Annotated in this window: 44 protein-coding genes (1 of these 44 cut by a window edge); 33 read left to right on the plus strand and 11 right to left on the minus strand. The window is 58.4% G+C overall.

Going from position 1 to position 57671, the window contains the following annotated elements; all coding sequences use genetic code 11:
- On the plus strand, nucleotides 1-535 hold the 3' portion of the coding sequence (locus ACFFT4_RS15910; protein WP_378049225.1) for an ATP-binding protein. It extends 2534 nt beyond the left edge of the window; only the last 535 of its 3069 coding nucleotides appear in the window; its start codon lies off the left edge, out of view; its stop codon occupies nucleotides 533-535.
- 275 nt (nucleotides 536-810) lie between these two features.
- Here ACFFT4_RS15910 and ACFFT4_RS15915 read toward each other — a convergent pair whose 3' ends face one another.
- Nucleotides 811-1215 (minus strand): CBS domain-containing protein, encoded by a 405-nt coding sequence (locus ACFFT4_RS15915; RefSeq protein WP_378049227.1) that lies wholly within the window; start codon nucleotides 1213-1215, stop codon nucleotides 811-813.
- Between the two features lie 224 nt (nucleotides 1216-1439).
- On the opposite strand from ACFFT4_RS15915, the gene ACFFT4_RS15920 reads away from it, so the two are divergent.
- The 4 genes from ACFFT4_RS15920 (at nucleotide 1440) to ACFFT4_RS15935 (ending at nucleotide 5010) form a co-directional block, all read left to right on the plus strand.
- A complete protein-coding gene (locus ACFFT4_RS15920) occupies nucleotides 1440-2522 on the plus strand; it encodes a FecCD family ABC transporter permease (RefSeq protein ID WP_378049228.1) in 1083 nt (360 codons plus the stop codon).
- A 2-nt stretch (nucleotides 2523-2524) separates the two neighbouring features.
- The gene (locus ACFFT4_RS15925) at nucleotides 2525-3565 is read left to right on the plus strand and encodes a FecCD family ABC transporter permease (protein ID WP_378049230.1); all 1041 of its coding nucleotides are present in this window, start codon (nucleotides 2525-2527) and stop codon (nucleotides 3563-3565) included.
- A 37-nt stretch (nucleotides 3566-3602) separates the two neighbouring features.
- The gene (locus ACFFT4_RS15930) at nucleotides 3603-3749 is read left to right on the plus strand and encodes a hypothetical protein (RefSeq protein WP_378049232.1); all 147 of its coding nucleotides are present in this window, start codon (nucleotides 3603-3605) and stop codon (nucleotides 3747-3749) included.
- 277 nt (nucleotides 3750-4026) lie between these two features.
- On the plus strand, nucleotides 4027-5010 hold the full coding sequence (locus tag ACFFT4_RS15935; protein WP_378049234.1) for a cell wall hydrolase: 984 nt from the start codon (nucleotides 4027-4029) through the stop codon (nucleotides 5008-5010).
- Between the two features lies 1 nt (nucleotide 5011).
- Here the strand turns inward: ACFFT4_RS15935 and ACFFT4_RS15940 are convergent, their stop codons facing one another.
- The 3 genes from ACFFT4_RS15940 to ACFFT4_RS15950 are packed head-to-tail and all read right to left on the minus strand — an operon-like array spanning nucleotide 5012 to nucleotide 9898.
- On the minus strand, nucleotides 5012-6601 hold the full coding sequence (locus ACFFT4_RS15940) for an extracellular solute-binding protein (RefSeq protein WP_378049236.1): 1590 nt from the start codon (nucleotides 6599-6601) through the stop codon (nucleotides 5012-5014).
- Nucleotides 6598-8046, minus strand: a complete 1449-nt coding sequence (locus ACFFT4_RS15945) for a response regulator transcription factor (protein ID WP_378049238.1) — start codon at nucleotides 8044-8046, stop codon at nucleotides 6598-6600. The genes ACFFT4_RS15940 and ACFFT4_RS15945 overlap by 4 nt, the downstream gene beginning before the upstream one ends.
- Complete coding sequence (locus tag ACFFT4_RS15950; protein ID WP_378049240.1) at nucleotides 8021-9898, minus strand: sensor histidine kinase; 1878 nt, start codon at nucleotides 9896-9898, stop codon at nucleotides 8021-8023. Before ACFFT4_RS15950 ends, ACFFT4_RS15945 begins: the two co-directional genes overlap by 26 nt.
- 240 nt (nucleotides 9899-10138) lie before the next feature.
- Here ACFFT4_RS15950 and ACFFT4_RS15955 point away from each other — a divergent pair, with 240 nt between their 5' ends.
- From ACFFT4_RS15955 to ACFFT4_RS15970, 4 genes are all read left to right on the plus strand, one after another.
- Nucleotides 10139-11560, plus strand: a complete 1422-nt coding sequence (locus tag ACFFT4_RS15955; RefSeq protein WP_378049242.1) for an ABC transporter substrate-binding protein — start codon at nucleotides 10139-10141, stop codon at nucleotides 11558-11560.
- A gap of 154 nt (nucleotides 11561-11714) precedes the next feature.
- The gene (locus tag ACFFT4_RS15960; RefSeq protein WP_378049244.1) at nucleotides 11715-12623 is read left to right on the plus strand and encodes a carbohydrate ABC transporter permease; all 909 of its coding nucleotides are present in this window, start codon (nucleotides 11715-11717) and stop codon (nucleotides 12621-12623) included.
- A gap of 16 nt (nucleotides 12624-12639) precedes the next feature.
- Nucleotides 12640-13470 carry a carbohydrate ABC transporter permease gene (locus ACFFT4_RS15965; RefSeq protein WP_378049246.1) on the plus strand — a complete coding sequence of 277 codons (831 nt, stop codon included), beginning with the start codon at nucleotides 12640-12642 and terminating at the stop codon, nucleotides 13468-13470.
- 30 nt (nucleotides 13471-13500) lie between these two features.
- Complete coding sequence (locus tag ACFFT4_RS15970) at nucleotides 13501-15534, plus strand: DUF5107 domain-containing protein (RefSeq protein WP_378049248.1); 2034 nt, start codon at nucleotides 13501-13503, stop codon at nucleotides 15532-15534.
- Between the two features lie 62 nt (nucleotides 15535-15596).
- Here ACFFT4_RS15970 and ACFFT4_RS15975 read toward each other — a convergent pair whose 3' ends face one another.
- Nucleotides 15597-17633 carry an RICIN domain-containing protein gene (locus ACFFT4_RS15975; RefSeq protein WP_378049250.1) on the minus strand — a complete coding sequence of 679 codons (2037 nt, stop codon included), beginning with the start codon at nucleotides 17631-17633 and terminating at the stop codon, nucleotides 15597-15599.
- Nucleotides 17634-17779: 146 nt separating this feature from the next.
- Between ACFFT4_RS15975 and ACFFT4_RS15980 the strand changes: the two genes are divergently transcribed.
- The gene (locus ACFFT4_RS15980; RefSeq protein ID WP_378049252.1) at nucleotides 17780-18844 is read left to right on the plus strand and encodes a GntR family transcriptional regulator; all 1065 of its coding nucleotides are present in this window, start codon (nucleotides 17780-17782) and stop codon (nucleotides 18842-18844) included.
- Nucleotides 18845-19116: 272 nt separating this feature from the next.
- Here the strand turns inward: ACFFT4_RS15980 and ACFFT4_RS15985 are convergent, their stop codons facing one another.
- On the minus strand, nucleotides 19117-21030 hold the full coding sequence (locus tag ACFFT4_RS15985) for a carbohydrate-binding protein (RefSeq protein WP_378049254.1): 1914 nt from the start codon (nucleotides 21028-21030) through the stop codon (nucleotides 19117-19119).
- Between the two features lie 254 nt (nucleotides 21031-21284).
- Between ACFFT4_RS15985 and ACFFT4_RS15990 the strand changes: the two genes are divergently transcribed.
- The 12 genes from ACFFT4_RS15990 (at nucleotide 21285) to ACFFT4_RS16045 (ending at nucleotide 38225) form a co-directional block, all read left to right on the plus strand.
- A complete protein-coding gene (locus ACFFT4_RS15990) occupies nucleotides 21285-22208 on the plus strand; it encodes an ABC transporter permease (protein ID WP_378049256.1) in 924 nt (307 codons plus the stop codon).
- A gap of 11 nt (nucleotides 22209-22219) precedes the next feature.
- Complete coding sequence (locus tag ACFFT4_RS15995; protein ID WP_378049258.1) at nucleotides 22220-23113, plus strand: carbohydrate ABC transporter permease; 894 nt, start codon at nucleotides 22220-22222, stop codon at nucleotides 23111-23113.
- 67 nt (nucleotides 23114-23180) lie between these two features.
- Nucleotides 23181-24758, plus strand: a complete 1578-nt coding sequence (locus ACFFT4_RS16000) for an extracellular solute-binding protein (RefSeq protein WP_378049260.1) — start codon at nucleotides 23181-23183, stop codon at nucleotides 24756-24758.
- A 35-nt stretch (nucleotides 24759-24793) separates the two neighbouring features.
- Nucleotides 24794-27190, plus strand: coding sequence for a helix-turn-helix domain-containing protein (locus ACFFT4_RS16005; protein WP_378049262.1), 2397 nt, complete (start codon nucleotides 24794-24796; stop codon nucleotides 27188-27190).
- Between the two features lie 360 nt (nucleotides 27191-27550).
- Nucleotides 27551-28636: a substrate-binding domain-containing protein gene (locus ACFFT4_RS16010; RefSeq protein WP_378049264.1), complete on the plus strand. Its 1086-nt coding sequence runs from the start codon at nucleotides 27551-27553 to the stop codon at nucleotides 28634-28636.
- Between the two features lie 101 nt (nucleotides 28637-28737).
- Nucleotides 28738-30120, plus strand: a complete 1383-nt coding sequence (locus tag ACFFT4_RS16015) for an ABC transporter substrate-binding protein (protein WP_378049266.1) — start codon at nucleotides 28738-28740, stop codon at nucleotides 30118-30120.
- A gap of 84 nt (nucleotides 30121-30204) precedes the next feature.
- The gene (locus ACFFT4_RS16020) at nucleotides 30205-31098 is read left to right on the plus strand and encodes a carbohydrate ABC transporter permease (RefSeq protein ID WP_378049268.1); all 894 of its coding nucleotides are present in this window, start codon (nucleotides 30205-30207) and stop codon (nucleotides 31096-31098) included.
- A 12-nt stretch (nucleotides 31099-31110) separates the two neighbouring features.
- The gene (locus tag ACFFT4_RS16025) at nucleotides 31111-31947 is read left to right on the plus strand and encodes a carbohydrate ABC transporter permease (protein WP_378049270.1); all 837 of its coding nucleotides are present in this window, start codon (nucleotides 31111-31113) and stop codon (nucleotides 31945-31947) included.
- 63 nt (nucleotides 31948-32010) lie between these two features.
- Nucleotides 32011-34446 (plus strand): family 43 glycosylhydrolase, encoded by a 2436-nt coding sequence (locus tag ACFFT4_RS16030; RefSeq protein WP_378049271.1) that lies wholly within the window; start codon nucleotides 32011-32013, stop codon nucleotides 34444-34446.
- A gap of 46 nt (nucleotides 34447-34492) precedes the next feature.
- Nucleotides 34493-36277, plus strand: coding sequence for a glycoside hydrolase family 2 protein (locus ACFFT4_RS16035; protein WP_378049273.1), 1785 nt, complete (start codon nucleotides 34493-34495; stop codon nucleotides 36275-36277).
- Between the two features lie 128 nt (nucleotides 36278-36405).
- Entirely contained in the window at nucleotides 36406-37008 is a 603-nt protein-coding gene (locus ACFFT4_RS16040; protein WP_378049275.1) for a Uma2 family endonuclease, read from the plus strand.
- Nucleotides 37009-37058: 50 nt separating this feature from the next.
- Entirely contained in the window at nucleotides 37059-38225 is a 1167-nt protein-coding gene (locus ACFFT4_RS16045) for a Uma2 family endonuclease (RefSeq protein ID WP_378049277.1), read from the plus strand.
- A gap of 103 nt (nucleotides 38226-38328) precedes the next feature.
- Here ACFFT4_RS16045 and ACFFT4_RS16050 read toward each other — a convergent pair whose 3' ends face one another.
- Nucleotides 38329-39432: a metallophosphoesterase gene (locus ACFFT4_RS16050; protein WP_378049279.1), complete on the minus strand. Its 1104-nt coding sequence runs from the start codon at nucleotides 39430-39432 to the stop codon at nucleotides 38329-38331.
- A gap of 140 nt (nucleotides 39433-39572) precedes the next feature.
- On the opposite strand from ACFFT4_RS16050, the gene ACFFT4_RS16055 reads away from it, so the two are divergent.
- The 7 genes from ACFFT4_RS16055 to ACFFT4_RS16085 all read left to right on the plus strand — a co-directional run bounded on the left by ACFFT4_RS16055 (nucleotide 39573) and on the right by ACFFT4_RS16085 (nucleotide 49487).
- Nucleotides 39573-40589, plus strand: a complete 1017-nt coding sequence (locus ACFFT4_RS16055) for an HD-GYP domain-containing protein (RefSeq protein ID WP_378049281.1) — start codon at nucleotides 39573-39575, stop codon at nucleotides 40587-40589.
- A 162-nt stretch (nucleotides 40590-40751) separates the two neighbouring features.
- Nucleotides 40752-41687 carry a carbohydrate ABC transporter permease gene (locus tag ACFFT4_RS16060; protein WP_378049284.1) on the plus strand — a complete coding sequence of 312 codons (936 nt, stop codon included), beginning with the start codon at nucleotides 40752-40754 and terminating at the stop codon, nucleotides 41685-41687.
- A 16-nt stretch (nucleotides 41688-41703) separates the two neighbouring features.
- Nucleotides 41704-42543, plus strand: a complete 840-nt coding sequence (locus tag ACFFT4_RS16065; RefSeq protein ID WP_378049286.1) for a carbohydrate ABC transporter permease — start codon at nucleotides 41704-41706, stop codon at nucleotides 42541-42543.
- A 162-nt stretch (nucleotides 42544-42705) separates the two neighbouring features.
- Nucleotides 42706-44130 (plus strand): ABC transporter substrate-binding protein, encoded by a 1425-nt coding sequence (locus ACFFT4_RS16070; protein WP_378049288.1) that lies wholly within the window; start codon nucleotides 42706-42708, stop codon nucleotides 44128-44130.
- Nucleotides 44131-44223: 93 nt separating this feature from the next.
- Entirely contained in the window at nucleotides 44224-46059 is a 1836-nt protein-coding gene (locus tag ACFFT4_RS16075; protein WP_378049290.1) for a sensor histidine kinase, read from the plus strand.
- Nucleotides 46052-47650, plus strand: a complete 1599-nt coding sequence (locus ACFFT4_RS16080) for a response regulator transcription factor (RefSeq protein WP_378049292.1) — start codon at nucleotides 46052-46054, stop codon at nucleotides 47648-47650. Before ACFFT4_RS16075 ends, ACFFT4_RS16080 begins: the two co-directional genes overlap by 8 nt.
- Before the next feature lie 25 nt (nucleotides 47651-47675).
- Entirely contained in the window at nucleotides 47676-49487 is a 1812-nt protein-coding gene (locus ACFFT4_RS16085) for a heparinase II/III family protein (protein WP_378049294.1), read from the plus strand.
- 281 nt (nucleotides 49488-49768) lie between these two features.
- Here ACFFT4_RS16085 and ACFFT4_RS16090 read toward each other — a convergent pair whose 3' ends face one another.
- The 3 genes from ACFFT4_RS16090 to ACFFT4_RS16100 form a co-directional block, all read right to left on the minus strand.
- Nucleotides 49769-50509 (minus strand): metal-dependent hydrolase, encoded by a 741-nt coding sequence (locus ACFFT4_RS16090; RefSeq protein ID WP_378049296.1) that lies wholly within the window; start codon nucleotides 50507-50509, stop codon nucleotides 49769-49771.
- Nucleotides 50510-50772: 263 nt separating this feature from the next.
- Nucleotides 50773-51129, minus strand: coding sequence for a hypothetical protein (locus ACFFT4_RS16095; RefSeq protein WP_378049298.1), 357 nt, complete (start codon nucleotides 51127-51129; stop codon nucleotides 50773-50775).
- Between the two features lie 148 nt (nucleotides 51130-51277).
- Complete coding sequence (locus ACFFT4_RS16100) at nucleotides 51278-51898, minus strand: rhomboid family intramembrane serine protease (RefSeq protein ID WP_378049299.1); 621 nt, start codon at nucleotides 51896-51898, stop codon at nucleotides 51278-51280.
- A gap of 161 nt (nucleotides 51899-52059) precedes the next feature.
- Between ACFFT4_RS16100 and ACFFT4_RS16105 the strand changes: the two genes are divergently transcribed.
- Together ACFFT4_RS16105 and ACFFT4_RS16110 are read left to right on the plus strand one after the other, a co-directional pair.
- Complete coding sequence (locus ACFFT4_RS16105; protein ID WP_378049301.1) at nucleotides 52060-52491, plus strand: MarR family winged helix-turn-helix transcriptional regulator; 432 nt, start codon at nucleotides 52060-52062, stop codon at nucleotides 52489-52491.
- A gap of 48 nt (nucleotides 52492-52539) precedes the next feature.
- On the plus strand, nucleotides 52540-54162 hold the full coding sequence (locus ACFFT4_RS16110) for an MDR family MFS transporter (RefSeq protein WP_378049303.1): 1623 nt from the start codon (nucleotides 52540-52542) through the stop codon (nucleotides 54160-54162).
- Nucleotides 54163-54270: 108 nt separating this feature from the next.
- Here the strand turns inward: ACFFT4_RS16110 and ACFFT4_RS16115 are convergent, their stop codons facing one another.
- Nucleotides 54271-55146 carry an AraC family transcriptional regulator gene (locus tag ACFFT4_RS16115; protein WP_378049305.1) on the minus strand — a complete coding sequence of 292 codons (876 nt, stop codon included), beginning with the start codon at nucleotides 55144-55146 and terminating at the stop codon, nucleotides 54271-54273.
- Nucleotides 55147-55248: 102 nt separating this feature from the next.
- Here ACFFT4_RS16115 and ACFFT4_RS16120 point away from each other — a divergent pair, with 102 nt between their 5' ends.
- Together ACFFT4_RS16120 and ACFFT4_RS16125 are read left to right on the plus strand one after the other, a co-directional pair.
- Entirely contained in the window at nucleotides 55249-56640 is a 1392-nt protein-coding gene (locus ACFFT4_RS16120) for a sulfatase family protein (protein WP_378049307.1), read from the plus strand.
- A gap of 93 nt (nucleotides 56641-56733) precedes the next feature.
- On the plus strand, nucleotides 56734-57654 hold the full coding sequence (locus tag ACFFT4_RS16125; RefSeq protein WP_378049309.1) for an ABC transporter permease: 921 nt from the start codon (nucleotides 56734-56736) through the stop codon (nucleotides 57652-57654).
- Nucleotides 57655-57671: the final 17 nt, after the last annotated feature.

A 57671-nucleotide genomic window follows, 5' to 3' on the forward strand; every position in this document is an offset into this window, starting at 1 on the left:
CTACACGAACTTGGAGAGCTCGCGGAAGCTGACGACCGATCTTGCCGATTATTTGCGGGGCAGCTTCCGGTTCAGCAATACGCATCGGCGCGTGCCGTTCCGTCAGGAGCTGGAGTTTGTCCGCACTTACGTCTCGATCGAACAGGCCAGATTCAAGGAACGGCTTCGCATGGAATACGAGATCGGGGACAAGCTGAGCGAGATCGGCGTTCCGCCGCTTCTGCTGCAGCCGCTGGTGGAGAACGCGATTCGGCACGGCATAGGCGGGCGCATCGAGGGCGGAGCCGTGAAGCTGACCGCCAAGGAGACGCAGGGCGCCTACGTGTTCTCCGTCGAGGACGACGGCTGCGGCATGACGGAGGAGGCGCTGGAAGAACTGAAGGGCAGGCTGAACGAGCAGGGCGGGGAGGCGCCGCTTGGCGTCGGACTGCGCAACATCCATAAGCGCCTGAAATACGAATACGGCTCGGAGCTGCGGCTGGAAAGCGCGCCGGACGCCGGAACGACAGTCACCGTCGTTATTCCCAAGCAATAGCGTCCGATATTGCCGAATTTTCGTTCCATGCAAGCAAAAGTGACGAAGCAGGGGGCGAAAAGGCGGTGAAAGATGCCCCTGAGCGGGTTGGCCTACACGCCCTAAGGACGCCGCAGGCGTTTTTGCTTGGAGATGACGGAGCTGTTCCGCGCAGCCGCCTCGGAGGCTGCCGGGCGTCTGAACTGCGAGTACGCTTGTGAAGAAGACGGGAGAGTTACGGAATATTTGCCGGCGGTGCGCCGGAAGGCCCGGAAGGGGAAAAGCGGCGGCCGGGCTTAATCCGTAATGTTTCTCGTATAGTACTCGATAATGTCCTTGCGCCTGATGATGCCCAGAAACACCCGGCGGTCGTCGACGACCGGAACGAAATTCTGATCGGCGGCCAGCGTCAGCATGTCCTCCATATGGGCGTTCACGGCTACGCACTCGTTATAAATCCGCTTTTTGATGTCGGCTACCGGAATCTCGTCCATGTTATCGAAATTCAACCCCGGCGTGCATTTCAGCTTCCAGAGCAGATCTCCCTCCGATAACGTGCCGATGTATTTCCCTTCCTTGTCAATAACGGGCACGGCGGAATATTGGGAGGCCTCCAGCAGCTCCAGCGCCTCCTTCATGGACTCGGCTGTCGTCAAATACGCGACTTTCTCTTTGGGCAGCAAGAACGATCGGATTTCCATCTCGTTATTCCTCCTTATCGAATCGAATTCGGGTTCCTGTTATTATTAAAACATATTTGAGCGCGCGGGTCTTCTCCGAACGCAAAGTTCACTCGATTATGCATTGACAGCAAAAAATGATAATGATAATCTTTATCATTGTATAGAGCTTGCTCATGATCAGGAGATTGATATGGGCGACTGCAAATTTACTAGACTGGGGAAGACCTAACGTGGCAGTAAAAATGCGAGAACCAAAGCCCGGGCAGCCGTCCGAGGCATCCGCCGCGATCGAAGCCGTCGATGCGGCCGAGGCGGTTAAGCGAATTCATTCCCGTCCGAATGTGGCTATACTGATCATTCTGGGCGGCATCGTGGCGTTGATTCTGGGCATTGGAGTTTCGGTGACCTTCGGTGCGAGAGATATTCGTTTCGAGGATGTGTGGTTGGCGGTATTCCAGTACAATCCGGAATTGACCGACCATCAGGTGATTCAGGAGCTGCGCATGCCGCGGGTATTGGGCTGCGTGCTCGTTGGAAGCAGCTTTGCGGTCGCGGGCGCGATCCTGCAAGGGATGATGCGCAACCCGCTGGCCGATTCGGGCTTGCTGGGACTGAACTCCGGAGCGGGCTTCGCTCTGGCGATTTGCTTTGCCTTTTTCCCGGGGATGTCCTATTCGTCTCTCGTTCTGGTCTGCTTTGTCGGCGCCGCCATGAGCGCCATGTTCGTGTTTGCGCTGGGCTCGATCGCGAAGGGCGGGCTGACCCCGGTTCGCCTCGTGCTCGCCGGCGCCGCGCTGTCTGCTTTGCTGACCGCGTTGAGCGAAGGGATCGCGCTGTTTTTCCGGATCGGTCAGGATCTGGCTTTCTGGTACGCCGGTGGCGTGGCCGGGACGCGGTGGATTCACTTGAAGGTAATGACCCCGTGGATCGTGATCGCTATCGCCGGAGCGATCGCCTTGTCGAGATCCATCACGCTGCTCAGTCTCGGCGATGACGTGGCCAAAGGGCTCGGTCTTCGCTCGGGCTTCACCAAGTTCATGGGAACGGTCATCGTTATCGTGCTCGCCGGTTCGGCCGTGTCCGCGGTGGGGGCGGTCTCGTTCGTCGGTCTGCTCGTGCCGCACTTCGCGCGCAAGCTGGTCGGCGTCGACTACCGCTGGATCATTCCGACTTCGGCCGTGCTTGGAGCTCTGCTCGTCGTGCTCGCGGATTTGGCCGCAAGAACGGTGCGCCCGGGCTTCGAAACACCGATCGGCGCGCTTATCGCGCTTATCGGGGTGCCCTTCTTCCTCTACCTTGCGAATAAGGAAAGGAGGGAGCTGTAGAGATGGGAGACTACGTCAGGTTAAAATCTCCGGAGGAGATCAGCAGGCGCAAGCGGAATATTTTCATTTTGATCGTCCTGTTCGCGGCCATCGTGTTGGCGTTCATGGCAAGCATGAACACCGGGTTTATTCGGCTCTCTCCCTCCGATCTGCTGAGAACGCTGCTCGGAGATGGAACGGCACAGCAAAATTTGATTTTGTACGAGTTCCGGCTGCCCCGAATCGTGATCTCCGTTCTGATCGGAGCGGGATTGGCGTTGTCCGGCTGCATTCTTCAGTCGATCTCGCGCAACGCGCTGGCGGACGCGGGCATTATCGGCATCAACTCGGGTGCCGGATTCATGATTCTCATGTACGTCGCCTTCTTCCCGACGATTACCGCGGCTTCCGCTTTCATGCTGCCGCTGTTGGCGTGGGTTGGCGGCGGAGTGGCGGCGCTGTTCGTGTTCACCATGTCGTATCGCAAGCATAGAGGCCTGTCTTCGAATCGGCTCATTCTGAACGGGATCGCGCTCAACTCGGGCATTTCCGCCGCGACGATCGTCATCACGTTGAGAATCAGCCCGGAGCAGTACCAATTTGTGGCTACCTGGATGGCGGGCAGCATATGGGGCAAGGACTGGAAGTTCGTAATGGCGCTGCTGCCTTTCATCTGCGTGCTGCTGCCCTATGTCTATCTGAAATCCCAGACCGTGAACGTGCTGTCCCTGGGCAATTCGCTGGCGACCAATCTCGGCGCCGCGGTAAGCCGGGAGCAGCTCATGCTGCTGGGAGCGGCGGTCGGTCTGGCGGGCTCGTGCGTGGCGGTCAGCGGAAGCATCGGCTTCGTCGGACTGATCGCGCCCCATCTGGCCAAGCGTCTGGTCGGGCAGAGGTATCAGATTCTGCTGCCGACGACCGTATTGACCGGCTCGCTGCTCGTACTCGTGGCGGATACGTTGGGCAGATGGGTGTTCCAGCCGTCGGAGATTCCGACCGGCATCGTCGTCGCCGTCATCGGCGCTCCGTATTTCCTCTACTTGCTCGTTCGTTCCAAAGGCTAAAAGCCATTCGCTATCCTAGAGAGGGGGATGTCGGTCCATGACAGCCGCGAGGAATCTCCCGGCCGTCAAGAACGGCAACGTCATTCCCGTCGACTACAAGACATACTTCTACTTCGACCCGGCTTCGATTCTGGGTCAGATCGATTCGTTGGCCGAGCTGCTGCTGGCTCGTACGAACGGATAAGCTTGCATGCAGAGAGGCCGGGCGCTTGCAGCCCTTGGCCTCTTTGTTCTGTGGCGCAGGCCGGCGAATCCGTGATGCAAGGGTGAACGGCAGCCCTGCCGGGGCAATCAGTCGCTCAAAGCAAAATCGGCCGAAAAACCGCCGGAAACGGCACTTTTTTTCGCGAAAACCCCCATTTGTGTGAAAAAGTTAATCCTGCGCGTCCCCGGTGTTGTGATATATTTTTACAGTAGCAAGAAAACGCTAACGATACATTTTGTACCTTCGGGAGGTTCACATGCTCCATAGAAGTAAGCAAATTCGCGCGATTTTGCTCCTGTCGTTCTCCGTTCTGCTCCTGCTCGGCGCCGCGCTGCCGACGGCCATGGCCGCGAACGAGGACGATATTACGGTCAAGATTAACGGAAAGACGGTTAAGCTGGCCGAACCGGCACAGCTCCTCGGAGGCAGGCTGTTCCTGCCGATCGCGAGCGTGACCGGTCTCCTGAACGCGCAAGCCGAATGGGATTCCGAGAATGAAGCGGTGACGATCCATACCGCCTATAAGGACGAAATCGTCCTCGCCAACGGAGTGCCCGTCGTCTACTTCAACGATTCGCGCTATGTCATGGAAGTTGCGCCGTTCTTCTCGGACGGCAGAATCTATATTCCGGTCCGCTACGTCGCCGAGCTGCTGCACGCGAAGATCAAGTGGGACCCGGAAGCGCTGCTCGCCGAGATCGATGCGGTCGAGCCGGCGGTCGTCGCCGAGGACTACGGCCTGAAGGAAATCGCCGAGGAATTCGGCGTCAACAAGACGGCGCTGCTAAAGCGAAACGGGCTGAAGAAGGCCGAGGACCTGGAGGTCGGAGCGAAGCTTCAGGTCGTCGTTCCTTCGATCTTCGAGAACGAAGCCAAGCCGTATACCGAAGAGGACTACCGGCTGCTGGCGAAGCTTGTGCAGGTGGAGGTCGGGTACGAGTCGTACGAGGCCCATCTGGCTGTTGCGAACGTCGTGCTGAATCGCGTGGCGGATTCGCGGTTCCCAAGCACGATTCGCGACGTCATCTACTCGGGCAAACAGTTCCCGCCCGCGCACAACGGCCTGCTCGACAAGAGCAAGCCGAACGCGACCGTCCTGCGCGCCACTAAAGACGCGCTGAACGGGAAGAACAACGTGAAGGACGCCGTCTATTTTTATAACCCGAGAGTGACCAAGGGGTCGTTCTGGTCCGGTCTGTCGACCATCGCCACGATCGGCAGCCATCGCTACGCCAAATAGACTATTCGAGGCCGAGCTCGCCGGCCCGCGCATTCACTTCCTCGATCATCCGATCGAGGCCTTTTTCTTTATAGCCGTCGATAATCGTCTGCCAGGCAGCTTCGACAGGCAAGTCGCTGATCATGACGCGGATCATATCGTCGCTGTCGAAGATCGTGAAGCCGTCTTTGGTCGGAGTGGAGAGCTGCGTCAGCTTCGGCTCGTACTCCTGCTTGCGGGTCGTCCGCATCGAATAGTCGACCAGTTCCCGCTGCGCTTCCTTGGCTCCCTGGGAGATGCCGGCATAATCCGGATTCAGCGCGTACATGCCATCCCAGTCGAGCAGATTGGCGAACGTGGAGAACGCCTTGTATTTGGTCACGACGCTGGCGCCCGTGCCGAGCGGGGTGATGCGGCCGTCCTCCTTGACGTAGTCCGCGTTCTCCAGGCCGAAGCGGCGCATCTCCTTGAATTCGTCCGTATTCAAGTAATCGAACAGCTCCAGAATGCGGGCCATCTTCCGGTCGTCCACCTTCGCGGAAATGTAGCTTTCCGACCAGAACGTCTTAAACAAGGCGTGGTACCGATTTCCGTCGATGGACGGGAGCGGCTTGAGCAGCTTGATTTTATCGTAGAAGGCCGAATCTTCGGGATGATGCTTGAGCCAGCCTTCCCTGTAGAGGCTCACGTCGAGTTTTTGCGCGCCTCCCGCCAGGATAAGCGCCGCCACCTTGCCTTCGGCGAATTTGTCTCTGGCCATCTCGCCGCGGGTGACCGGCAGGTCGGGATCGATCAAGCCGGAGGCGTAGAAGTCCCGCAGCAGCCGCAGGGATGCGATGGAATGCTTGGAGAATACGGCAGGGATATAACGGCCGTCCTCCTTGATCCACTTGAAGTCGCTGCCGCTGCCGTCGCTGGTGGCGGCGGGCGAGCCGTACAGCCAGAACAGCCCTCCGAGCAGCAGATTGCCGTTCGCGGTCAAACCCCGAATATGCTTGTTCTCCGGATCGCGGTCGACGATGGCCTTAAGCATGGCCCGGAACTCATTCCACGTCGCGGGCTCCTTGGCGATGCCGGCCTCCTGGGCCAGGTCCCACCGGTAAACGACAAGACGGTCCAGCACGTTGTAGTCGGTGCTGTCGTACGTCTGGCGCGGAATAAAATACAGCCTGCCGTCGTCCTTCAAGCCGTCGGTTCCGGGCAAGCTCAAATAAGCCTGCAGATGGGGGTAAGCGGACAAATCGTCCGGAATCGGCTTAATAACGCCGCGGTCTCGCCAGCTTCGGTAATATTGGGTGTTCACCGCATCGACGGAGAAAATATCGGGCAGCTGGCCGTTGGAAGCCCACATCTGGATTTGCTGCATGTAGTTTTCGATTTTGATCGGAATCGGCTTGATCGTGAGGTTAAGCTTCTGCTCGAGCAGCCTGAGCGCCGGATCGTCCTGCAGCATATTCTCGGCGAGATCCCAGAAGGCGACGGAAATTTCCATCGGCTCGGACTGCGCGGAGGGAGGCCGGCCGTCCGAAGACGAGCCGGAGCATCCGGCGAGAGAGGCGGCCAGAAGCAGGAGGGCGAGCGGCCAAGCGGCGGCGCGGCGCGAACGGTTCATGCTTTCTCCTCCCGTGGAGACCCGGCTTGCAGGCGGTACTGCCGGGGCGTTATTTTCTCGTATTTCTTGAAAATCCGGATGAAATAGAAGTAATCCCGAAACCCGACGTTCTCCGCGATCTCCCCGACCGAGAGGCCGGTTGTCTCCAGCAGCAAGCGAGCCTGCCGCAAGCGCGCTTGAGTCAAATATTCGGTAAACGTCACGTTCAGCTCCCGCTTGAACAGTTGGCTCAAGTAGTTGGGATTCATGTAGAAACTTCTCGCGATGCTCTGGATGGAGAGGTCGCTGCGATAGTTTTCGTTAATGTGCTTAACGATTTCCTTCAGGTTGGCATGCGCCGTCTTCCGCTCCGCCCGGGCGAACGGGCCGCGGTCCGGACCGCGCAGCTCCTCCCGCAGGCTGTCGATCATCGCATCGAAGCTGCGGTACAAGTGGTAAAGCTGATCCCTGCTGAAAATGTAATCCTCCTCGGGCGCGGCCGACAGATCGGAGGAGGCGTGAAAGTAGACGAGGTTGTAGACGATAAGCGCGTGTACGATGGTGAGGCCGCGTTTGTTCCCGGGCAGCGCCATCTCGCCGAGAAGCTCCCGCATCGCGGCGGTATCCTTCTTCGCGGCGCTCCGTTCGAGCTGCCGCACCAAGCGGTCGGCTGCCGTCTCGCCGGCCGGCTCTTCGCGGACATGCACGGCGTCCCGTCCGTGCACGAAGAAATTCCAGGCGTTCACGGTCGCCGCGTCCAGCGCCTTAACGGCGCTGCACAGCTTCCGTCCCGTGCGCGCGGCGCCAATGCCGAGAATATCCGCAGGAATCGGTTCGCGAATCAGGCCGCGCAGCAGCTCCGCTCCGGCGCACTGCACGAAATAGCCCGTCCGCGAGCCGCCCAGGTGAATCGCGGCGGCGCTAACGCCCTCCCGAAAGCTCAGCCGGCCTTTGCCGAGCGAGACGAGCACGTAAAGCAGATCCTCGTCGAGGCCGTTTGCCCGCAAAATCCGGTCAAACGCGGCTTCGCCGTCCTCCCCGGCCGGTTCCTCGATCAGCTCCAGCAGCTCGTTCTCGCGCTTTAACTGAACGTCCTCGATCGCCTTGGCCGCCGTCTTGAGCAGGGCGTCGATCTCGTGGTCGTCGAACGGCTTCAGGCAGTAGCCCAGCACGCCGTAGCTCAGCGACTTCTGCACGTAAGCGAACTCGGCGTAGCCGCTGATGACGACGATCTGGATGTCGGCGTCCGTCTCCTTGATCTGCTTGATCAGCTCCAGTCCGGACAAGCCCGGCATGCGAATGTCCGTGAACACGATATGGGGCTTCAGCTCCCGGACAAGCTGGAGCGCCTTGGCTCCGTTATTCGCCTTGCCCGCGACGCGGAAGCCCGCCTTGCCCCAATCGATTCCGGCCTCGAGGCTTCTGAGCACCAGATTTTCGTCATCGACGAGAAGCGCTTTGTACATCGATATCTCCTCCCGTTTGCGCAGCATGCAAAGGAATGTGCAGGACGATCCGGGTCCCCCGCCCGGCCTCGCTGTCGAAGACCAGGCCGCCGTCCTCGCCGTAAGCCAATCTGAGCCGGTTGTGGACGTTCAGGACGCCGAGCCCTTCGATCGGGGCGGCCGGCTCCCGACCGCCGCGCTCCAGCCCTTCCGGCGGAGCGTCCGGCTCCTGCCCGCCCCGGCCAAGCGGCGGCGTCCGCTCCGCCAACTGCCGCCGGATGCCCGCCAGCTTCTCCGCCTCCACGCCAACGCCGTCGTCGACGACGGCGAGGACGAGGACATCGTCCATTACGCGCGCGGAGATCAGCAGCCTGCCGGGCGTCGTCTTCGGCTCCAGGCCGTGGAAGATGGCGTTCTCGACGAGCGGCTGCAGAATCATTTTCATGACCGGCGCCTTCAAAGCTTCCTCGTCAAGCTCGTAGCTCACCTCGAAACGGTCCTCGAACCGGATCGACTGCAGGAAAACGTACGATTGAACGGCGGCCAGCTCCCGGTCGAGCGTCACCCAGCCCGGCCCCTTGATGCTGTAGTGGAACAGCTTGCCGAGCGCCTTCGTCATCTCGACGACGCGGTCCGCTCCGAGCTCCAGCGCCACGCCCTTGATCGATTCCAGCGTGTTGTACAGGAAGTGGGGGTTGATCTGGCTCCGCAAATAAGCGGACGCGGCTTTCTCCTTCTCGATCTCGGCCTCCAGCAGATGGGTCGTCGTCTCGACGAGCTTGCGGGCGAGGCTGTTCAGCTCGTTCAGCATCCCGTTCAGTTTCTCGGCTACGACCTTCATCTCCAGATTGCCCTCCAGCGTCAGGTCGTTTTTCGTCTCGCGGATTGCGCCCCCGGATTTCATGCTGTTAATGAACTTGACCAGCACCTGAATCGGGTGGACGATATTGTTGATAATCATCGCGAAGGGCAGCGCCATCAGAATGAGCGCGAACAGGACGATAAAGACGCTCTGTGTGCGCACCTTGTTCAGCTCGGCCAGCAGCGCCTCCTCCGGAATGAAGCTGAGCAGGGACGAGCGGATCGCGGGGAGCGGATGGAGCTGCACCGATCCCTTGATGCCTCCGATGGAATCCTTGACCGCGGGCTGCTCACCGGACATCCGGGCAAGCGCGTCGACGTTGCGGGCGATATCGGAGGCGTGCGTCCCGGGGAACGTCCGGCCGTTGCGGTCGATGAGGTAAAAGCCGGCCCCGAGCTCGGACTGCGGCGTATCGCTGGCGAAAAACATCGTCTCCACATTGGCGATAACCGCGATATAGCCGATCCGCTTGTCCGCCGATCCGTCCGTGCCGTCGGAATAGACGTTTTGGGCGAATACCATGACGTTCTGCAGCGTGCCGCTGTAGCTGAATTTCTGCAGACCGCTGACATAGACGCCGTCGCTGTCCACAATTTCCGACTCGAGCCCCCGCACGTATTCGATCCCTCCGTTAAGGCTGTATTTCGTGCCGCGCGCGCCGATCAGCACGATGTCCTCGATGCCTTGGCGCCCCGCCTTTAAGGAAATGATTTTGCGGTCCAGCTCCTTGCTCATCTCGTACAGCAGGCCGGGATTGACCTGCGTCAAATATTGCTGCAGGAACGGGTCGAAGCCGAGATTCAGCATGATCTGTCCGACCTCGTCAACCTTCTGGGACATGCCGAGCTTGAACTTGCGGACGAGCTCCTCGGTATACTGGCTGTTGTTGCGGATGACGATTCGCGACGTCTGCTCGTACAGCGAGTAGATGATCAGGAGCATGACGGCCAGCACGCATGCAACCGCTATCATAATTTGCGTTTTGATTTTCAGCTTTTTCAATACGCCCACGAGGTCACCGCTTTCCGCTCCAGGTATCCCGATTATATCACGATCCCTTTCCTGTCGAGACGAAGCGCGAATCACTTCTAACTGGAGTCCATGTTTATCTAACGAGAAGACATACTTTGCCGGGAGCAATAGCTAATCGCCGTCCATTTTAATCTAAGCCGGGGCCATACTTCGGCCGGCCGTTTCGCCCTATAATCGCATTGTAAGCGCGGTCAAACCAATTCATAGGGGGAATCGAACGTGAACAAAATCGGAAAAACCGGCATCTTCTCATTGCTATCGCTATGCCTGGCAATCGTGCTGCTGGCGGGCTGCGGCAAGTCGGCGGCGCCTTCGGCGTCGTCCGGCGAATCGCCCGGCGCGTCTCCGTCCGCCTCGCCGCCGGCCTCGGCCGAGGAATCCGCTCCCGCCGAGGAGAGCGCCTCCGCTTCGGAGCTGGCGGGCAAAGTCGTGTTCTGGTCGATGTGGAGCAATACCGAGCCGCAGGCCAAGGTCATCGAAGAGACGGTTGCGCAGTTCAAGGCGGACCATCCCGCCGTCGAGGTCGAGCTGAAGTTCAACGGCCGGGACATCAACAAGCTGATCAAGCCGGCGCTGGAGAGCGGACAGCAGATCGATATTTTCGAGCAGGACCCGGGCGCGGCGCTGGCCAATCTGAAGGATCACGTGCTGAAGCTCGACGAGCTGCTGCAGCAGCCCGCGGTCGGCGGCGACGGCAAGTCGGTCAAGGATTCGCTGATCCCGTCCCTGATCGAGTGGGTCAAGACGCTGTCGACGGAAGCCGGGCTGGAAGAGGGCTATTACGCCATTCCGCAGCAGCCTTACGCCGTGTTGTTTTTCTACAACAAGGCGCTGTTCGAGAAAGCCGGCATTACGGCGGTTCCGACGAGCTGGGAGGAGTTTCTGGCGGCGTGCGAGGCGCTTAAGCAGGCGGGCATCGAACCGATCACGTTCGACGACGCGTATCGCGACCTGTTCATCGGCGGCTACTTCGGCAGCGCGATGGGCAGCGACTGGACCGACAGCCTGGTGAAGGACAAAACCGGCGAGATGTGGAAGGACCCGATCGTTAAGCAATTCGCTTCCGATATGCAGCTGCTGCTGGAGAAGGGCTATTTCTCCAAAAAAATCGCGGGCAACAAGTATCCCGCCGGACAGCAGGATCTGGCTCTCGGCAAAGCCGGCATGTACTTGAACGGAACGTGGCTGCCGAACGAGGTCGCCGCCACGGCCGGACCGGACTTCCGCTGGGGCTCGTTCCAGTTCCCGACCGTGCCGGGCGGCAACGGCCAGGGCGGACTGGAGGGGCTGAGCTTCGGCGCGCAGGGCTTGCTGATGAACAAGAACGGCAGCAACATTCCGGCCGCGTTCGAACTCGTCAAATATTTGGTCGGCAAGAAGGCGCAGCAGGCGATGTCCGATCAGGCGCTGGCCATTCCGGCTACGCTCGATACCGGGTGGCCGGCTCCGCTGGCGGAAGCCGCGACCGCGTTCGGCAACGCCAAGACGAATATGCCGTGGGGCAACGGCATCGATAACGGCGGCGACTTCTCGACGGGCACGGTGCTCCCCGTGTTCATGGAGCTGGCGACGGGCAAGCTGAGTCCGGACGCCTACGTCGACAAGATGAGCGCGGCGGCCAAGAAGTTCTACGGCGGCTGATTCGATTCGGCGAGGAGGCCGGACGCGGCGGGCGGATTAGCCGCTCCGCCCGGTCTCCCGCAATAGCGATATGTCGGCGCGAGGGGGCCGAGCGCGCAAGGGGCATACGCGAGCCTCGGCTTCCGCTGCATGAGTTACGAACGGGAGGTGTCTCATGAAACTGAAGAAACCGGTCGTCGCTTTGTTTTTGGGGCCGGCCGTCGCGATCTATCTTGCCATATTCCTGTATCCGACGCTGCGGACGTTCGCGATGAGCTTCTACGATATTCCTTCGCTGTCCAGCAAGGTCGCGGAGTGGACGTTTATCGGCTGGGACAACTACGCGACGCTGTCCCGCAGTCCTTATTTTCTCGATTCGGTGAAAAATGTGTTGGGCATATGGGCGATCGGGGGCGCGCTTGTTTTCGCGTTCGCTTTCCTGTTCGCGGTAATTCTGACGTCGGACGTGCGCGGGAAGGCGTTCTGGAGATCGCTCGTTTTCCTGCCGAACACGGTGTCGGCCGTCGTCCTGTCCGTCGTCTGGCTGCAGTACGTCTTCAATTCCAGTTACGGCCTGCTGGCAACGCTGTTCGGGAAGCTGGGGCTGACGGGCTTGGCGGACATCCAGTGGACCGACAACGAGCATATCTATTATTCGATGATCATCGCGTTCAGCTTCGGCTCGATCGGCTATTTCATGCTCATTCTGAACGCGGGCATCGGCAGAATTCCGGCCGATTATTACGAGGCGGCGACGCTGGACGGCGCGAGCGTCTGGACGAAGTTTATGCGGATTACGATGCCGCTGCTGCGCGACGTGTTCCGGACGACGCTTGTGCTGTGGACGATTACGGCGTTTAACTTCTTCGTCTGGTCGGCGACGTTCGGGCTGGACGATCCGCACACGGTGACCCCGGGCTATTACATGTACCAGAAGGTGTTCGGCAAAGGCGGCAGCGTTTATTTGGAGGATTCGTTTAACGTCGGAGCGGGCGCGGGCGTCGGCATCCTCATTACGGTCGCGACGATTGCCGCTGCCGTCCTGATCGGCCGATTGTTCCCCAAAGACCGGCTGGAATATTAAGCGGGAGGCGATTCCATTGCGCAAAAACGGGCTGCGGCTGCTGCCGGCCTACGTGCCGCTGGCGGCATGGCTGGCGTTCTCCGTCGTCTTGTTCGGCTGGGTGATTCTGGCTTCGTTCAGCACGACGAGAGACATTTTCACCAACTCGCTGCTTGGCGGCGGCATTCAATTGTCCAATTATACCGATCTGTTCGCGCAGCAGCAGATGGGCCGCTATTTCTTGAACAGTATCATCTACACCGTCGCTTCGTGCGCGGGCATCGTGCTGATCGCCGCTCCCGCCGCCTATATTTTGGGACGGGTCAGGTTCAGAGGCTCCGGTCTTATCCATCTTATGTTCGTGTCCGCAATGTCGATTCCGGGCATTCTGATCTCGATTCCGTTGTTTTCCCTGTTCGTCGGAATGAAGCTGACCGGCTCCATCGCGACGCTCGTTCTCATCTACATCTGCACGAACATTCCGTTTGGCGTATTTTTTCTGACCGGCTTTTTCTCGTCGATTCCGAAGGAGTTCGAGGAGTCGGCGGCGATAGACGGCTGCGGCCCGATCAAGGCGTTCGTGCGGGTCATTCTGCCCGTCGCGCAGCCGGGCCTGATCACGCTGACGATCTTCAACTTCCTCGGCGTCTGGAACGAATATTTCTACGCGCTGATTTTCGCCAACGACGAAGGCACGCGGACGCTTGCGCTCGCGCTTCAATCGATCGTCTACGGCTATTCCAACACGGGGAATTACGGCGGCATTTTCGCGGCTTGCATGGTCGTGTTCCTGCCGAGCTTTGTCGTCTATCTGTTCGTATCCAAACGTATCATCGCGGGCATTACGATCGGCTCGGTCAAGGGCTGATTCGACTGCCGCCAAAGGAGAGGCGCTGGGATGAAGGTTTATACGTCTGTTATCGAGCTTGAGGGAGCGAGGCTGGAGGGAGAGAATCCGCTGCCGATGTTCGCGAGCCGTTATCCGCATCGCGAAGTGACGGAGGACGGCAGCTTTACACCCGAGCTGCGGGAAGGGTTCGGCGACGATACCGGGGAGCGCTATTTGCCGTATCGGATGCAGGACCGTTATACGCGGAAGCGCGCTCCGCTGGTGTTGAAAACAATCGTGCTGGAAAATGAGCGGCTTCAGGCCGTCTTTCTGCCGGACTACGGCGGTCGGCTGTACGCGCTGAAGGACCGTCGGACGGGCCGGGATATTCTGTACCGCAATCCGGTGTTCCAGCCGGCCAACCTGGCGATTCTGAACGCCTGGTTCTCGGGGGGCGCCGAATGGAATATCGGCCAGGTCGGCCATACGTTCGGAACGTGCTCTCCCGTCCATGCGGCTAGAATGCGGGATAGCGACGGCCATGAGTTTGTGCGGATGTACGAATACGAGCGCTGCCGCAGCGTGTTCTGGCAGATCGACTGCCATCTGCCCCCGGGCGCGAAGGAGCTGCAAATCTACGTTCGCATCGTCAATGACAACAAGCGGCCCGTGCCGATGTACTGGTGGACGAACATCGCGGTGGAGGAGACGGAGCGCTGCCGGGTGTTTGCGGCGACGGGCAAGGCGATCTATATTTCTCCGGAGCTGAGCGGCCACGGCGTCGGCGAGCTGCCGAGCCTGCCCTCGCTGCCGGGCGGGGACGCTTCCTATCCGCTGGAATTTCCGTTTTCCAGCGAATATTTCTTCCTGACGCCGGAGGAATGCCGTTCTCCGTGGGAAGCGGTCGCCTACGAGGACGGCCGCCTGTTCTACGAGCGTTCCACGGCGCGGCTGCGCTACCGCAAAATGTTCTGCTGGGGCCGGCACGCGGGAGGCCGGCGCTGGCGCGATTTTCTGGCCAAGCCGGGAGAGGGAGGCTACGTCGAAGTGCAGGGCGGTCTCGCACCGACGCAATTGCACGGGCTGCGGATGCCCGGCGGCTCGGCGTGGGATTTCACGCAGTTGATCGGCATGGATCGGATAGATCCGGAGGCGGCTCAAGCGGCGGACTGGAACGAAGCGCGGGCGGCCGTGGAGAGAACGGTGGACGCGCTGCTGGGCGAGGAGCGGGTGCTTGCGATTCATGAGCGGCTGCGGGAGCTTGCGAAAATGGAGGCGGGGGAACCGCTGCATGCCGCATCGGGCTGGGGTGCGCTGGAGCGGCTGCTCCGGGCCGGGCGGAAGGGCCGCTCCGTACCGAAGGGGCTCGCCTTCCCGGACAGTACGCTGGGCGAGCCGCAGCATGCATGGCTGGCGCTGCTGCGGGAGGGGAGGCTGCCGGAGACGGCCGCCGGGGACGTGCCGGCGTCGTGGATGGTGCAGGACGAATGGCGCGAGTTGCTGGAGGCGAGCCTGAGCGGCGGGGATAGCCGCGGCCGGAGCTGGAACGCCTATTTGCATTACGGCGTGATGCTGCTGGAGAGCGGCAAGGAGGAGGAGGCGGGCGAGGCGTGGGAGACATCGCTTCGTCTTCGGCCTTCGGCATGGGCGTATCGGAATCTGGCTCGTCTGGCCCTGCGCCAAGGCGACGAAGAGCGGGCGGCGTCCTGCTACGAGCGAGCCTATCTCGTGGCGAACGGCTTTCCGGACCGCGCGTTCGCCGAGGAGTATTTGCAATTGCTCGTGCGGCGCGGGGAATTCGAACGGGCGTGGCGGCTGTACGAGTCGCTGCCGGCCGAGCTGGCCGAAGGCGATCGGGTTCGCATCGTCGTCGGGGCGGCGGCGCTCGAGCTGGGCAAGGACGAGTATATGCGCCGGCTGTTCGAGACAGAGTTTGCCGTCATCCGCGAAGGCGAGACGCTGATCATCGACCTGTGGTACAAATACCAGGCGATGAAGCTGGCGCAGGAGCGGGGAACGGCGCTGTCGGAGGAGCTTCTGGCCGAGGCCCGGGCGCAATTCCCGCCCCCGGGACCGATCGATTTCCGCATGATCGGAGAATAACAAGCGGGCCGCGAACGGACGGAGGGAGACCTCCGCCGAACGCGGCCCGCTTTCGTTGCGGACTAGTTCAACTGAATCAGCTTCCATTTTTGCGCGGCGTTGTTCAGGTCGGTCCAGATCTGCACGTTGGTGCCGTTGGCCGTGCCGCTGCCGGCGACGTCGAGCGCTTTGCCGCTGTGCTTGTTGATCAGCTTGTAGCTCCCGCCGCCCGTATCGATCGGCAGCCAGAGCTGATTATCGCCTCCGTGGGAGGTCCAGATAATGACGTTGGAGCCGTCCGCGGTGCCCCAGGCGTCCACCTCGAGCGCTTTGCCGCTGTTCACGTTGATCAGCCGGTAGTAGCCGCCGCCGGAATCCAGCAGCGTCCACTGCTGGTTCGCCCCTCCGTGATCGTCCCAGATCGTCACATTGGCCCCGTCCGCTGTGCCCCACGCGTCGACCTCCAGCGCTTTTTCGCTGTTCGGATTCATCAGCCGGTACGTTTTGCCCGACGTAATGCCCATTTGATTGCGGTAGAATTCCACCTGATCGACGTCCGCCCACTGGGAGGAGGCGCTGTTGGACGCGTAGAAGCCGATCGTCGCCTTTCCGCCGCTCACTTGAATGTTTCCGATCGTCACCTGCGTCCAGGCCGTCGTGACCGGACAGGCCGCTTGCCTTATCGAGCCGCCGTAATCCTTCACTTCCATGACGCAGCTGTTTTGCCCGCCGCTGCTGCGCATTCGGGCGCTCATCGTGTACAGGCCGTCGTCCAGCCCGGTGACCGTTTGGCCGATATAGGCGCTGGCCGGTCCGCTTGTGCCCGCCAGTCCGATAAAGTAGGAGCCGTGAGCGGCGGGCAGGCCGACGCCGTCGTTCGCCCCGTGCAGAAGAATGCGCTGGGGGAAGTCGTCGCCGTAGGTCGTCCAGCCGGCAATATTGGCCGTCTCGAAGCTCGGGTTATTGACCAGATTCGTCTGCGCCGGCGTCATCGTATAGCCGAACTTCAAGTACACGCCGCTGGCCGGATAATCCGCGCTCGTGACGGCCGCGACCCGCGTGGAATCGATCGTCATCAGCGCATTCCAGTTGGCGGAGGTTGTGTTCGAGACGGGAAAAACGTTCGTTTTATGCTCCCAGGTCGCCCCGTTGTTCGCGCTGATCAGCGTATGCATCGACGTATAGGGATCTCCGGTGTTCGCGCTGCTTTCGTCCGTCTGGAACGCCGCGATCAGCCGGCCGTCGGCCAGCTTGGCGACGAACGGGGCTCCCGCCTTTTTGCCCGTGCCGTTCGGAACGTACAGCGTCTGGCGCGCGCCGGACCAGTTCAGGCCGTCGTTGGAGATTTTGAACTTGATCACGAATGGATGCCCGGGAACGTCGGATGCTTCGAATACCGTCATATAACGGCCGTCGTTCATGCGGGTAATGACCGGCATGCCGTCGCGCGACCCGGCGGCGACGCCGTCGCTGACCGTAAGGCGCGATCCCCAGCCGCTGCCGTTCCACGTTTTCATATACAGATTCTGCAGCCCCGTCGAGCCGGCGGCCGCCGGGCTGTCGTCCGCGTACAGCACGGCGATCGTGCCGTTGATGTTTTCCAGATGGGGCTCCCATACGCCTTTGAACGAGCCTGCGGTCGCCGAGACGATCAGCCCGCCCGGCAGGTCGCTCCACGTGCGTCCGCCGTCGGCGCTTCTCCGGACGTTAAGCGAGGTGTCGTAGGTGGAACCGCTCTGAATGACAAGACGGTAGGCGAGCCAGATTTCGCCTCCGGGAAGCACGAGCATCTGCCCGTTGCCGACGTTGCCGCTTGCGCTGCTGACGGCGGTGACCGGCGCGCTCCACGTCTGTCCGCCGTCGTTCGTGCGCGAGACCGCGATGCGGGTGTTGCCGCCGCCCGCGTTCGTGTCGAAGGAGAGGAGCCACTCGTTGGGACTGAGCTTGACCATCCGGGGATACCACACGCCTCCGGAAGAAGGGGAGAATACGGTGACGGTCTGGTTCGCCCAAGCCAAGCCTACGCTCGAAGCATAAGCCTGGGGCGGGGGCAGCAGCAGCGCGAAGCAAGCCAGCGCGATCAGCGCGGCCAAGGGCAGGCGTACGGCTTTTTTCCACATTCATCATCTACCTCCTGCGATACATAATATTGGAAAGCGCTTTCCTGAGTGGATTGTATCGCAAATGGTATAAAATAAGATATACTAAATAGCGGATAATTTTACGGATAAAAATTCCAATTCCCGCAATCGGAACGAGGAGCACAATGAGCCAACCTTTGTATAAACGCATTCAGGACGACATTCGGCAGCAAATTCGGTTGGGAGAGCTAAGACCGGGAGACATCGTCCCTTCGGAAAAAGAGCTGACGCTGCGGTACGGCGTCAGTCAAATTACGTCGAAAAACGCTTTGAACGGGCTGGTGGAAGAGGGACTGCTGGTGCGGCACCGGGGCAAGGGCACGTTCGTCCGGCTGCCGGAGGAGAGAAGCGACGCGGCCGCCGTCCATCCGGCCGGTCCGGGCGCGACGATCGCGCTTGTGCTGCCAACGATGAAGACGAAGGTCGATCAGAGGCTGCTCGACTCGTTGGAGAAACACGCCTCGGCCGCGCAGTACGAGCTGCTGATCCGCATCACGAGGGAGTCCCAGGAGCAGGAGTCCAGGGCGATTCAGCGGTTCCGCGAGCGGGGCGTGCAGGGCTTTATCGTGTTCCCGGTCGAGCAGGAAAACTATAACGACGCCATCCTTAGACTGTCCTTGGACCGCGTGCCGCTGGTGCTTGTCGACCGGTTTTTGAAGGAGATTCGCACGTACAGCGTAAGCTCGGACAATGTCGGCGGCGCCCGGGAAGCGATCGCCGCGCTGTTGGACGAGGGCCGAAGCCGCATCGTCTATCTGTCGACGGAAATCGCGAACACGGTGACGGAGGAGCGGGCGAAGGGCTGCGAGGCGGCCTATATGGAGCGCGGGCTGCCGATCGACAAAACGCTCTGGTGCCTGCTGTCCTTGCAGACGATTGCGGAGGGACGGGCGCTGGAGGAGATCGCGCGGTTTCTGGGCGAGCGGAAGGAGGCGACGGCGGTGTTCGCCGCCAACGCCGAGCTTGCCCGGTACGCCGAGAAGGCGATCCGGTCGGTGTGGGGCGATGAGGACACCCGGCCGAAGCTGGCGGCGTTCGACGATCCCGATCTTAAGGGCGTGCCTTTTGTCGGCCAGCTAGAGGACGAGATCGGCCGCATCGCCGTCGAGCTGCTGAAGGAGCAGCTAAGCGGAAGCTTCGAGCCAAGGCATGTCGTCGTCCCCGTGCAGTACCACCCTTCGCCGGAGTAGAGGAGCCCGCTGCAGATCACAGAGTCGTCCCGTAAAGAAAGGCGTACAAGATAATCGATGAGAAAAGAAGAAGCATCTATCTCCTGGAGACTGCCTCATACGTTCCTGAAATGACCCATTTACGGGTTTAGAAGTTCAAAATTTCAGGATCGTATAGCATCGGAAGGAGATAGATGCGACTTACACTATTTCATCGATTATCGTTCGGTACGCCTTTATTTATTTAGCAGACGACTCTTTTTTCACATCCGCCCGATTGCGCAAGGCCGATCTCAGTAGCGCAGCCAGTTCACGTCCGCGACGCTTCCGCTTGCGGGCCTCTTGAATACGAGATACAAGTCCTGCACGCCGACGGCCCCGGTAACGGGGATACTGATCGTGCCGTAAGTATCCCAGCTCCCTGTCGAGGGAAGCAGCAGCGAGCCGAGCAGCGTGCCCGTCGGACCTCCGGAACGAAGCTCCAGCGTGGCGTTCGTATTCGTCGTCGCATAGCGGACCTCGATCGCGGATACTCCGTTCGGGCCGAAGTTCACGTTAGAGTAGCCGGCGTAATCGCCGTTGTCGGATTTGCCGAGCTTGCCGCCCCCGCCCGTATCCGAAGTGGCGCTTACGGTCAAGCCATGCTGAACGGAGAAATTCTCGGCTTCGATCGTCGTATGCGTCGTGTAGCTGAACCAGTTGATATCCGCCACGCTGCCGGAGGACGCCTTCTTGAACACCATGTATACATTTTTGATGCCGGCCGCTCCGGTAACGGGAATGCTGACGGTTTGATAGGTTGTCCAGCTTCCCGTCGACGGCAGGAGAAGCGAGCCCAGAAGCGGGCCGTCGGGCCCGTCCACGCGGAATTCCACCGTGCCGTCCGTGTTCGGAGTCGCGTATCTGAGCTGGAATTCGTTCGTTCCTTCGCCCAAATTGAGATTCGTATAGTAGACGTAATCGTTATGGTCCGTCGATCTGACCATGCTGCCCCCGCCCTCGTCCACCGTGGCCGCTATGCTGACTTTATAGGAGCCGGAGTAATCCTCCGCCTCGACCTTCGCGTATCCCGGCCCGGGAATGACGGGGATGGACGTGCGCAGCAGTGTGGGATACACCCAGGAAAAATGATGGACGCGGCCGGAGCTGCCGTTCAGAACCGCCCCTACGGGACGATATTGGGTGACATAGATTTCGTAATCCATGTCCTGATAAATCTCCGCCATCGCCTCGTACAGGTTTAACGGGTACTGATGCGAATTCAGCGAGCCCGGGTAGCCTTGGTTGCTTCCGTAAGGCCACTGGCTCACGTGTCCGTTGACGTAATAGAACAGCGTATCCAGCGCCAGCTTGATGCTCTTGCCGCTCGGCGAAACCCAGTTGAACAAATCTTCTCCCGTGGCGTTGCGGACGACCTCGGCCGCCGCCGTCATCGGCGACAGCGCGAAATAGTGATACCACAACGAGTTGGAGCCCCGCGTCGCTTCCTCCGGCAGAAAGCCGTTCGCGTCGATCGACGTATCGATATGGTCTTTCAGATTGGCAACCTCCGCCGCGAAGGCGGTCGCATTATCGGTGAAGTGGTAATAAGAGAGCTGCGCGTACAGGCTCCAGTCCCACCAGTTGTTGCGTCCGTTGATCCCGTCCCATTTCGGCAGCCATACGGATGCGATCCAGTTCGTAAATTGCGTCTGGTCCGTCGCGCTCCAGCCGGCGTAATCCTTGATCAGGTCGGCGGCATGGATCAAGCCCACGCCCAAATAGGCGGATACCAGCGCTCCGTCCGTCCCCGTGACCGAAGTATTCGTATACGCCCAGCCGTTGATCAGCTCCTTGGCTTTGTCGGCGTAGACGTGATTTCCGGTAAACCGGTAAGCCAGAGCGGTCGCATAGGCGGCCGAGGCGTCGATCTCCATCCTCAGCTTGGCCGCGTCGTGTCCCGCCGAGTCCGCGTAATACCCGGGAATGTTCCATATCGCAATCGCATGACTGGCGACGGACAAGCCGTCGTCTGCGTCCTCCAGCATCGCCTCGTAGGCTTCCTTCCATGGCGACAGCTCGGCATTTACCTTCGATTGAATCGTCGTCAATTCATTGGCCGTGACGGAGCTTCCCGGATGGGAATAAGCTCCGGCCGTCGCGGCCAGCAGCAAAGACAGAGCCAACGCGACCCCCAGACCGATTCCGTGTCGAATCCCTTTTCTCATAACGAATCACCTTTCCCGATTGAAATGGATAAAGCGCTTACAGCAAGCGGCGATCATGATCAACTCCATTATATCGATGGAGACCGTCTCGAAAAGCCGCTCGGCGCAAGTCGATGAAAAGATTCATGCGCTTCGCGATTGTTCAGCCGAAAATCGCGAAATCGTTCACTTTTTGCGAATTAATACGATAGCCGGCGACGCGCTTCCGACCGTAGAATCGAGTCGAGAACAGCGAATCAAAGGAGAATTGTCGCATGGTGAAAAGAAGTCCTTTCCTCAAAGAGCTCGTCACGAACCGGATCATGTTCCTTATGCTGCTTCCGGCAGTGCTTTATTTTCTAATCAACAACTATTTGCCGATGGTCGGAATCTATTACGCGTTCACGCGGTTCGACTTTTCCAGGAGCTTGTTCAACAGCGCTTTCGTCGGCTTCGAGAACTTCGAGTTTCTATGGAAGTCGGGCATTCTGCTGCGGCTTACGATGAATACGCTGGGCTACAACGCGGCGTTTATCCTGCTCGGCAACGTCGGGGCGATCTTCCTGGCGATTCTGGCAAGCGAGCTGAAGCTGCGATGGTTCAAGAAGCTGACGCAATCGATTCTGTTTCTGCCTTACTTCGTTTCCTTCGTTATTTTGAGCGCCATCGTCTACAACGTGTTCAACTACGAGAGCGGATTTCTGAACACGCTGCTGAAGAGCTGGTCCGTCGAGCCGGTCGATATCTATAACCTCCCCTGGGCGTGGATTCCGCTCATTATTTTGTTCTACTTATGGAAAAACGTCGGCTACAGCATGGTCATTTACCTGGCGACCATTACCGGCATCAGCGAGGAGTATTACGAAGCGGCGAAGATCGACGGAGCGAACATATTCCAGAGGATACGGTACATTACGCTTCCGATGCTGAAAACGACGTTTATCATTCTGCTGCTCTTCTCGCTAGGCAGCATCATGAAGGGGCAGTTCGATCTGTTTTACCAACTGGTGGGCAACAACGGCCTGCTCTATAACACGACCGACATTTTGGACACGTACGTGTACCGCTCGTTAAAGGTGACGTTCGATATCGGAATGGCTTCCGCGGCCGGACTCTATCAATCCTTGTTCGGGTTCATTCTGGTCATGACGGTCAATACGATCATTCGCAAAACAAACGAAGAGTACGCCCTGTTCTAGGAGGAACTAGCATGAAAATCAAAGAGGACAAGTACGCCGGACTGTTCCGGTTCATCTCCTATACGGTCATTTTGCTGACCTCGCTGGCTTGTTTGTTTCCGTTTCTTCTGATTCTGTCCGCCTCGTTGACCCGCAACGAGGCGTTGATCAAGGACGGGTATTATCCTTTCCCGCGAGAGTTTTCCTTCGAAGCCTACGAGCTCGTCTTTCGCGTCCCCGACCAGGTGCTGAGAGCTTACGGCGTGACCACGCTGACGACGGTCGTCGGCACCCTGTTGGGCCTGTTCTTCTTGACGATGGCCGGTTATGTGCTGCAGCGCAAGGATTTCAAATACCGCAATTTCTTCTCGTTTCTGATTTATTTCACGACCCTGTTCGGAGGCGGACTTGTCCCCTGGTACATTCTGCTGACCAAATATTTGCGCTTGACGGATACCTACGCCGTGCTGATTTTTCCGGGGCTGATGACGCCGTTCCTGATCATTCTCATGAAGAACTTCATCCGCTCCGCCGTGCCGGAGGAGGTGTCCGAATCCGCGAAGGTGGACGGCGCCAACGACTTTACGATCTATTATCGCATCGTGCTGCACCTTTCCCTGCCGGGCATCGCGACGGTCGGACTGTTCCTGGCGCTGGCTTACTGGAACGACTGGTTCCTGTCCTCGCTCTTCATCAACAAGCAGAGCATGTACCAGCTTCAGTACTACCTGTATAACGTGATCAATACGATCTCCTTCATTACGCAGATGGGCGCAGGCACCGGCGTATCGCTGGGAGCCAGCATCCCGACCGAGTCGACGAAGATGGCCATGGCGATTGTCGCCACAGGACCGATCCTGCTGCTGTATCCTTTCGTGCAGCGCTATTTTGTCAAGGGACTTACGATCGGGGCTGTCAAAGGTTAGAACCGCGCTCGGGCGTCTCGCCCCGACGGCGGCTAACATATATACTAAAACCAAAGGGAGGATTTACATGTTTTACGGAAAGAGGCTTATGATCGGAATGTTGGCATTAGGCACGCTGGCTCTTGCGGCTTGCGGCAATAACGGCGGAAACGGCGCTTCCGGTTCGACGGCATCCCCCTCGGCAGGCGGCACGACAGCCTCCTCGACAAGTCCGGAAACGGGCCTCGATATTTCCAAGCCGGTCACCCTGGAGTTCTATATGCTGGGAGACGCTCCGAAGGATCTCGACGTCATCCAGGGCGAAATCAACAAAATGGCCAAGGAAGAATTGAACGCCACCGTTAACTTCAACTTCACGACGTGGACCGACTGGGATCAGAAGTACAAGCTGCTGCTCTCTACAGGCCAGCAGATCGATCTGATTTTTACGGCGGACTGGACGCAGTATCAAGCCTATGCGAGCAGCGGCGCTTTCCTCGAGCTGGACGAGCTGCTGCCGAAGGCGGCTCCGAAGCTGCAGGCTTTCGTTCCGCAAGACATGTGGGAGGCCGTCAAGGTCAAAGGCAAGATTTATACCGTTCCTGCGACCTATAAGGAATATGTGAACAACGGCTTCGTCTATCGCGAGGATTTGCGCGCCAAGCACAACCTGCCCGTGCCGAAGGATCTGGCAAGCTTCGAGGCTTACATGGCAGGAATTGCGCAATACGAACCGGATCTGCAGCCGCTCGCGAACAACGTAGGGATTACGGACAACCTCGTCAACCCGCTGCGCGACTTGCGGGACGACTCGATCGGCAACCCGGTGCCTTACGGAATCGGGATCAAATACCATGCCCCGTCCGACGTGTATTCCTACTGGGGCTCCGACGAGCAGCTCGAGGATTTGAAGCTGATCAGAAGCTGGGCGGAGAAAGGCTACATTGTCAAAAACGTCCTTAACGTCAAAGACACGCCGCAGGATTCGATCATTACGGGCAAAGCCGCCGCCATGCTGGCCGACAATCCGACCCGCTACAACGAGACGTTAAGCAAAATGAAGTCGACGCATCCCGATTGGGAGCTCGGATATACCTCCCATGCGGAGGTGCGGGGATTCGCGACTCCGGTTCATCCGATCCATAACGGCTTCGCGATTCCGAAGAACAGCACGAACCCGGAGCGGGCGCTCGCTTTCTATGAGAAATTGGTGACGGATAAGCGCTACAACCTGTTGACCCAATACGGAATCGAAGGCACGCACTATACGGTGGAGGACGGGTATTACAAGATGATCGGCGACAGCACGTCCACCGGCTTCCCGCGCGAAGGCATGCAGGGGTGGGCATGGCGCAATCCGGAATACATGCTGTTCGAGCCGAGCTACGATGGCGTGAAGAAGATTTTCGACGAGCTGGACAAGATCGCCAAGCCGGACCTGTACACGGGCTTCGCCGAGGATTACTCGTCGTATCAGGCCGAGCGCGCCGCCCTCGAGCAGGTGGAGAAGCAATACTTCTATCCGCTGTACGCCGGCTTGATCGCCGATATCGAAGAAGGACTGAAGACGGCGATGGAGAAGGCCAACAAGGCCGGGCTGGAGAAAATTCAGCAAGCCTACACGGAGCAATGGCTGAACTATGTCGCCGAGCAAGGAATCCAGTAAGCCGCAAAGCGCGCTGGGATAGTCGGGCAGGCCGCTTGCGCAGACGCGCGGCCGATCGGGAGCCGTTCCGGGAAACCGGAAGGCTCTCTTCCGGCTTGTGCCGGCGCCGGAAAGCCGAACGCCGTTCCCGATCCGGGCAGCTTCCGAAAGGAGAGAGTTATCTGCGTCTATTCTCGATCATCCGCAGTCACAACCTATATTTGAAGCTTCTGCTCGGCATCGTGCTGGTCGCGGTCATTACGCTGGCGGTTTCTTCGGCTATTCTGTTTTTTTATTTTAACCGCATCGCCTTGAACCAGGTTTATCGCTCCGACTTGGACAGCCTTCGATTAACGAGCCGGGAGGCGATGTCCATGACCTCGACCGCCCAGTCGCTGACTTTCCAGATGTACCGCAATACGACGATCACCCAGCTGCTGTATTACACGGACCCGAGCGTCTACGATACGGTGGCCGCGATGCAAGAGCTGAACAACTATATTTCTTCGATGCCGTATTTGGATTCCATTTACGTCTATAACCCCAAGTCCGCGAACGTCTACGTGGCGGCCGGAGCCGGCCAGAACGGCCTGTTCTCCAAGGAGGAACTGGTCGACGGGGATATTTTGCAGCTGCTGGACAAATACACCGAATATAAGCCGCTTATTCCGATTCCGCGTTACGTCTGGACGGACGGGAACAGGACGAAGCGGAAGGCCATATATACTTATTTGTTTTATGACGCGATCGGTTCCCCGGACAACAAGGTGAATTCCGCGATCATCGTCAACATCGACGCGATGTGGATCAACCAGAACATCGACGGAACCGGCGAAATGAAAGTCGGACAGTCCTTCATCATCGATAACAACGGGGTTCTGCAATTTCAGGAGGACTTCCTGTCCGGGCTTCGGGAGGAGGAGGCCGCCAAGCTGGCGGAGAGAATTTTGCGGCAGCCGGAGGCCGATTATTTCGTCGGTGCATACGGAGGCCGCGAGTTGCTCGTGTCCTTCACCGAGCCGGACGATCTGAATTGGCGTTACGTTCGCATCAGTCCTTACGCGGAGGTTACGCGGAAGGTCGAGGAGATGCGCCGTACGACTCTACTGATTACGCTGGCGATTCTGGTGTTCGGCCTGCTGTTCTCCTGGCTCCTGTCCCGCAAGCTGTACGTTCCGATCGACCGGATGGCCAACCGCGTCCGGATGCTCGAGGTCGAGAAGCGCAACAGCCTGTTTACGATCCGGCAGAACTTCCTGCGCAATCTGGTATTGGGCCGGGAATCGGTCAAGCCGAAGCCGCTTCGCGAACGATTGGCGGCGCTGGGAATCAGCTTCGACATTCACGACGGCTACCGGCTCGCGCTGATTGCGATCGACGATTATCCCGCATTTAACGAGACGAGAGGGACGGACGAGCATGTCTACAAATATGCGATGATGAACATCGCCTCCGAGCTGGCGATGCAGGCCTTCGAAGCGGAGACGATCGATCTCGGGGACGAGACGATCGTGCTGCTGCTGGAAATGTCGCCGGCATCCGCCGAGCAATTGGACGAGGCGTATTTGCAGTCGATGTTCAAGCAGATTCAGAAGGCGGTCGCCGAGCATCTCGGCATCGGCGTGTCCGTCGCGTATACCGCCGTAGACCGGCAGTTCATTCATCTGCCCTCCCTGTTCCGGCAGGCCGCCCAAGCAATGAAGTACCGTTTCCACGCGGGATACGGCTCCGTGCTGTACGCTCCGGCCGCGATCGTTCCCGCGGCGCGGGAATACGAATACCCGGTCGACCGCGAGCGCAGGCTGTCCGAAGCCGTGCTGGCGGGCAAGACGGACGATGCGAGGCAGATTTACAGGGAAATGATGAACGATACGCGCAGCTATCCGGTTCAGGCGGCCTACGCGCTGCTGGGGCGGCTGAAGCCCGCGCTTGGTCAGGTGCTGCGCACGCTGGAGAAAAACCACGGCATATCGTTCGATTCCAATCCGGAAGCCGCCTGGCCCGCGGTCGAGCGCATCGAAACGCGCGAGCAGGTGGATCGCTGGATCGACGAAATGCTCCTCGAGGTCAGGGAGCAGATGGAGGGAAGGCGCAAGAACCGCCAGGAGGAGCTGATCAAGCTCATCGACGACCTGATCCTCGAGCAGTATGCCGATCCAGACTTGTCCTTGCAGCTGGTGGCGGAGAGAATGAATATTTCCCCCAGTTACGTCGGGCGGATTTACAAGCAGCACACGATGAGAACGATCGTGGACGCCATCCAGAAGGTGCGGCTGGAGAAGGCGATGGACCTGCTGGGACAGACGCATCTGTCCATTGCCGAGATCGCGGAGCGGACGGGCTTTACGAATGCCTCCTATTTCCACCGCACCTTCAAGAAGCACTATGGAATGACGCCGAACGATTACCGAAAAGGAAACGCGTCGGCCAGGGAGCCGGAGTCCCGGGCTTGACGCCTCTGTTCGTTTAACCGTATCCATGCAGCCGGCGGGGGCTGTCTCGTAAGTAAACAAAGGCGTACCGAACGATAATCGATGGAATGATGCAAGTCGCATCTATCTCCTTCCGATGCTATACGATCCTGAAATAGGAATGATAAACCCGTTAATCGGTGATTTCAGGAACGCATGAGGCAGTCTCCAGGAGATAGATGCTTCTTCTTTACCCTCGATCATCTAGTACGCCTTTACTTACGAGACAGCCTCCTCTTCTTTTTTTTTCATGCCGAGACATTCTTTTTTTATTTACAAAACAAAAATTAAATATAATAATATATATTAACTATAATATTTAATCTAAGGTTGTGGCAGCTTGTGAAATCATTGCCGCTTTATAAGCAGATTCAGCAGGATATCCGGAGGCTGATCGCGATCGGCCGGCTTCGCGAAGGCGACCGGGTGCCTTCCGAGAAGGAACTGGCCGAGAAGTACAGAGTCAGCCAGATTACGAGCAAGAACGCGCTGCTCGGCCTGATGGAGGAAGGGCTGCTCATCCGCGTCCAGGGCAAGGGAACGTTCGTGATGAGCCGGTCGGAGACCGCGGCGGGGCTCGATTCGCAGCCGAAATTGGGAGCGCTGTCATTGCGCAGCGGACGGATCGGGCTCGTGCTGCCGACGATGAAGACGAAGGTCGACCAGAGGTTCCTCGACTGCATCGAGAAGTATGCGACGGCCGCCGGCTACGAGGTGCTGCTGCGGATTACCCGCGAGTCGCAGCGGGAGGAGGCGAACGTCATCGCTTCGTTCCTGAAGCAGGGCGTCGACGGCATGATTATTTTTCCGGTGGAGAACGAGACGTACAACGACTCGATTTTGCGGCTGTCGTTGGACCGGTTCCCGTTCGTGCTCATCGACCGCTTCCTGAAAGGAATCAAGTCCTGCAGCGTCCATTCGGACAACGTCGGGGGCGCGCGGGCCGCGGTCGAGAAGCTGCTGGACGAAGGGCATACCTCCATCGCGTTCATCTCCCCGGAGATTACGAACACGGTAACGGACGAGCGGGCGCACGGCTTCGAGCAGGTGTTTCTGGAACGGAAGGCGTCGATCGACAAAAACCTGTGGTGCCTGCTGCCGCTGGAGACGATCGCCTCGGGCCGGGCCGAGCAGGAGATCGCCGCTTTTCTGGCCGAACGTCCCGAGGTGACCGCCGCGATTACCGCGAACACGGAGCTGTGCCAATATGTCTGGAAAGCGGCGCAGGCGGTTCGAAGATCCGTTCCCGACAAGCTGGAGCTGGTGACGTTCGATCCTCCCGACCTGCCCGGAGTGTCCTACATTCGTCAGAACGAGGAGGAGATGTGCAGATTAACGGTAGAACTGCTCGTCGAACAGATCAACGGCCGGTACGATACGCGCAGATTGGTCGTCCCCGTCACGTTTATCGAGGCAGAAAATGTATAATTTTATACTAAATACATGATATAAAATTATATTAATATATAATAAAATGGATTTGTAAAGCGCTTTCAAAAAATCATAAATCGAAAGAAGAGGGGATTTGTGTGAAGCGTAAAAGCAAATGGGTAAGCTCCGTCTTATTGACCGCGATGCTGGTGCTGTCCGCATGCAGCGGAGGAAACGACAAGGAGAACAAGGCGTCTCCGTCCTCCAGTCCGCAAAGCTCGGCGAGCGAGCCGAGCTCTGCGGCGCCGGACAACAAAGAGCCGGTCACGATCGAATTTATGGGGCACGGCAACCCGAACGAGAAAAAGATTTTCGAGAAGCTGATCGCCTCTTTCGAGGAGAAATACCCGAATGTAACCGTCAAGTACACGTCGGTTCCTCCCGGAGAATATTCGCAGAAACTGACGACACTCGTCAGCTCGGGCAAGGCGCCGGACGTGTTTTACGTCGGAGGCTCCGAGTTTTACCGCTTCGCGGCCGCCGGAACGGTGCTGAACATCCAATCCTATCTGGATCAGACGGCGCTGTTTAATCCGGACAACGTCTGGAAGCAGGCGTTGGACCGCTATCGCTTCGACGGCAGCAAGGTTGGCTCCGGCGAACTGTACGGACTTCCGAAGGACGTCGGACCGTGGGCGTTCGTCTATAACAAGACGCTGTTCGATCAAGCGAATATCCCCGTTCCTCCGGCGCAAGCGGGACAATGGACGTGGAACGATATGCTGGAAGCCGCGAAAAAGCTGACCGTCGACGAGAACGGAGACGGCAAGCCGGAGCAATACGGAGTCGGCGCGTATAGCCTGGAGTCGGCGGTATGGGGCAATGGAGGCCAGTTCATCGATTACGACGCCGGAACGGTGCTCGTCGATCAGCCGGAATTTTACGAAGCGATGCAATTCGTTGCCGATCTGTCGTTAAAGGAAGGCGTCAGTCCGAACCAGGAAGCCGAGCAGGCGCTTAACGCCTACACGCGGTTTCTGGACGGCAAGCTGGGAATGTTCGCGATGGGGCCGTGGGATCAGCCGGCGTTCTGGGAGCTGCCGTTCGAGTGGGACATCGCGGCATGGCCGGCCAGCCCGAACACGGGCAAGACGGCGACCTGGCTCGGCTCGATGGGCTTCGCGATCTCGGCGAAATCCAAGCATCCGCAGGAGGCGTTCGATCTCGCCGCGTTCCTGTCGCTGGACGAGAACGGGCAGCGGGAAAACTACGAGCTCGGCCAGGCGGTGCCGAACCTGATCGATATGGCCAACGGGGAGTTTAAGGCGGTCGACAAGGCGCCGGCCAGCCGCCAGGTATTCCTCGATATTATTCAAGATTACGGCCGTCCGGACGTTCCGGCATTCTCCAAGGATACGCAGTGGATCGATACGTTCTGGCAGGACGCGAGCAAAGTATGGAACGGGCAAATGTCGGCCAAGGACTTCACGGCGCAGATTAAGCCGAAGATGCAGGAGCTGTACGACAAAGGCAACAAGTAAGCCGGGAGAGGAGCGGCGGCGATCGCCCGCCGCCCTCCTCTGCTCGTTTTCGGCACAACGACTCTAGGCGAAGGTGGAACCATTATGAACTCGAAGCTCTCCGGGTATCGAAGGAAGGAACTGGCCTGGCTGTATCTGTTCGTCGCTCCGCCGGTGCTCGGCTTTCTCATTTTCGGGCTTGCCCCGATTTTGTTTTCGATCTATATCAGCTTTCAGAAATGGGATATGCTGACCGATCCGCAATGGGTCGGCCTGGGCAATTACAGCGATCTGTTCAAGGACGAGAAGGTGTTCAAGTCGCTGTTCAACACCGTGTATTTGATGATCGGCATTCCGGTCGGCATGCTGCTGTCGCTGCTGCTGGCGATTCTGATGAACCGCAAATTCAAGGGCATTTCCTTCATGCGCACGATTTATTATTTGCCCGTCATCTCTCCGATTATCGCCATTTCGCTGCTCTGGCAGTGGATTTTGAATCAGGACTACGGTCTGCTGAACAACTTTCTGTGGGAATGGTTCGGCATTCAGGGCCCGAACTGGCTCGGCGATCCGAGCTGGGTCAAACCGTCGCTGATTCTCATCGGATTGTGGGGCGGTCTCGGCGGGAACATGGTGCTGTATCTGGCCGGCCTGCAGTCGGTATCGTCGACGTATTACGAGGCCGCGGAGATCGACGGAGCGGGAGCTTGGCACAAATTCGCGAAAATTACCGTTCCGTTGCTGACGCCGATTCATTTCTTCGTCATCGTGATGGGGATTATCGGGGCGTTCCAGACGTTCAGCCAGATCTACGTGCTGGCGACCGACGGGGGTCCGGAATACAGCGGCGCGACGATCGTCTTCTATATTTTCCAGCACGCCTTCAAGTATTTTAATATGGGCTACGCGAGCGCGGCGGCCTGGGTGCTCGGCGTTATCATTTTCGTCGTGACGCTCCTGCAGTTCAAATTATCTAAAAAATGGGTTTATCAGGAATAGGAGGGGAATCCCGTGAAACGTCAAAAAATCGCCGACGCCTGGGCGTTCCTGATCCTGCTCGCAGGAGCCGCGTTCATGCTCGCGCCGTTCGTCTGGACGCTGTCGACGTCGCTGAAAAACCAACGGATGATTTTCGATATGCCGCCCAAATGGATTCCCGATCCGATCTCGTTCGACAATTATCGGAACGTCTGGGAGCAATCGCCGCTGCTGCACGGATTTATGAACAGCCTTATCATCGTCGCCGTCGTGCTGTCGATCGGCATGTTCGTCTCCGCCATGTCGGCTTACGCGTTCGGGAAGTTCGATTTTCCGCTAAAAGGCGTACTGTTCCTCGGCTTGCTCGGGACGATGATGATTCCGTATTCGGTCGTCATGATTCCGCAGTACATCGGCTTCTCCGCGCTCGATTGGGTGGATACGCTGCTGCCGCTGATTGTGCCCGGGCTGTTCGGCAACATCGTCGTTATCTTCTTCCTGCGGCAGTATTTGCAGGGCGCGCTGCCGAACGACCTGCTGGAAGCGGCGAAGATCGACGGCTGCGGGTTTCCCCGCATCTTCTGGAGCATCGCGCTGCCGACGATGAAGCCCGCGCTGGCGGCTCAGGCGGCTCTCGGCTTTATGGGCATCTGGAACGATTTTCTCGGGCCGCTCATCTACCTGCATACGCCGGAGAAGCAGACGATTCAGGTGCTGATCGCTTCGATGCAGGCGCTCTATATCGGCCAGTCCAATTATCCGATGATTATGGCCGCCGCCGTGATCGCGATGATTCCGGTTATTCTGGTGTTCTTCTTCTGCCAGCGCTACTTTATCGAGTCGATGGCGATTAGCGGCATTAAAGGTTAGGTGGTTAAAATAAAACGGCAAACGACAGCCTTGCGCTCCCTTGGCTTGGCGGCGGCGCTGACGTTGGCATTGGCATTGGCGTTGGCGTTGGGAGGATGCGAGCAATCCAGCAAACCGGAGGCGATAGATTTGAGCGTCTACGATCATTTGTACGAAAATCCGTTTCCCGCGCTCGATCAGGAGTGGGAGGATTACGGCAACGGCGACCCCTATGTAATGCGCTACGACGGACGCTACTATTTGTACGTCAGCACGAAGGACCACCGCGTCGGCATTAAAGCCTGGGTGTCGGACAACCTGGTCGACTGGACATACGCGGGCCTCGTTACCGAGGACCCGATATCGACGGGAGCCTATGCGCCGGAAGTGGTTTATTGGAACGGTTACTTCTATTTATATACGTCTCCCGCGGGGAGAGGCCACTACGTATTCCGCAGCGAGTCGCCGACCGGGCCGTTCGAGAGAATAACCGACAACGTCGGCATGAGCATCGACGGCTCGGTGTTTATCGACGACGACGGAAGCTGGACGTTCACGCATGCGGGCACGGGCGGCATCGTCGGCGTGCCGATGGACGGTCCGGCCTCGTTCGACCCGGGCCGGACGATCGAGGGCGCTTACCTGGGACATTGGACGGAAGGCTCGATGATCATCAAGCGCGGCGGCGTCTACTATATGACGCTGACCGGCAATCACGTGTTCAGCAAAGGCTATCGCGTCCATTACGCGATCTCCAAGGATTCGCCGCTAGGCCCCTACACGATGCCGACCAATAACCCGATCGCGATCAGCACCGATCCGGAGTTCTTCGGTCTGGGGCACAGCTCGACGGTCATGGGCCCGGATCTGGATTCCTATTATCTCGTCTATCACAATCTGATCGGCCGCTCCGCGGAAGGTCCGCCGGTGCGGAAAATGAACATCGACCGGCTTGTTTTCAACGGAGACAGGATGGACCTGCTCGGTCCGACCCATTACGCGCAGCCGGTTCCTCGCCAGCCCGACTTCTCGGATCGGCTGGATGAGGCGATCGATTCGGGCCGCTGGGAGAAGGCGGCTGACGGCGGAAGAACGGTCAGCAGCGTGTCCACCGGCGGCGTCTATACGGCGGAATACAATTTCAGGCTGCGGCAGGAGGCGGGGGTCGATACTCGCTTGGACATCTTGTTCGCTTACAAGGATGATGCCGATTATGGAGGCGTCGAGTTTGACTTCGCCGGAGGGCGGATGACGCTGTTCGCACAGGCGAACGGGGAGCGCAAGACGCTGGCCGAGGCCGCCTTGTCCGAGGAGACCGACTGGACGAAGCTGCATGCGGTAAGGATCGAGCGCGACGAGGAGCGGGTTCGCGTCTATGTGGACGGAGGCCTCAAGCTGGAATCCGGCGGCGCCGAGACGGCCAAGCTGCGCGAAGGGCGCATCGGCTACGCGGCGCGCGAGGCCGGTGAGCCGCTGCTCTCCTATGTGGCGTTCGCCAACGCGGCGGACGGCAGCAGCGATTACGAGACGGCCAAGCCGCTTCCGGGAACGATCGAGGCAGTGCATTACTTGAGCGGAGAAGGCCGAGGCTTCCAGGTCGGCAAGCGCGCGGAGGCGCCGGCTTGGCGGAAGGCGGACGGAACCGACGTGCGGCAGGCGGACGATGGAAGCTATTCCGTGGTGCTCGGCGAAAAGGGAGATTGGCTGCGATATGCGGTACACGTATCCGAATCCGGGACGTACTCGCTCGACTTTACGGCAGGCCCCGGAGGGGATTCGGCCTCGCTGGAGCTGCTCGTCGACGGGAAGTCCGCCGGCGGCTTCGCGGCGGAGAAGCCGCCGGCGCTTCGGGATGAGGCATGGGCGAAGGTACGCGCAGGCAGCGTTAAGCTGGAGAAGGGCTTCCATACGCTGCAGATCAGGCTGAAGAGCGGGAAGCTGGAGTGGACAACGCTGGATCTCCGGCGGATCGACGCCGAGCCGTTCCGGCAGGAGAAGCTGCTGGAGCAGTCCGGAGCGGACGATGTGCACGGCTTCTGGAGCCGCGACGGCGAGGACTACGTCGGGAGCGCGGACGCGGACGCGAAAATGTACGGGGGCAGCCCGCGTTGGACCGACTATCGCATCGAGACGACGGTGCGGGTCGGGGACGAGCCTTTCGGGGAGGCGGGCGTGCTGCTGCGGGCGACGAACGAGTCCGATTTTCCCGACCAGGTGAAGGATGCGCTGACGGGCTACTTCGTCTCGGTGAACGGAAGCAAGCTGATGCTGTACCGGCTCAACTACGACTCGACGCTGCTGCAGGCCGTCAGGCTTAAGCTCCCGCGCGGCGAAGCGGTCAAGCTGCGCATCGAGGCCGAAGGAAGCGAGATTCGCGTCTATGTCGGAGACGGCGCGAAGCCCGAGCTGACTTACGACGATCCCGACGCCTTCCTGCAGGGCCGGGTGGGCATCCGTTCGGTCTACGCGGATAAGCTGACGCTGGGCGATCTGTCGGTGGCGTCCCTTCAAGCTGAATAAGGCAAAATCATCACGCGATCGCAACGATCGGCTAGGAGCAGAGCAAATGATGGAACCCTCCTGCGGCAACGACTATCCAAGGCCCCAGCTGGTAAGGAAAAGCTGGGTCAACCTGAACGGGACGTGGCAGTTCGAATACGACGACGAAGGCGCGGGGGAGCGGGAAGGCTGGCATACGGGCAAGGAGCTGTCCCGGACGATCCGGGTTCCGTTCTGCTATCAGAGCGAGCTGAGCGGCATCGGGGAGAAGGCGATTCACGACACGGTGTGGTATCGCCGGACCTTCGAGCTGAACGGCCGGAAGGAGAACCGCCGGCTGTTGCTGCATTTCGGCGCGGTCGATTACGCGGCGTCGGTATGGGTGAACGGCGCGCTGGTCGCGGCCCATGAAGGCGGGCATACGCCGTTCACGGCCGATATTACGGCGGCCGCCCGGTCCGGCGAGAACGAACTCGTCGTCCGAGCGCAGGATTACAGCCGCGACGTGACGCTTCCCCGCGGCAAACAGTTCTGGAAGGAGGAGCCCGAGCAGGTATTTTATACGCGTACGACGGGCATCTGGCAGACGGTGTGGCTGGAGGAGGTATCCCGCTCTTATGTGGAGCGGGTGTTCGTCACTCCGGACATCGACCGGAACGATGTGCGCATCCGCGTCCGCGCGGGGGGCTGGAAGTCCGGGCTGAGTCTGCGGGCGCGAATCTCGTTCCAGGGAGAATTCGTCTCCGAGGATCGGTTCGTCCTGGGCGAGGCCGAAGAGACGAGAACGATCAGTCTTCGCGACTTCAACGATCACGGCCTGGGACGCTGGTGGTCACCGGAGAAGCCGCACCTGTACGACATCGTCTTCGAGCTTCTGGACGGGGAGGAGGTCGTCGACGAGGCGAGCAGCTATTTCGGCATGCGGAAAATTTCGGTCGAGGGCGGCAAGGTGTGCCTGAACAATCGGCCTTATTATATGAAGCTGGTGCTCGATCAGGGGTATTTTCCGGGCGGCCTGCTTACGGCCCCTTCCGGAGAAGCGCTGCGCAGGGACGTCGAGCTGACGAAGGCGATGGGTTTTAACGGCGCGCGCAAGCACCAGAAGGTCGAAGATCCGCGCTACCTGTATTGGTGCGACAAGCTCGGGCTGCTCGTCTGGGGCGAGATGGCCAACGCTTACCAGTTTTCCGAGACATACGTGCAGAGAGTGACGCGGGAATGGCAGGAAGCGGTGCTGCGCGATTACAATCACCCGTGCATCGTCGTATGGGTGCCGATCAACGAGAGCTGGGGCGTGCCGAACGTACTTGTGGATAAAAGGCAGCAGCAGCACACGCTGGCGATGTATTATTTGACGAAGTCGCTGGATGAGACCCGGCTCGTGCTGTCCAACGACGGATGGGAGCATACGAAGTCCGATCTCGCGACGGTTCACGACTACGAGCATCGCCGGGAGGTGCTTGGCGAGCGGTACGCCACGGCCGAATCGGCGGTGAACAGCCTCGCGCAGAACCGCTGGATTTACGTGCCCGGCTATGCGTACGAAGGCGAGCCGGTGCATCTGTCCGAGTTCGGGGGAATCTCCTTCCGCAAGGGCGACTTCGCCGGCTGGGGCTATTCCGCCGCGGCCGACGAGACGGATTTCCTGCGGCGGCTGATCGACGTCATGGAGCCGGTCGCCGGGTCGCAGGCGATACAGGGCTACTGCTATACGCAGCTGACGGACATCGAGCAGGAGATCAACGGCCTGCTGACGTTCGAGCGGGAGCCGAAGCTGCCGCCGGACTTGATCAAGCGGCTGAACGAAGGGGATTTCGGCGTGTCGTTGCCCAACGAATCCGACAAGCGTTGACAGGATTCTGCCCGGAATGGCATAATTGGAAATATAAGATAACGGAACGAGGAAGCACCTCGCCAAAGCCGGACACGGGACGTGTTGCTTTGTCGGGGTGTTTTTATTTCGAGCGAGGGGAGAAGCCGATGGCGAGGAAAAAAACGAATAAGGATCGCATTATGGAACATCCGGTCACCTACGAGGCTTATGCGGAAATGCCAGATGACGGGCAGCGTTACGAGGTGCTTGAAGGAGAGCTGGAGCTGATGTCTCCGGCGCCGTCCACCGTTCATCAGGTTATCGGCTCGGCCCTGCATCTTCACGTGCAGGGCTGTGCTTCGGAATACTTTATTTTAATAGCTCCGCTGGACGTTATTCTGAGCCGAACGAACGTCGTTCAGCCGGACTTGATTATGGTCCATCGCAGCCGCGCCGACATTGTGACGATGCGCGGAGTGGAGGGGGCGCCCGATCTTGTCGTCGAGGTGCTCTCCCCGTGGTTGCACAAGAGAGACCGCGAGCGCAAGCTGAACATCTATGCGAAGCACGGCGTGCCCGAATATTGGATCATCGATCCGGCGGCGCAGACGCTGGAACGATTCGAACTGAACGGCGAGCTGCAATATGAGCTGCGCGAATTGTGCGAGAATGACGATCGCATATCGTCGGACAAGCTGCCCTGCGTTTCGTTCCCGGTCGGCGAGCTGTTCAAGGACGAGCTGGTTCGGAGGCTGCTGGCTTTAAATTGAAAGTCTGGTGGGGCGGCGAGCCGGGAATCTGTTAAAAAGGAGGCAAGAAAATGAAGGACAAGCGGGATGAAGGCTGCCCGGAGATGAACAATCGGAGAGAAGCGGGGCAGAAAGTCAAAGAGACTCCGGAAAATTACCTGATCGACGAGAGATACGAAATGATTGAAGGGGTGCGGTATGATTTTCTTTCGTCCCCGGTATATGCGCATCAACAGGTGCTGGGGGAGTTGTATACCGCTTTTCGCAACGACTGCCTGGCGGAAGGGAAAGTGCTGTTCGCGCCGCTTGACGTTCATTTTGACGAGGATAACATTTTTCAGCCGGACTTGATTTACATCTCCAATGCGAATCGCGGTATTATGCGGGACGGGTACATTTATGGCGCGCCCGATCTGGTTGTAGAGATTTTATCTGCAAGTACGGGACGCCGGGATAGGACGATCAAGAAGAGCGGCTATGAGAAGTTCGGCGTGCGCGAGTATTGGATAGTCGACCTTGTCTATCGACTTGTGGAACAGTTTGTGCTTGTGGATGGAAAGTACGCGGCGGTGGCGACGCTGACCGAAGAGCAGACGCTGACCTCGCCGACCGTGCCCTGCCTCAGCTTGAAATTGAGCGACATCTTATGGGAGGACGACGGGAACAAAGAAAGCGAAGCCAAGGACAAGCAGGGGAAAGTCAAGGAGACTCCGGAAAATTACCTGATCGACGAGAGATACGAAATGATTGAAGGGGTGCGGTATGATTTTCTTTCGTCGCCGATATATGCGCATCAACAGGTGCTGAGGGACTTGATTCTCGCTTTTCACCAGGATTGTGCGAAGGAGGGGGAGGTACTGTTCGCGCCTCTCGATGTCCATTTTGACGAAGACAATATTTTTCAGCCGGATTTGATCTACATCTCCAACGCAAATCGCGGCATTATCCGGGACGGGTACATTTATGGCGCGCCCGATCTGGTTGTAGAGATTTTATCTGCAAGTACGGGACGCCGGGACAAGACGATCAAGAAGAGCGGCTATGAGAAGTTCGGCGTGCGCGAGTATTGGATAGTCGACCTTGTCTATCGACTTGTGGAACAGTTTGTGCTTGTGGATGGAAAGTACGCGGCGGTGGCGACGCTGACCGAAGAGCAGACGCTGACCTCGCCGACCGTGCCCTGCCTCGGCTTAAAGCTGAGCGAAATCTTCCCGCCGGAGAACGAAATGACATCCTAGGGCGTGTATGCCTACACGCCCTAGAGCGATTTGAAACGAGAGACCGCATGAAAGCTGACCCGGCCGGGCTGCAGCTTCGTCACACCGGGCGTTGGATCAGCGGTTAGCCATCAGCGAAGGAAATATGGATCTGCACGATCTCCGAACGACTTCCTAACCGAATCGGAGGCCCCCAGAAGCCGTAGCCGGAAGTGACGATGGAATGGAAGGCGCCCTTCTCCACATGGCCCCAATCGTTCTCGTACAGCGCTCTCGTAATCAGGTGCGCCGGAGCGATCTGTCCGCGGTGCGTGTGCCCGGAGACCATCAAGTCGACTCCGTTCCCGGCGGCGATATCGAGCCCGTAAGGCTGGTGATCCATGAGCAGGATCGGGCGTTCGCGCGGAATGCCGGCCATCAGCGCCTCCAGCGCGGCCCGGTCGTTCTCCGTCTTGTCCTTGCGGCCGATCAGCGTCAAGCCTTCGATAGAGACGGCCTCGTCGTACAGAACGTCCATGCCGCCTTGTTCGAGAGCGGCAATGAGCTCCTCCATCCGGCCCTTGTACTTGTCGTGATTGCCGAGCGAGGCGTACACGCCGTAAGTCGCTTGCACCCCCGTAAGAATGTCGCCGATGCCCTTGTCCAGATAGGCGTCGAGATCATCGTCGATAATGTCGCCCGGATACAGCACGAGATCGGGCTTCAGCGCGTTGATCTCCTCCACCATGCGCTTGGCGTGAGATTTGCCGGAGAGCAGGCCGAAGTGCATGTCCGCCGCCATGACGACGTTCAGTTCCCGGAGCCCGCCCGCCTGCTTGTCGATGCGGATCTCGTAGCCGCGGACAACCGGACTGTACGCGTTAAAGGAGCCGTAGGAGAGTAGAGACACAAGCGCAAGAAGGGTGATGGCGCCTGCCCATTTCTGCGCGCGATGCCGGGGCAGACTCGTCAAGCGGAGCAGCCACAGGCCGAGGTGGACGATGGGCAGCAGCATAAGCAGCAGGGAAAACGCGGCGAGCCAGTAAGAGCCCAATAGGCTAAAGACGGGAACGCTGCCGACAAGACGGCCAAGGAAAAACGACGAGGCCAGGAAGACAAGCGCGGCGGCGTACAGCCATTTGAAGCGGGCGGAAACCGCCGGCTTCATCCATTTCCAGCCGCTCCAGCCGATATAGAAGACGAGAACGCCGTACAGAGCCAGGAATAACAGTCCGATCAAAATAAACATAAGCTGCTCCTTCATGTAGAATTCACGAGAATTTTATCACAATAACGCGAAAAATGAGAAATTAACCAACTTTTTTCTCCTATTTCCAGACGAATCTATGGTATGATACTTCCTAAGAATTGACAAATGGGAGCGTATACATGGAGCATCTAATCGGACGAAAAGTGCTAGTCGACGTAATCAACCATTATGGCGTGACGATTATCCCGGCCCAGACGGTGCTGAATTACGAATCCGTTAAGCTTCTGCAGAATCATAAGGTCGACGAATTTTCGCTCTCGCTCGAGCAGGTCGTCGAGCGGCGGGAAACCGGCGAGCAGAATCGCAAGCTGCTGAAGCAGGCTGTGGCGAGATCCAAGGAGCTGTTCGCATCCGTAACCGATTCCGCGAGCATTCCGCTTGCCGACATTCGCGAGGAAATTTTGCCGGCCGTTCGCAATCTGTCCGGCAACTCGGATTTGTTCGAGCTGTTCGAGATCGTCAAGGCCAAGGATGATTATACATACGAGCATAATATCGGAGTCGGCATTCTGGCGACGCTGATCGGCGGCTGGATGAACCTGGACGAGGAGGAGCTGGCCACGCTCTCGCTGGGCGCCACGCTGCACGACATCGGCAAGGTGAACGTTCCGGAAACGATTCTGAACAAACCGGGGCCGCTTACCGACGAGGAGTTCGAGATCGTCAAGAAGCATACCGTGCACGGGTACGAGCTGCTCAAGAACGCCGAAGGAATCAGCCCGCGGGTCGCGCTTATCGCGCTGCAGCATCATGAGCGCGAGGACGGCCGGGGGTATCCGCACGGATTGCAGAAGGGGCAGATCGACCCGCTCAGCGCGATCGTGGCGGTCGCCGATATTTTTCACGCGATGTCCTCGAAACGTCCGTACCGCGAAGCCACGCCGTTCCACGAAATCGTCGGCCAGATGCGGCAAGGCAAGTTCGGCGAGCTGAATCCGGAGATCGTGTCCCTGTTCCTGGACAACCTGATGAAGAAGCTGCTCGGAAGGCAGGTCGTGCTGACGGACGGCCGAGCGGCGGAAGTCGTCTATTTGAATCCTCACAATATGGAAGCCCCTCTTGTGAAAGCCGGCGAACAGTTTATCGACCTGTCCAAAGAGCGGACCGTGCAAATTCGCGAAGTCGCCCTGGTCTAGGGCGTGTATGCATGCACGCCCTGGCAGAAAGTCAAATAAATCGCGTACGAGATCAAAATACCGTCAAAGGAGGACGGTATTTTTTTTATATAATGACAGGGAACGAAAACGTACAGCCGCCGGTTAAGCTGTATCCAGATTTCCAAAGTCGAGGTGTTCAACATGACTCAACCCGCCGCGGCTCCCGCCGCCGTCAAGTCCGCCGCCCGCCGCCGCTTGTCGTTATCCGCCGGCGAGACGCTGGCCGGATTTCTGTTCGTAAGTCCGATGCTGATCGGAGTGACCGTGCTCGTCCTGCTGCCGATTGTGGCGGCGCTCGCGCTCAGCCTGGCGGATTGGAACTTCGTGCAGGGCTGGGACGGCATCGAGTGGATCGGCTTTGAGAACTTCCGCAAGCTGTGGGACGACCCGGCTTTTATCCGTTCGATCCGCAACAACTTCCTGTTTCTGCTCGCGGTGCCCGTCTATATGCTGATCTCGATGGTGCTGGCGGTTCTGATCGACCGATACGTCTATTGGAAGGGCTTCTTCAAGGTCGCTTACTTCATGCCCTATATTTCCAACATCGTGGCGGTCGCGGTCGTCTGGCAGGTGCTGTTCCATCCTTCGTACGGTCCGATCAACGAGACGCTGCACGCGCTCGGCTTTGCCAATCCGCCGAAATGGATCGCCGACCCGAAGTTCGCGCTGTACTCCATCATGATGATTACGGTATGGATCTCGATCGGTTTCAATCTGATTATTTATATTGCCGGTCTGCAGTCGATTCCCAGGGATTTGTACGAGGCGGCGGATATCGACGGAGCGAGCGCCCTGGTGAAATTCTCGCGGATTACGTTCCCGCTGCTGTCTCCGACTTCTTTTTTCCTGCTCGTTACCGGCGTTATTTCTTCCTTTAAAGTGTTCGATATTATCGCGGTCATGACGCAGGGAGGGCCGATCGGCTCGACGAGTCTGATGGTCTGGTACCTGTATGACCAGGCGTTCAACAATTTGAAGATCGGATACGCTTCGTCCGTCTCCGTCGTGCTGTTCCTGTTCGTCATCCTGATTACGGCGGGACAGTGGATCGCGCAGAAAAAATGGGTCAACTACTGATCGGAAGGAGCAAGTCATGGCAACCGTATATCGATTGGACTGGCGCAAAGCCGTCGTTACCGCCGTTCTGTTCGCGATAAGCCTGGTGTTTTTGCTGCCGTTCCTCTGGATGCTGACGACCTCCTTCAAGCTGGAGAAGGACGTATTCGTCTACCCGATCGAATGGATTCCGAAGCAGTGGAACGCGATCGCCAATTACAAGGAGGTATGGTTCGGGCGTTATCCTTTCTATATGTATTACTGGAATTCGATCAAAGTCAGCGTCATTACGGTGCTCGTCTCCTGTACGGTCTCCAGCCTTGCGGCCTACGGCTTCTCCAAGGTGCGGTTCAAGGCGGGCAAGTGGCTGTTCCTGATCGTGCTGGCCACCTACATGGTTCCCAGCCAGGCGATTCTCGTCCCGCAGTTTATTCTGTATCGCAACATCGGGCTGTTCGACAGCCACTTCGGCCTTATTCTGCTCAGCAGCTTCAGCGTGCTCGGCACGTTTATGCTGCGGCAGTTCTTCATGGGAGTGAATCAGGAGTACATCGAATCGGCGAAAATCGACGGAGCCGGGCATCTGCGAACGTTCCGGTCGATCGCATTCCCGCTCGTGAAGCCGGCGGTCGCCACCTACGCGATCTTGCGCTTCATCTGGACGTGGAACGACTATCAGAACCCGCTCATTTTCCTGCGTACGGACGGCTTGTACACGATTCCGCTGGCGATGCAGAAGTTCACGTCGATGAGCGGCGAGTTCTACTCGCTCATTATGGCGGGCGCCGTCTCGGCCATCCTGCCGCTTCTGATCGTATTCGTCATCGGGCAGAAGAGCGTGATCGAGGGTATCGCCTTGGGCGGAGTGAAAGGGTAACGCTCCCTTTCGGAATGCAAGGGGCTTCCGCTTCGCAGGTTCGATTCATGTAATCAAAAATATTGCATTATAGGTAAATATAGTTACATTAGCGCCGGGAAAGACGCCTTTATAATGTGGATTGTCAACACCAGATTATTTATCCAATAGGAGGGTGTCACGATGAGAAAGCGGAAATGGCTGTACGGTATGGCAGCCGGCGCAATGCTTGCAGGCTTGCTTGCGGGCTGCGGCGGCAATAACAATAACGGCGCGTCGAGCGCAAGTCCGAGTCCAAGCTCGAGTCCGAGCGAATCGGCCCCGGCTTCCGCGCCGGCGTCGGAGCCGGCCAAAAACGTCCATCTGCGGCTGTACACGTTCGGGCCGGAGTTGACGTACAACTGGTCGCAGACGCTGAAGGCTTACGAGGACGCGAATCCGGGCGTCAAGGTCGAGGCCGTCGTGCTGAGCGACAAAGGCGACACGCAGGAGGCGATGAAGAAGCTGGATCTGGCGTTCGCCTCCAAGGAAGAGATCGACGTGCTGATGTTCAGCGATCCTGCCGGCTACGCGCAGCGGGTATCGCTCGGCATGGCGGAGCCGCTGGACGACTTCATCGCCCAGGACGGCGGGTACAAGGTGGCGGAGGAGTACAAGGTCGATACGACGCTAAACGGCAAAGTGTATGCGCTGCCGGGCAAATTCAATCCGTGGTACGTCATGCTGAACAAGGACCACCTCGACGAAGCGGGGCTGGCCGTGCCGACCGATTGGACGTGGGAGGAATATGCGGATTACGCGAAGCGGCTCACGCAAGGCGAGGGCAATACGAAGCGTTACGGCACTTATTTCCACGGGCCGCAGGGCGGAGGCTGGATGGAGTTCCTCAAGTTGAAAATGATGAATCAGCCGACCAATTCCGACTTCCTGAAGGCCGACGGCTCCTCCAACCTGGACGATCCGAACTTCAAGGCGACGCTGGAGCTGCGCATGAAGATGGAGAAGGAAGACCAATCCTCCGTTCCTTATACGGACATTATTTCCCAGAAGCTGGCGTACCGGAATCAATTCTTTAACCAATCCGCCAGCATGCTGACGATCGGAAGCTGGATGAATACGGAGATCGGCGGCACCGAGACGCTGCCGTTAACGTTCCATGTCGCGGTCGCGCCGTTCCCGAAAAACAATGCCGGCGACCCGGTCGGCTACGCTCCGGTCACGACGGATTACACGGCGGTCTCCTCGATCTCCAAAAACAAGGAGGAAGCCTACAAGTTCGTCCGCTGGTACACGACGGAAGGGCAGCTGGTGCAGGCGAAAAACGTACCGTCCTGGAGCAAGGTGTCCAACGATCAACTGACGCCGATCATCGATTCGATTCTGGCGGGCACGACGAGCCCCGAGTTGGTGGACAAAGACTCGCTGATCCAGACGCTGCTGGTGTCGAAGGCTTCGGAAATGATTCCGGCCGCTTCCTATCAAGCCGAGGTATACAGAGCCGTCAACGAGGAATACGAGAAGCTTATTCTCGGACAGCAGGACGTTGACGCCACGGTGAAAAACAGCCAGGAGCGAACGCAGCAAATTATCGAAGCGAACAAAAAGTAACGTGCTATACTGATGTTGCGGGGACAGCCGAGTCGCTGTCCCCCTTTGTTAACGATTCAGAAAGTATTGCGCACACGGACGGGGGGAGCTTGCATGCTGCGGATGAACAAGCGATTGGGGTTGCGGTCGATCCGGCACAAGCTGATGATCGCCGCAATCGCTTGCATTCTGATTCCCGCCGTGCTGGCGCAGTTCATTTACACCACCCTGACCAAGGACGCCGTGCAGCGCCAAGCGGTATCCAACGCCCAGGATTCCCTGCTGCTGGCGGAGAGCTCGGTATCGAACCTGCTCGTCAGCATGCTGAACATGGCGAACTATATTCAGACGAACGCGGACATGACGAGCTATTTCAAGCTGGTCGTCTCCGGCAATATCGAGAGCCGCGACGCTTATTTGAATTTTACCGACCGGAAAAAAATTCTCGAGCAGCTCGACAGCCTGACCGTCAGCGATAAAAGCTACATTACGGTGCTGCTGACGGACGGTACGGCGTTCACGAATTATTCCACAAGCGATTATAACCCGCTGCTGCTGATGGAGGAGCCGTGGTTCGAGCGGTTGGACGGCTTGAAGTGGCCGAGCTCGCACTGGATCGGCGCGAGTCCGACCGTGTTCGCCTATATGTCGGAGGAGAGTCCGTATCAGCTGTCGCTTGCCCGCACGCTGCGGCGGGACGACTCGCGCATCTACGGGTACGTCGTCGTTACCGTTATGGAGAAGCAGGTAAGACGCCTGTTCGAGAAGCTGAGCTCCGATCAGGAGATGATGCTGCTGGACGAGAACGACCGGATTCTGTCCAGCGGCGATACGTCGCGGATCGGTTCGACGTTCGCCGACGTCGGCGCGTCCGCGGGGCGTCTGCACACCTCGATCAAGACGATAGACGGGGAGAGGTATTTGATCACGGAGAAGCCATTCTCGTTCAACGATTGGAAGCTCGTGTCCAAGCAGCGCTACAGCGAAGCGATCGTCGATATCAGCTCGATTTTCAACCAGATATTCGTCGTGCAGATTTCTTCCTTGGCGGTGTTTTTGCTTATTCTGCTTGTGCTGCTCCGCGCTTTTACGAAACCGCTCGTGCAGCTTGGCCGCACGACCTCGAGCGTGCAGAGGGGCAATCTGAGCGTCAGATCGGGGGTTAGGGGGACGGACGAGATCGGCCGTCTCGGCTTCCTGTTCGATCAGATGCTGGACCGGGTTCAGGAGATGATCGCGGAGGTTTCCGACACGCAGGCGCGCAAGCGCAGGGCGGAGCTGAAGATGCTTCAGGCGCAGATTCATCCGCATTTTCTGTTTAACGTCCTGAATTCCATTCGCATGAAGGTGATGCGCGGCGGGGACGCGGACAGCGCGAAGATGATCGGCTCGCTCTCGACGCTGCTGCGCATGACGATCAACAGCGAAGCGGACGAAATCAGCCTGCACGAGGAATTGGAGCTGCTCGCGCACTATGTGGAGCTGATGAATTTGCGCCAGAAGGAGAAGGTCGAGCTGTCGCTGGACATTGCTTCCGAGACGATGCTCGTGCGCGTGCCGCGCTTTTTCCTCCAGCCCATTGTGGAGAACGCGCTGATTCACGGCTTTAATCAGAAGGCGGGGTTGATTCGCATTCGCGCGGAGATGAGCGCCGGCGCGCTTCATCTCTCAGTGGAGGACAACGGCGTAGGCATGGACGAAGCAGCCGTCGCGGCGCTGAATCGCAAGCTGCAGCGGGCCATGCACGCCCAAGGAGAGCGGCGGACGGCAGCCGCTGCCCCGGGAATCGGCTCCGGGACGGCTTTCTCGGGAATGGGCTTGACGAACGTGGTCGAGAGAATGACGATGCTGTGCGGAGGCCGGTTCTCTATCGCGGTGGAGAGCCGCAAGGATGCCGGAACGCAGATCCGGGTGACGATCGCTGAAGAGAGGATGGAGGCCCATGTATAACGTCATGCTGGTGGACGACGATTATCCCGTTCTGGAGCTGCTGTCGGAGTCGATCGATTGGGAGGAGCGGGGCTATCGCCTGATCGGAGCGTTCGAGAACGGCTTGGTCGCCTGGGATCACGCGCAGTCGGAAATGCCGGACGTGCTTATTACCGATATCGGGATGCCCAAGATGAACGGGCTCGAGCTGTGCGCCAAGATCAAGGAGCGGAAGCCGGACACCCGGATCGTTATTCTCTCGTGCCATAACGAGTTTGCTTACGCCCAACAGGCGATGCGGCTTAGCGTGCAGGAATATTTGCTGAAGGAGACGCTGCAGCCCGGCGATCTCGTTCCGATGCTGGAGCGCTTCAAGGAGGACCTGGACGCGGACCGGCAGACGAGCGGGGAGCGGCTGCGGCTGCACGCGCTGGCGAACGACGCCAGGGAGCTGCGCAAGGAGCAGGCGTTCAAAAACTTCATTCACCAGCCGCTGCTGTCGGCGGACGAGTGGATGAAGGAGGCGAACGGCTTCGGTCTGTTCACGGAGGAGATGCGGTGCCTTCCCGCGATTGGTTACGTCGAGGACTATGCCCGCGCGAAGCAGCGCTTCGCCTCGGAGCAGACGCTCCGGTTCGCCGTCGCCAACGTCATAGCCGAGGTGCTGGCCGAGCCGGAGCTGCGGACGCTGCATGTCGCTTACAGCGAAAGGAAGCATTTGCTGCTGTTCTCGTACAAGCCAAGCCTGAAGACCAACGCGTACGACCGGGCGGCGGAGCTGTGCCGAACCGTACAGAAGGCCGTCTGGGATGCGCTTAAAATCCGCATGTCGTTCGTGCTCGGCACGGCAAACGACTCGACGAGAGGGCTGAAGCGGAATTTGCAGGAGCTGGTCGCGGACGAGGATCAGAGGTTCTATCTGGATTCCGGCGCCGTAACGAAGCAGAAAACGGAGGAGCTGTGCGAAGAAGACTTGTTCGTCCACTACGATGCCGCCAATTCGGAGCTGAGGGAAGCGCTGATCGACGGCAGGCACGCCGACGCCGGCCGTCTGGCGGACGCCTGGATCGAACGGATCGTCCGCAAGCGGTATCCGCCGGCCGCGGTAAAGGATTGGGTGCTGAAGCTGCTGCTGGATTTGAAGCTGAAGCTGCGGACGCTCCAGTACGTCCGGTCGGGCTATTCCGCGGATACGCTGCACAAGGAAATCTCGGCGATCGATTCGGTTCGCGAGCTTCGCGAATGGCTGGGCGGCCAGCTCGCGGCTTCGGAGGAAGGAGATCGCGCGGCGTCGATCAACAAGCGGCCGGAGGTGAAGGAGGCGTGCAAGTATGTGTCGTTTAATCTCCACCGCCGCGTCTCCCTGGACGAGGTCGCCGACAGCCTGCACCTGAACGCCAGCTATTTCAGCCGGATGTTCAAGAAGGTGACGGGCGAGACGTTTATCGAATACGTAACGCGGATGAAGATGGACCGGGCCAAGGAGCTGCTGGACCAGACCTCCCATACGGTCGGCGAAATCTCCGAGCTGCTGGGCTACGACAATCAAAGCTATTTCATTAAGACGTTTAAGGCTCATGCGGGCGTAACGCCTATGGAATACCGTAAATAAACCGACGTTCGGGGAGGAGAAGGCGATGACGGAGGGAATCGGACGGAGCGCGGAGGAGCTCTATTATTCCGCGGGAGAGAGCGCTGCCGGCTTCTGGGCGCGGGCCGCGAGGGCGCCGGAGTTCTCCGGAATGGCTGCGGAGCTTCGCGCGGAAGGCGTGCGGCTGCTGGAGGAGCCGGTACCCGCGCTGACGGAGGAGCTGTTCTCGATCTTCGCGCGAACGGGCTCCCGTCTCGAGTTCGAGCGCGCGTATTTCCAGCGGCGGCGAAGGCTGAACGCTTTTGCGCTGCTAAGTCTGCTGGAGCCGGCCGCGGAGCGGTATTACGGCAAGCTGCTGGAGACGCTGCGGACGATTCTCGAAGAGCGGACCTGGTGTCTGCCCGCCCATGTGAAGGGAACGGATGCCGCGAAGACGATCGACTTGTTCTCCGCGGAGACGGGGTTTGCGCTGAGCGAGATTGCGTGCTTGCTGGGCGACAGGCTGCCGCCGGAACTGACGGAGGGGATCGATCGCGCCGTGGCGCGGCGGCTGATCGGGCCGCTGCTGCGGGACGGTCCCCACCATTGGGAGACAGCAAGGCATAATTGGGCGGCCGTATGCGCAGGATCGGTCGGCGCCGCGGCCCTGCTGCGGACGACGGATGCGGAGACGCTGGAGGCCGTTCTGGCCAAGGTTCTGCCGGCCCTGGACTGCTATCTGGACGGCTTCGGAGAAGACGGAGCTTGTCCCGAAGGGCTGGGCTATTGGAATTACGGCTTCGGCTATTACGTCTATTTCGCCGACCTGCTCGCCAAGCGCACGGGCGGCCGGATCGACCTGTTCGCGAAGCCGAAGGTCAGAAGCATCGCGCTGTTCCAGCAGGCGGCGTATTTGTGCGGGGACCGCGTCGCCTGCTTCTCCGATTCGCTGCGGGAGATTCCGTTCCGTACGGGGCTTACCCATTACTTGGCGCGGATGTATTCGGAGCTGGAGACGCCGGACGCGCGTTACGAGGCGGGACTGGGGGAGGACCACTGCCATCGGTGGGCGCCGGCGCTTCGCGATTGGCTCTGGCGGGATTCGCGGACGGCGGCGTCCGGAGGCTTGCGCCCGGCTTCGCGTTATTTTCCCGATGCGCAGTGGCTGCTTTCCCGTTGCGTGTCGGAAGCGGGACGCTGTTTCGGCTTTGCCGCCAAGGGAGGGCATAACGACGAGCCGCACAATCATAACGATATCGGGCAGTTTATGTGGATGGTCGACGGGACGGCTTTCGCGGCGGACTTGGGCAGCGGGGAGTATACGTCGGCTTATTTCGGCGCGGACCGGTACGCCTACGATTGCAACGGCTCGCAGGGCCATTCCGTGCCGATCGTGGACGGCCGCGGACAAGAGGCGGGGAGGGCGCATGCGGCCACGGTCCTGGAAGCGGCGGCGGGAGAGAGCGAGGACGCGCTGCGGCTGGACCTGCGGCGCGCCTACCGGGCGCCCGGGCTGGCGTCGCTCGTCCGCGAGCTCAGGTGGCGCAAGGCGGGCGAATGCCGATTGACGCTGACGGACGAGGTCGCGTTCGAAGGCGAGCCGCTAAGCTTTACGGAGAGAATCGTCACCTTCGCGGCGCCCGACCTGACAGAGGACGGAACGGTCCGGCTGACGAGCGGCGGCTTGACGGCGCTCATCCGCTACGATGGCGCCTTGCTGGAGGTTTCGGCCGAGCGGCGCGTCTATTCCGACCATTTCGGGGAGCCGCAGGCCTGGTATGCGATCGATTGGAAGCTGCGTCGTCCGAATTCAGCGAATCGGATCGAGCTGGTTTTCGAATTGGGCGATGGAAACGAACCGAAATACCGGGCCGAGTAAGGCTCAAGGCTGAGCAAGCCGGCTCGCTAAGATTGGCTCCAAATTAAGAGGAACAGAGAGGCTGTCCCCGATTCAAGTTGCTGTAAAAGATAATCGATGAAACAAGGGGCAAGGGGGATGTATCTCCTGGAGACTGCCTAATACGCTCCCGAAATCACCTATTAACGGGTTTACCCATTCAGATTTCGGGAGCGTATAGCAGCGGAAGGAGGTACATCCCCCTTCTTTGTCTATCGAACATCTTAAGCAACTCTGCTTGGGGAACAGCCTCTCTCGTTCGCTCAATCGCTGGATTTGCCGTCTCGAGCGATCAGCTGCTGCAGAGACGAAGCGGTAACCTCCAGCTTCTCTCCCGGAGCGAGGGGATGGCCCTTCTGCCCCTGTTCCGCCAAGCGGCGCGCGAACTGTTCGGAATCCTGGCGGATGGCCGGGAACGAGTTGTAATGCACCGGAATGACCAGCTTCGCGCCGAACCATTTGGCCGCCTGCAGCGCATCGTCCGGCCCCATCGTGTAATGGTCGCCGATCGGCAGGAAGGCGATATCGATCGGATGGCGGTCCCCGATCATTTTCATATCCGAGAACAGCGCCGTGTCGCCGGCATGAAGCAGCGTCAAGCCTTCAACCTGCACGATAAAGCCGGCCGGCATGCCGCCGTAAATGACTTGATCGTCCTCCAGGAAGATGCCCGAGCTGTGGAACGCCTGGATCATTTTCGCTTTGGCGAAGCCCAGATCGACCGTCCCGCCGATGTTCATTTCGATCGTCTTCAGCTTCTTGCGGCCCGACATGTACATCGCCAGCTCGAAGGTCGCGACGACGGTCGCATCGTTCGCCTTGGCGATCGGCTCCGCGTCGAGAATGTGGTCGGTGTGCGCATGGGTGAGCAAGATGTAGTCGGCGCGGATGTCCTCCGGCTTCGTTACCGCAAGAGGATTGCCTCTCAGGAACGGATCGAACAGCAATGACTTGCCTTCCGTGACGATCTGGATGCAAGAATGTCCATGGTAAATGATTTCCATCCTTATTCCTCCAATGCTCTCTTTTTCGTTGAAACCGCTGCATTCAGTTTACCGCATTCGCGCCGAAATTGCTTGTCCGCCGGCGAAGAGGCGGTCCATAAGCAGAGACGTACCAGATGATCGACGAAAAAAAAGCGGGCATCTATCTCCCGGAGGCTGCCTCATACGGTCCAGGATCGTATAGCAGCGGAAGGAGATAGACGCCCCATGAACATCCATCGGCAATTGTTCGGTGCGACTCTTACTGCTTAGGGGACAGCCCCTTAGAGATTGGACGTATGGCGGCTCAGTGCCAGCAGGTTCAGCTTGAGATCCTCCATATACGTCTTGACGCTCGATTGCAATTGGTTGAGGATAAGCCGTTGCAGCTCTTCGATGCGATCCTCCGTGCAGAAGGCCGAGCAGCTCAGAATCCCGTTGGCGTATTGTTTCGTCTCGATGATCGGCGTGTTCAGCTTTTCTTTGTAGATTCTTTTGACCGCGCCGTTCTCGGGCCTGATCTCGTAGTAACGTTGGGTTTCCAGGAGCAGTCTCCACGGCGCGACCTTAAATTCGTATTTGTCTTTGCGCAGCTCTCCCGTAACTTTGAAGAATAGTAACGTTTTTTGGATACGGTTCATGATGCGATTCCTCTCAATTCGTCATAATCCGGTCCGGAATGTTAACCTCTCCAGAAAGTACCAAGGAACATTTTAGCATAATCCGGCTTGCGATCAAACGCATTGGCCGTCAATTGGCGAACTTTTACCGAATCGTCACAACTTCGTTTCATCCGTTCCCGCGTCTTCTTGTCTTCCTCGCGACATACCATCCCATCAGCGCGAAGCCCGCCACAGCGCCGCCGAGATGGGCCCAAATATTGATTCTCGGCATGAGAAGCGAATAGACCAATCCGAATACGAGAGTAATATAAATCGTTTTCCGCGTAGCTTCGTCCAGAGCGAATTTACGGAAGACGGCCAAAAACAGATAAGCGCCGAACAAGCCGTAGATTGCGCCGGAAGCTCCAAGAGAGACGTATTCGGAACCGAGGTGCACGATCGCGCTTAGCGCGTTGCCGGCAATGCCCGCCAGAAGATAATAGACGAAATAGCGAACATGTCCGAGCAGCCGCTCGAGCGGCGGGGCGAAAATCAGCAGGGAGAAGCAGTTGAACAGCAAGTGATCCCATCCGTCGTGCAGGGCGATGGAGGTGACGTATCTCCAGGGCTCCTCCAGCCCGTAGCGATCGAAATACGGCTCCATGTAAAACGCGCCTCTGAACGTCAGCTCCCTATTCAGGACCAGATGGTCGAGCAGAAACACGATCAGATTAACGGCCAAGATGAAGGACGTTATCGGATAAGCCCGCAAGTAACCGCCGAACGTTTCGTTGCGTTGGAATATCATGTTCATCCCGTTCCTTTTATCGATGATACTTTCTACTATACCATCCGAGGGCGCAGACGCCAAAGCTCGAAGTCTGGAGTTGACACAAACGCTAAAACGATTTAATATTTAAACAGTTTAAATATAAAGTTGTGAAACCAATACGAACGAGGAGGGAGAAAATGGATCAGCAGCTGCAAAGATTTCAATTTGCCCTTCAATCGTTTATGCATGAAATGCAATCTGACATTCTGAAAAAGATGAAGGCGCAAATTACAGGGCCGCAAATGTTTATGCTTCATTTCATCATCAAGCACGGCCCCTGCAAGCTGACGAAGATCGCGGAGAAGATGGAAGTCAAGCCGAGCGCCGTTACCGTTATGATCGACCGTCTGGAGAAGTCCGGCTACGTGAACAGAGTTCAGGACAAGGCGGACCGAAGAGCGATTCTGGTGGAGGGGACAGCACAGGGGAAGGAAGTTCTGGAGCAGGCGACTCGCGAACGGAACGAAATTCTCGAGCATTACCTATCCAGGCTCGAAGCGGATGAAGCCCGGCTGTTGACCGAATTGTTGGAGAAAATGGTACAAACGAGTTCGCCCGATCCATCCTGACGACTGTCGCGGGGCGCAAGACGAATAAGGCATAGGGGAGAAGAGAACGTGGAAGATTTATCTCATAAACGCAAAGTGACCATCATGTTCGCCATTATCGTGGCGATGTTTTTCTCTGCGATCAACCAGACGATCGTAAGCACCGCCATGCCGCGAATTATCGCTATCCTGGGCGGCATGGAATACTATACCTGGGTCATTACCATCTACATGCTGGCCTCGACGATCGCAACCGTTCTGGTCGGCAAGCTGTCGGACATTTACGGCCGGAAGCCGTTTATTCTCGCGGGGATCGTGTTCTTCCTCATCGGAGCGTTCCTGTGCGGATTCTCGCAGGATATTTATCAGCTAATCGTGTATCGGGGAATTCAAGGAATCGGCGCCGGCATCATTATGGCTTCGGCGTTCACCGCGGTCGGGGATTTATTCGCTCCTCGGGAACGCGGCAAGTGGACGGGAATCATGATGGCCGTATTCGGCTTCTCCAGCGTGCTGGGACCGGCTCTCGGCGGCTGGCTCGTCGACAATCTGGAGTGGAAGTGGCTGTTCTGGATTTTTCTGCCCCTTGGCCTTGTCGCTTTTGTCATGATTTGGTCGCTGTTTCCGAAGACGGAGCGGAAGGTCTCGGAGAAAATCGACTACTGGGGTTCCTTGTTCCTCAGCTTGACCATCACGGCGCTGCTGCTCGGCTTCTCTTGGGCAGGGACGAAATACGAATGGGGCTCCCCGGAAATTCTCGGTTTGTTCGGAGGGGCGATCGTATTCGTGCTGATCTTTATTTACTCGCAGACGAAGGCGGCAAGCCCGGTGCTTCCGCTGAGCCTGTTCCGCAATGACATCGTCACCTTGTCCAACGTAATCGGCTTTATTATGAACGCCGGCATGATGGGAGCCTTGATCTACTTGCCGTTTTTCGTGCAGGGCGTGGAAGGCATCTCGCCTACTTATTCCGGGTACGTGACGATGCCGATGTCGATCTCGATGGTCATTCTAAGCGCATTGGTTGGCAAATGGATTACGAAGACGGGAAAATACAAGAAATACGCGGTGATGGGTTTTCCGATCATGATAGCGGGAATGCTGATTATGGCGTATATGAACAGCGTCTGGATGGCCGTCGTCGCGATGATCGTGTTCGGAATCGGCCTCGGCGTAGGAATGCCGGTGTTCTCGCTCACCGTTCAGAACGCGGTCAGTCCCGCTCAGCTCGGCGTCGCGACCGCATCGTCCCAGCTGTTCCGGAATCTCGGGGGCACGATCGGGATCGCGGTGATGGGCACCATCATGCAATCCAGCCTGACGGGCAACATGAAGAAGGCCGCCGCATCGGGCGACGCCTTCCACTTCGCCGATCTGGACCCCGAAACGGCGAAGCAGGTCGCCGCGTTCCAGAATCCGGAGATGCTGCTGGATCAGCCGAAGCTGGAGCAGCTGCGGCAGACGCTGCCGGAAGACGTGCAGCCGTTGATTACGCAAATGATCGATATGCTGCGCGACGCGCTGAGCAGCTCCTTGACGACCGTCTTCCTGTCGGGTATGGCTCTTGTCGTCGTCGCGCTTGTTCTTGTCCTCTTTCTGCGCGAAATTCCGCTCCGGACGTCCAACAAGATGCCGGAGGAGGAAGCGGCAAGCGGCAGCGTGAATCTGGCCAAAGTAGAGAATGCACACTAACCTCCAACGATCTCCAACCGTCAGGGACAGCTTCCTGGCGGTTTTCTTATTTTAAAACGAGTCCATCCCCAGGTCCGGATGCAAAAAAATTCAGGAGGCGCCGCCGATTCAGCGGTCTTGCCCGTTATGCCGGGACCGCTTGTCGACCAGGGGCGGATGGCCGGTAACCTTCTTGTACTGCTTGGAGAAGGAGTACACGTCGGGGAAGCCCAACTGTTCGGCGACGTCGCTAATGCTCATTCGCGTCTCGTTCAGCAAAAAGCGGGCTTGACGGGCAAGGGCGCGAATATGATATTGCTTTAGCGTGGCGCCGTAGTATTGATGGAACAAACGCGTGCATTGCTTGACGGACAGGCCGGCTTGTTCCGCCCATTCGTGGACGGTCATCCGGTGATTCGGAGACTCGTCGATTTGTTGGCGAATCCGTACGATTCGTTCGTCGTGGAAGGCGCTCCGGCGATTCAGGCGGTCATTCGTCAAGTTGGCGAAAATCTCGTACAGGACGGCTGAGCACAGCTGCTCCCGTCCTGCCATGTCCGACGCCATGAAATAGCGGAAAAGCCGATCGAATTTCTCCGTGTAATTTAAAGCCGGCTCCGGCGAATAGACCATGCAGAACGGATGATCGAACAGGTTCACCATCCGATTCGACTCGTTGTCGTATATGCCAAAACGCATCGGCATGATGGACGGAAGGTCGGAGAGAACCGGTCTGGCGCTGTGCCCGAACGCATGACTGACGAAAATGATCTTGCCGCTGTGCAGCGGCTCCTCTTCGCCTTCCAGCCAATAATAGCCATGGCCTCCCTTAACGAACAACAGGTGCAGGTCCTGGTTTCTTCGGTTTTCTTCGATGTGCCAGGAAGGAGGGACGGTCACGTCGTGAAAATGATGGATTCTGAAGTGGCAGCGATAGGGAACGGAATCTATAATCTTCCTCAACTGCAATGAAATATCCCCATCTTCCATGTCCGTTTTTGACATCTTCGATCCCTCTTTTGACATTTTATTTTCTCGCGGGCTCTTATACCATATAAAACATAGTTCGATGAAAAAAGCCAGAAAAGCTTTGGAGGAATGACTGTTTTGACAAATCGGCCCAATCTTGTTTTGTTTGTGACGGACGATCAGCGTTTCGATACGATCGCGGCTTTGGGGAACGACTTGATCTCTACGCCGAATTTGGATGAACTGGCGCGCAGCGGCGTCGCTTTCACGCAGGCACACATTCCCGGAGGGACGTTCGGCGCGATTTGCATGCCCAGCCGGGCAATGCTGCATACGGGGAAATCCTTGTTTCACTTGGCCAATCACGGATGGGAAATCCCCGATGACCACGTGATGCTGGGCGAGACGCTGCGGAGCGCAGGCTATCGCACCTTTGCCACCGGAAAGTGGCATAACGGAACCGCTTCGCACGCCCGGAGCTTCTCCGAAGGCGGGGAAATCTTTTTCGGGGGAATGGCCGATCATTGGAACGTGCCGGTATGCCGTTACGATCCGAGCGGCGTTTATGCGGAAACCGCCAGGAAGATAGACAATCCCTTCTACCAGAACAAGGCGAAGGAGGTTCACTGCGATCATCTGACTCCGGGCAAGCATTCGACCGAGCTGTTCGGCGATTGCGCCGTACGCTGGCTGGAAGAGGAAGCGGATGAGCGGCCGTTTATGATGTACGTGGCGTTCATGGCTCCCCACGACCCGCGAAGCATGCCCGACGACTACCGAAATCTGTACAAGCCGGAGGATATCCCGGTGCCGGACAATTACCGGGAAGAGCATCCGTTCGATTACGGCATACGCGATATGCGCGACGAAGTGCTGGAAGCCTATCCGCGCACGCGGGAAGCGATTCGCCATCATATCGCCGAATACTACGGGATGATCTCGCATCTCGATTACGAGGTGGGGCGGGTCATTGCCGCCTTGAAGAAGGCCGGCAAGTACGAGAATACCATCATCGTATTTACGGCGGATCATGGGTTGGCGCTGGGCCGGCACGGGCTGATGGGTAAGCAGAGCAATTATGAGCATTCTATTCGTGTGCCGCTGCTGCTGGCCGGTCCGGGAATTCCAAGCAATCAGATCCGTTCGACGTATTTGTACCTGTACGATCTGTATCCGACGTTATGCGAGCTGCTGGGAATCGGGGTTCCGGAATCCGTGGAGGGGCAGAGCCTGGTGCCCGCGCTTCTCGATCCCGGCCTGCAGCATCGCGAGTATTTGGGATTGGCTTACGAGGATGCGATCAGAGGGATCAAAAATCGGCGGTACAAGCTGCTCGAGTATCGGACGGAGACGGTGAAGGAGACGCAGCTGTTCGATCTGGAGACCGATCCCGACGAGCGCTTCAATTTGTTCGGTCTGCCTGAATACGAGGACGTTGCAGACGAACTGAGGGAGCGGCTCCATGCGATTCGCGACGAAGGGGACGATCTCGCGCATCCGACCGGTATCCGCTTCTGGGGGCGCTATTAGACATTCGAACGAGAAGGGCAGACGGGCCCCGCCGGCATCGGCGGCGGTTCGAACGCCGGAATTGAAAGCGTTAACGTAAAAGGAGGGCAAAGGATGCGGGGGTATTTGGAAGCGGGCATCGGCAGACCGCTCAAGAAGCATTGGCAGCTGTACCTGTTCATTGTTCCGCCCGTGCTGTATTTCGTCATTTTCAAGTACGTTCCCATGTTCAATATCGTATTGGCGTTTAAGGACTATAACGTCATCAAAGGCATCTGGGGCAGCCCCTGGGCCGGCATGAAGTATTTCGATTTGTTTTTTCATAACCCGGTATTTGCGACTTTGCTGAAAAATACGCTGTTCCTTTCGCTGAGCCAGCTGGCTCTGACTTTTCCGATTCCGATCTTGCTGGCGCTTGCGCTGAACGAAGTGAGGCATCGGCGGTTCAAGCGGTTTGTACAGCTGGTGACTTACGCCCCTTATTTTATCTCGACCGTCGTAATGGTCTCAATTATTATGCTGTTTCTGGCGCCCAACCTGGGGCTGGCGAATATGCTTCTTGGCGCGCTTGGCATCGATTCGATCAATTTCCTGGGACGTCCCGACCTGTTCCGTTCCATCTATGCCTGGTCGGAGGTTTGGCAGACCGCCGGCTATTCCGCCGTCATTTATTTGGCGGCGATCTCCGGAGTCGATCCTTCGCTCTACGAAGCCGCGAAGGTGGACGGGGCGCCCCGGCTTCAGAAAATTCGCCATGTGGATCTGCCGGGGATTCTGCCGACGATCGTCGTGATCCTGATCCTGAACGTCGGCAGCTTGATGGCCATCGGGTTTGAGAAGGTGTACTTGCTGCAAAACCCGCTGAACCTCTCCAGCTCCGAAATCATTTCCACCTATGTGTACAAGATCGGACTATTGAACGCAAATTACAGCTTCGCTACCGCTGTCGGACTGTTTAACTCCGTCGTCAATATGATTTTGCTGGTTCTGGTTAACCTGATCGCCAAGCGGCTAACCAATAACAGCCTTTGGTGACGGGAAATGCCAGAAAG

Source organism: Cohnella cellulosilytica (assembly GCF_042431195.1).
Taxonomy (GTDB): Bacteria; Bacillota; Bacilli; order Paenibacillales; family Paenibacillaceae; genus Cohnella; species Cohnella cellulosilytica.

Excerpts from the sequence above, each read along its gene's own strand:
- ACFFT4_RS15915 (WP_378049227.1), bottom strand. The coding sequence starts at position 1,215 with ATGGAAATCCGATCGTTCTTGCTGCCCAAAGAGAAAGTCGCGTATTTG.
- ACFFT4_RS15920 (WP_378049228.1), top strand. The coding sequence starts at position 1,440 with ATGCGAGAACCAAAGCCCGGGCAGCCGTCCGAGGCATCCGCCGCGATC.
- ACFFT4_RS15925 (WP_378049230.1), top strand. The coding sequence starts at position 2,525 with ATGGGAGACTACGTCAGGTTAAAATCTCCGGAGGAGATCAGCAGGCGC.
- ACFFT4_RS15930 (WP_378049232.1), top strand. The coding sequence starts at position 3,603 with ATGACAGCCGCGAGGAATCTCCCGGCCGTCAAGAACGGCAACGTCATT.
- ACFFT4_RS15935 (WP_378049234.1), top strand. The coding sequence starts at position 4,027 with ATGCTCCATAGAAGTAAGCAAATTCGCGCGATTTTGCTCCTGTCGTTC.
- ACFFT4_RS15940 (WP_378049236.1), bottom strand. The coding sequence starts at position 6,601 with ATGAACCGTTCGCGCCGCGCCGCCGCTTGGCCGCTCGCCCTCCTGCTT.
- ACFFT4_RS15945 (WP_378049238.1), bottom strand. The coding sequence starts at position 8,046 with ATGTACAAAGCGCTTCTCGTCGATGACGAAAATCTGGTGCTCAGAAGC.
- ACFFT4_RS15960 (WP_378049244.1), top strand. The coding sequence starts at position 11,715 with ATGAAACTGAAGAAACCGGTCGTCGCTTTGTTTTTGGGGCCGGCCGTC.
- ACFFT4_RS15970 (WP_378049248.1), top strand. The coding sequence starts at position 13,501 with ATGAAGGTTTATACGTCTGTTATCGAGCTTGAGGGAGCGAGGCTGGAG.
- ACFFT4_RS15975 (WP_378049250.1), bottom strand. The coding sequence starts at position 17,633 with ATGTGGAAAAAAGCCGTACGCCTGCCCTTGGCCGCGCTGATCGCGCTG.
- ACFFT4_RS15980 (WP_378049252.1), top strand. The coding sequence starts at position 17,780 with ATGAGCCAACCTTTGTATAAACGCATTCAGGACGACATTCGGCAGCAA.
- ACFFT4_RS15985 (WP_378049254.1), bottom strand. The coding sequence starts at position 21,030 with ATGAGAAAAGGGATTCGACACGGAATCGGTCTGGGGGTCGCGTTGGCT.
- ACFFT4_RS15990 (WP_378049256.1), top strand. The coding sequence starts at position 21,285 with ATGGTGAAAAGAAGTCCTTTCCTCAAAGAGCTCGTCACGAACCGGATC.
- ACFFT4_RS15995 (WP_378049258.1), top strand. The coding sequence starts at position 22,220 with ATGAAAATCAAAGAGGACAAGTACGCCGGACTGTTCCGGTTCATCTCC.
- ACFFT4_RS16000 (WP_378049260.1), top strand. The coding sequence starts at position 23,181 with ATGTTTTACGGAAAGAGGCTTATGATCGGAATGTTGGCATTAGGCACG.
- ACFFT4_RS16020 (WP_378049268.1), top strand. The coding sequence starts at position 30,205 with ATGAACTCGAAGCTCTCCGGGTATCGAAGGAAGGAACTGGCCTGGCTG.
- ACFFT4_RS16035 (WP_378049273.1), top strand. The coding sequence starts at position 34,493 with ATGATGGAACCCTCCTGCGGCAACGACTATCCAAGGCCCCAGCTGGTA.
- ACFFT4_RS16040 (WP_378049275.1), top strand. The coding sequence starts at position 36,406 with ATGGCGAGGAAAAAAACGAATAAGGATCGCATTATGGAACATCCGGTC.
- ACFFT4_RS16045 (WP_378049277.1), top strand. The coding sequence starts at position 37,059 with ATGAAGGACAAGCGGGATGAAGGCTGCCCGGAGATGAACAATCGGAGA.
- ACFFT4_RS16050 (WP_378049279.1), bottom strand. The coding sequence starts at position 39,432 with ATGTTTATTTTGATCGGACTGTTATTCCTGGCTCTGTACGGCGTTCTC.
- ACFFT4_RS16055 (WP_378049281.1), top strand. The coding sequence starts at position 39,573 with ATGGAGCATCTAATCGGACGAAAAGTGCTAGTCGACGTAATCAACCAT.
- ACFFT4_RS16060 (WP_378049284.1), top strand. The coding sequence starts at position 40,752 with ATGACTCAACCCGCCGCGGCTCCCGCCGCCGTCAAGTCCGCCGCCCGC.
- ACFFT4_RS16065 (WP_378049286.1), top strand. The coding sequence starts at position 41,704 with ATGGCAACCGTATATCGATTGGACTGGCGCAAAGCCGTCGTTACCGCC.
- ACFFT4_RS16070 (WP_378049288.1), top strand. The coding sequence starts at position 42,706 with ATGAGAAAGCGGAAATGGCTGTACGGTATGGCAGCCGGCGCAATGCTT.
- ACFFT4_RS16075 (WP_378049290.1), top strand. The coding sequence starts at position 44,224 with ATGCTGCGGATGAACAAGCGATTGGGGTTGCGGTCGATCCGGCACAAG.
- ACFFT4_RS16080 (WP_378049292.1), top strand. The coding sequence starts at position 46,052 with ATGTATAACGTCATGCTGGTGGACGACGATTATCCCGTTCTGGAGCTG.
- ACFFT4_RS16085 (WP_378049294.1), top strand. The coding sequence starts at position 47,676 with ATGACGGAGGGAATCGGACGGAGCGCGGAGGAGCTCTATTATTCCGCG.
- ACFFT4_RS16090 (WP_378049296.1), bottom strand. The coding sequence starts at position 50,509 with ATGGAAATCATTTACCATGGACATTCTTGCATCCAGATCGTCACGGAA.
- ACFFT4_RS16095 (WP_378049298.1), bottom strand. The coding sequence starts at position 51,129 with ATGAACCGTATCCAAAAAACGTTACTATTCTTCAAAGTTACGGGAGAG.
- ACFFT4_RS16100 (WP_378049299.1), bottom strand. The coding sequence starts at position 51,898 with ATGATATTCCAACGCAACGAAACGTTCGGCGGTTACTTGCGGGCTTAT.
- ACFFT4_RS16105 (WP_378049301.1), top strand. The coding sequence starts at position 52,060 with ATGGATCAGCAGCTGCAAAGATTTCAATTTGCCCTTCAATCGTTTATG.
- ACFFT4_RS16115 (WP_378049305.1), bottom strand. The coding sequence starts at position 55,146 with ATGTCAAAAACGGACATGGAAGATGGGGATATTTCATTGCAGTTGAGG.
- ACFFT4_RS16125 (WP_378049309.1), top strand. The coding sequence starts at position 56,734 with ATGCGGGGGTATTTGGAAGCGGGCATCGGCAGACCGCTCAAGAAGCAT.